The organism is Streptomyces sp. NPDC002643, from assembly GCF_053592555.1.
This window is the reverse complement of the sequence record NZ_JBSFVY010000009.1, coordinates 114,138-170,189: the sequence shown is the minus strand read 5'-3', so window position 1 is coordinate 170,189 and position 56,052 is coordinate 114,138. Positions and strand designations below refer to the sequence as shown.

Below are 56,052 nucleotides of genomic sequence, written 5' to 3'. Positions count from 1 at the left end.
TGCCGATGGCCGGGCGGATCGCCGGCAGCGTCACGTACCGCAGCCGCTGCCACAGCGAGACCCCGTCCATCGCGGCGGCCTCGTACAGCGTGCGGTCCACGCCCGCGAGTCCCGCGAGGATGATCACCATGTTGTACGGGGCGGTCATCCAGATGCCCATGGCCATGGTGGCCCAGAGCGCGGTGTCCGGGTTGTCGAGGAACGGCGTCGGGCCGAGGCCGAGGAAGCCCAGCGCGCTGTTGATGACACCGTCGGAGGTGGGGTAGTACAGCAGCCGCCACAGCTCGCCGACCACGGCGGTCGCGGTGACGACCGGCAGGAAGACGGCCGTGCGGACGATCTTCAGCGAGCGGGCCTGGCCTTCGAGGAGCAGCGCCAGCAGAAAGCCGACGGCTATCGCGCCGAGGGACTGGCCGATGCCGAGGAGGAGGGTGTGGCCGACCGCGTCCTGGAAGCGGTGGTCGGTCAGGACCCGGGTGTAGTTGTCGAGGCCGATCCACTTGTCACCGAGGAACGGCCGTACGTCGAAGAAGCTCAGCCAGATGCCCTTGCCCATCGGCACGAACTTGAAGACGAGGGCGAGCAGCAGACCCGGGGCGAGGAACAGCCAGGGCAGGACGGCCTTCTTGCTGAGCATCGGCTTGAGGACCCGCTTGACGAGCCCTCCGCGCCGCTCGGGCGCGATCGTGGTCGCGGTCATTTGTACAGGTCCTGGTCCTTGAGGTCACCGGCGAGGGTGTCGTTGAGTTCCTTCAGGCCGGCGCTGACGTCACTGCCGCAGTAGGTGAAGATCGCGTTCAGCGCGTCGGCGGTGTCCTGCTTGATCGGGGCGAAGTCGGGCGCGTTGGGGAACTGCTCGGAGGCGTCCTCGTACGCCTTCTGCACCACGCCCCAGCGCGGGTCGTCGCGCACCTCGGCCGCGTCCAGCGTGGAGTTCACGGGGATGCGGACCACGGGCTGGTTCTCGCCGGTCATGGCCAGCTTCTGGCCCTCGGGGGAGATGAGGAAGGCGGCGAGGGCCCGTTCCTGCTCGTCCTTGCCGGTCCTGGCGCCGAAGTAGATGTTCTCGCCGTCGGCCAGCACGGTCGACCCGGCCGGGCCCGCCGGGAAGGGGACCACCTCGTACGTGTCCTTGCCGGGCGTGGTGTCGTACGTGGCGATGTTGTACGGGCCGGTGAGATACATCCCGGCGTTGCCGTCCTGGAAGTTGGTGGCGGTGCCGGTGATGGCGTTGATGGCGCCCGGCTGGATGACACCGTCGTCGCCGCAGAAGAGGTTCTCCTTCATCCACGTGACCGTGCGGACGGCGGCGGCCGAGGCCATGGCGGGCGTGTAGCCGTCTCCGTCGCGCTTGATGATCTGGGCGCCGCCGGACCACAGGAAGCTCGCGCCCCACCAGGCGGCATAGCCGTTCTGGGCGCTGCCGGGGACGACCATGCCGTAGGTGTCGTCCTTGCCGTTGCCGTCCGGGTCGCGGGTGGCGAAGGCCTTGGCGACGGTGAGCATCTCCTCCCAGGTGGCCGGCGCCCGCAGACCGAGCTTCTTCAGCCAGTCCTCGCGGATCATCAGGGTCTGGGCCTGACGGGAGTACGGGATGCCGTAGTGCTCGCCGTCGATGCCCACGGTGGAGGACCAGGTCGTGTCGGTGATCTGGTCATGGCCCTCGATCGAGTCGGGGGTGATGGGCTTGAGCAGGCCCTGGCTCTGATAACTGCCCATCAGCGCCGTGTCGTTGATCATGACGTCCGGGAGGTCCTTGGTGGAGGCCCGGCTCTGGAGCTGCTGGTCGAAGTTGATGACCGGCTGATAGTCGATCTTGATGCCGGTCTTTTTGGTGAAGGCGGCGAACACCCGCTCATAGGTGGCGGCCGGGTCCGGGTTGCTCCGGGTCCAGACCTCCAGGGTGTTCGGGTCGTCGCTCTTGGCGCTGTCGGACCCCGATCCGCAGGCCGCCGCACCGAACGCGAGACCCGCGACGGTCAGCATGGCGGCCAGGCGGCGACTTCGTCGGCGAACGCCCATGGGCACACTCCGTTGTTCATCGGTGTTCATCCGGGCGAACGCCCGGCCGATCCAGTGGTTCATTTCCAGTGTTCGTTCACATCCATGAACTGCCTTCATGGATCTAAATGATCGGCCAAGCTACGGAGCGTTTCATTCGTATGTCAATACATGGGTCGGAGATTTCACCGGCGTCACACGCGGGCGGTCCGGCTTGGCGCCGGGGCTGTGGGGGAAGCTGTTCGGCGTCCGTGGGACAGAGACTCGGAGGTGGTTCGCCCATGACCGAACACGCGGAGCCCGGCGCCATGACCGAACACGCGGAGCCCGGCGCCTCGGCCGCCCGGCTCACCGGCCGCCGGACCACCGGGGAGCGCCGGCTCTCCGACATGCTCACCGAGGTCACCCTCGACGACGGCCGGGTGGTCGTCGTCAAGCTCGGCGACGGCCCCCGAGCGGCTCGGGCCGAGGCCGCGGGCCTCAGCTGGCTCGCCGACACGGGCACGGTACACATACCGCGCGTCTACGGCCATGACGAACGCCACCTGGTCCTCGACCGGGTCCCCCAGGGCACCCCGAGCCCACGCGCCGCCGTCCGCCTCGGCCGCGCCCTGGCCGCCCTGCACACCGCCGGAGCCCCCGCCTTCGGCGCCGCGCCGCCCGGCGGACCCGAGGAGGCGTACATCGGCCGCGCCCCCATGCGCAACGCCCACGGCGCCGACTGGCCCGTCTGGTATGCCGAGCACCGGGTGCTGCCCTATCTCCGCGACGCGGTCGACGTCGGCACGATCAGCCCCGCCGAGGCCGCCCTCGTCGAGGAGGTGTGCGCCCGGCTCCCCGACCTCGCGGGCCCCGCCGAGCCACCCGCCCGGCTCCACGGCGACCTGTGGAACGGCAACGTCCTGTGGGGCGCCGACGGCGAGGTCTGGCTGATCGACCCGGCGGCCCACGGCGGCCACCGCGAGACCGACCTCGCGATGCTGTCCCTCTTCGGCTGCCCGCACCTGGAACACGTACTGGAGGGCTACGAGGAGGTCTCACCCCTGGCCGAGGGCTGGACGGACCGCGTCGGCCTCCACCAGCTCTTCCCCCTGCTGGTGCACGTGGTGCTCTTCGGCCGCGGCTACGCGGACCGGACCCTGCGGGCGGCACGGGCGGCACTCGCGCGGTGAGCCGACGATCCGCCGGGCCGCCGGGCCGACATGCGATCGACTGGGCGTCGGGCCGGCGGGCCGTCGGGCCGAAACACGAACCGGGAGGCGCCGGCGTGGGCGCCTCCCGGTTCGGAAGCCAAGGGCGAGGAAAGCGAAGGAACTCGTTTCAGGAAAGGAAGTTGAGAAGGAAGCCCCTTCATGGCCTCGCCATGGGCAACGCTAGCACTCAGGCCGGGATCAGGTCGCGCAGATTTTCGAGGGTGATGATCCGGGAGTCCGGGTGCAGCCCCTCGGGCCGTTCGAGACCGATGTACGTCACCGGCTCGTCCGGCACGCACGTCCCGTCCCACGGCTCCACACGCGTGCTGTCGGCACCGCCCGCCATCAGCCCGACGAGGTAGTTCACCGTCAACTGCTCACGCTCCACGACCGCGCGGACCACCTTCGACACCGACACCTGGTTCTCCTCGACCTGGTTCCCGGAGGACAGGCCCCGCAGATACAGATGCAGCCACTTCGCACGCCACCGCCCGTCGTCCCCGCGCTGGAACACCAGCGGCAGCGCCACCCGCCCCGGCCCCCGCAGATCCGACTTCATCCGCACGGTACGGGGTTCGAACGGCCGCCCCTTCCGCTCACCGTCGCGCAGCATGAACCCGAAGAACGACTCCTCGACCTCCTCGAAGCCCTCACCCGCGTAGATGTTGACCTGCGGCACGATGAACCCACCGCGCACCCGGTCGAGTCGCAGATCGATGAACTCCGAGGCCCCGTTCGGCGCTTCGGTGATGTCACCGGAATGCCGGCCCCCGACGGCGCGGAGGGATGTGTAGGAGAGCCAGGTGTCGGTGCTGTAGTCGGAGTTGAGCAGCAGCGCGGACAGATCGTAGTCGGTGGTGCGACCGCTCTCCTTCCAGTACGTGAAGAAGCGCAGCACCTCACCGTCGACCGGCGACACCGACCCCCTCGGCAGCACCCCGAGCCCCGCCGCCGTCGCCTTGCCGCTCAACGGCAGCGCCACGTCGAGGACATCGACGTCGACCAGCAGCCGGCCGGGCGCCGGGAGCCGACGCCGCAGCTCGGCGTCGAGCACGGCGATCAGCCGGTCACGGTCGGCGGCCGGCACGACGGGCCGGTGGTCGGGGGTCACCCAGGCACGGCCCCGCCGGTTGACGAAGATCCGGTCCTCACCCGACTCCCGTTCACGATTGTGAAGATGCTCGCGCACCGACAGCACCACCCGCCCGGAGACCTCGGACACCGCCTCCTCGGCCGCGGCGAGCACCCCGTCCCGCTCGCCCTGATCGGCGGCGATACGCAGCAGCAGGTCCAGCGAGCGGAACAGCTTGCCCGGCGCGGACTTCAACAGCGCCACCGCACCCGGGACGTCGAAGTCGTCGAGCAGCGCCTCGACCCGGCCGTCGAACGACCGCGCCTCCTTCTCACCCCGTGCGACCGCGAACACCTCGGCGGCGTGCGGCCAGCGCGGGTACTCATGCGGATGCAGCCGCTCACCGAGCCGCTTGAACGGCTCCCGGTGGGAACGCACATCGGTCAGCTTCGCCGGGTTCGCCGCGACGACGGCGTCCAGCCCCGCGAGCAGCGCCCGCCGCACCGGCCGCGGCAGCGCCCGGAACCGCGTCGGCTCCTGAAGCGTGACATCACCGCCGGACAGCGCGCACGCGAGGCGCAGTACATCGGTGACGGTGTCCAGCAGCGGTTCGGCGCCGACCATGAGACGGGCCTCGTTGACCACCGCCCGGTTCTCCCGGACCGGTATCACCTCGGGCTGCGGCCCGGCCGCGCAGTGCCCGGCAAGGGCCTTGAGGTCACGCAGACGCTCCTCGCCCAGCGGCGTCGTACTGCTCGCCAGCGCCAGGTACAGGGCGGTCAGCTCGTCCTCCAGGTCGTCGCCGAGGTGGAGCAGGGTCACCCGGTCACCGGCCCCCGCGATCAACTCGTCGTGGGCGGCCAGCATCTCGGCGTACGTGTGCTGGTACCGGCCGTACTTCGGGAGGGTCAGCAGATCCACCACGCCCCGCGCCAGCTGGGCGATCGTCCCGGCCCGCGTCCGCTCGTCACGGAGGGCCTGCTCGACACAGCTCATCCAGAACTCGGCCGTGTCCGGCACGTTCGCCGGGAAGTCGATGAAGTACGGGTTGTGCCGGACGTGGTCGCCCACCATCTCCCGCACGGTACGCAGCGTCCGCTTCGCGGTGTACGCGACGGCCGCCTCGGACAGCCCCGACAAGCTGTCCAGCAGCTCCGTCGACAGCTTGAACCCGACGGACATCAGAGCGACGTCGAACCGCCGCGCGGCGACGGCGCCTTCACCCGCGGACCCCTTGGGGGCGGGCAGACGACGGGTGTGCCGGACGACCAGCGATTCCAGACTGTTGGACATTCGGGGATGATCGCAGAGGTGTACGACCCGGCGCACCGGAGTTTCGCCGGGCCGCGTCGCCCGCAGCCGAGGAGGCGCGTCGCCCGCAACTGATGGAACGTCAAGTCGCCTTGCCCCGCAGGTCCTTCACCCGCTTCAGTTTGCCCACCGACCGCTCCAGTGTCTCCGGGTCCACCACCGTCACCTCCACCGTGACGCCCACCCTCTCCTTCACGTCCTCGGCGATCGCCTTCCCCGCCGTCCCCCTCTGCTCGGCGCCCGCGTCGGGGCGGGCCTCCACCAGGACCGTCATATGGTCCATGTGCCCCCGCTTCGTCAGCCGGATCTGGAAGTGCGGGGCCACGGCCGGGGTGCGCAGCACGATCTCCTCGATCTGGGTGGGGAAGACATTCACACCCCGCAGGATGATCATGTCGTCGCTACGGCCCGTGACCTTCTCCATTCGGCGGAACGCGGGACGGGCCGTGCCGGGCAGGAGACGGGTCAGATCCCTCGTGCGGTAGCGGATGATCGGCAGGGCCTCCTTGGTGAGCGAGGTGAAGACGATCTCGCCCTTCTCACCGTCGGGCAGGACCTCGTCCGTGAGCGGGTCCACCACTTCCGCGAGGAAATGGTCCTCCCAGATGTGGAGGCCGTCCTTGGTCTCCACGCACTCCTGCGCCACCCCGGGGCCGATCACCTCCGACAGTCCGTATATGTCGACGGCGTGCAGGCCCGCCCGCTCCTCGATCTCCCGGCGCATCTCCTCCGTCCACGGCTCGGCCCCGAAGATCCCGATCCGCAAGGAACCGGAGCGCGGGTCGACGCCCTGCTTCTCGAACTCGTCGAGCAGCGTGAGCATGTACGAGGGGGTGACCATGATGATCTCGGGCCGGAAGTCCTGGATCAGCCGCACCTGGCGTGCGGTCATGCCGCCGGAGACCGGGATCACCGTGCAGCCGGCCCGCTCGGCCCCGTAGTGCGCGCCCAGACCGCCGGTGAACAGTCCGTACCCGTAGGAGATGTGCACCTTGTGCCCGGGGCGGCCCCCGGCGGCCCTGATCGACCGGGCGACCACATCGGCCCACATCGACAGGTCCCGCTCCGTGTATCCGACGACCGTGGGGCGCCCGGTGGTACCGCTGGAGGCATGGACCCGGCGGACCTCGGACATCGGCACGGCGAACATGCCGAAGGGGTAGGTGTCCCGCAGGTCGGCCTTGGTGGTGAAGGGGAAGCGGGACAGGTCCGCCAGGGAGCGGCAGTCGTCGGGGGCGACCCCGGCCGCGTCGAACTTCTTCCGGTACGCCTCGACGTTGTCGTACGCGTGCCGCAGCGTCGCCCGCAGCCGGTCCAGCTGTAGCTGCTCCAGCTGTGCCCTGGAAAGGCGCTCGCCGTCGTCCAGCAGATGGTGGGGGAGCGGTGCGCCCAGGCTGCTCATCGCGACTCCTTCGGTGAGGTGCGGGTGAGGTACGGGTGGGAGTACGGGTGGGGGCGGGGCCGGGTGCTGGTTGCGGGTGCACTTGGGTCTTGCCCGTTCGCGCTCCTCGCGTCACACTGGGAACCGAACGAATGGTCGGTTGGGAAGCGGGTTGCGATGACGACGCCAGACTCGGCCGGGGGGCCGCCCCAGGACACCCCGGGAATTCCGGGGTTTCCGGACGCGCTCCAGGAGCACTTCGACGCGACGATCGCGCGGGACCAGCGGATCGAGCCGCGTGACTGGATGCCGGACGCCTATCGCAAGACCCTCGTCCGGCAGATCGCCCAGCACGCCCACTCGGAGATCATCGGAATGCAGCCGGAGGGCGAGTGGATCACCCGGGCGCCCTCGCTGCGCCGCAAGGCGATCCTCTTCGCCAAGGTCCAGGACGAGGCCGGGCACGGGCTCTATCTGTACTCGGCGGCGGAGACACTGGGCGCCGACCGCGCGGACCTGACCGACCGGCTGATCTCGGGCCGCCAGAAGTACTCGTCGATCTTCAACTACCCGACCATGAGCTTCGCCGACGTCGGCGTCATCGGCTGGTTCGTCGACGGCGCGGCGATCTGCAACCAGGTGCCGCTGTGCCGCTCGTCGTACGGGCCGTACGCGCGGGCGATGGTGCGGATCTGCAAGGAGGAGTCGTTCCATCAACGGCAGGGCTATGAGCTGCTGTTGACGATGATGCGGGGGACGGCCGCGCAGCGCGAGATGGTGCAGGACGCAGTGAACCGCTGGTGGTGGCCGTCGCTGATGATGTTCGGGCCGCCGGACGACGCCTCGCCCAACTCGGCGCGGTCCATGGCCTGGAAGATCAAACGGCACAGCAACGACGAGCTGCGCCAGCGCTTCGTCGACATGACCGTCCCGCAGGCCGACAAGCTCGGTGTCACCCTCCCCGACCCGGAGCTGCGCTGGAACGAGGAGCGCGGCCACCACGACTTCGGCACCCCCGACTGGGACGAGCTGACGCGGGTCATCAAGGGCGACGGCCCCTGCAACGCCCAGCGGATGGAACGACGCCGGACCGCCCACGAGGAGGGCGCCTGGGTACGCGAGGCGGCCACGGCCCACGCGGCCAAGCGAAGCGAACGAGCACGGAACGGGAAGGGGGCGGCGGCATGACCGACAACAGCACCGGCACCGCCAAGGGCGAGTGGCCGCTGTACGAGGTCTTCGTACGCGGCAAGCGCGGCCTGAACCACGTACACGTCGGCTCCCTCCACGCCGCCGACGACCAGATGGCCCTCACCCACGCCCGCGACCTCTACACCCGGCGCAACGAGGGCGTCTCCATCTGGGTCGTGCGCTCCGAGCACATCGCCGCCTCCACCCGCGACGAGAAGGACCCCTTCTTCGAGCCCAGCGCCGACAAGGTGTACCGCCACCCGACCTTCTACGACATCCCCGACGACGTCCCGCACATCTGAGGAGCCGGGTCATGAGCGACGACCATGTCTACCTGACCCTCGCCGAGGGACACGAGGACGACGCCCGCTGGGCCTACGGCACCGGCTTCGAGGACCCTCTGCACGGCGTCGACACGACCGTCCCCGAGGGCGTCGACGTACGTGAACTGGCCGCCGGCTGTGTGGCGTTGGCCGACGACGCCCTGATCTCGGCCCAGCGCCTCGCCGAGTGGACGACTCGCGCGCCCGAGCTGGAGGAGGAGGTGGCGCTGGCCAACATCGGCCTCGACCTCCTCGGCCAGGCCCGGCTGCTGTACTCCCGCGCGGGCCAGGTCGACGGCACCGGGCGCGACGAGGACGCGTACGCCTACTTCCGTGACGCCGACGACTTCCACAACGTGCGCCTCGCCGAACTCCCGAACGGCGACTTCGCGTTCTCCGTCGTCCGGCTCCTCGTCCTCTCCAGCTGGCGCCTCGCCCACTTCGAGCGGCTGGCCGACCACCCGGACCCGGTGCTCGCCGCGATCGCCGCGAAGGGCGTCAAGGAACTGACGTACCACCGGCAGTACGCGGCAGAATGGGCCGTACGGCTGGGCGACGGCACCGAGGAGTCCCACCGGAGGATGCGCAGAGCGCTGGAGCAAGTCGCCCCGTACTTCGGGGAGTTGTTCACGGCGTACGACGTACGGGAGGAGGTCGCCGCGGTGCTCCGCCAGGTGACCGAGGCGGCCGGCCTCCCCATGCCGGTGTACCGCCCCTTGGCGGGCGCCGGCCGCACGGGCGAGCACACCGAGCATCTCGTTCCCCTCCTCGCCGAGTTGCAGAGCGTGGCCCGAGCCCACCCGGAGGCGACATGGTGACGACGACGCCGCTCGACGCGCGCCGCGCCCGGCACATCGCCGAGCGGGTGCCCGACCCCGAGCTGCCCATGGTGACCCTGGCCGACCTGGGCGTCCTGAGGGACGTGGAGCTGACCGAGGACGGCACGGTGATCGCGAGCCTGACCCCGACCTACTCGGGCTGCCCGGCCATGGCCGAGATGCGCGCCGATGTCGCGGCGAGGCTGCGGTCCGCCGGATTCGAACGGGTCGAGATCCGCACGGTGCTGACCCCGCCCTGGACGACCGACTGGATCACCGAAGCCGGTCGCCGCAAGCTCACGGAACACGGCATCGCCCCACCCGGCGCGGCCCCCCGAGGCCCGGTCCCGCTGACACTGTCGCCCACCCGACGAACGGTCGCCTGCCCCCACTGCGGCTCGACGGACACCGAGGAGACCTCCCGCTTCGCCGCCACATCCTGCAAGTCCCTGCGCCGCTGCCACACCTGCCGCGAGCCGTTCGAGCACGTCAAGGAGATCTGATGAAAGGCCTGAGTCAAGACCCGACGGGAGGCCCACAGGACAACAGGCTCACCGCCACCCTCACCCCGTCCGCGCCCCCGCCGCCTGGGCCCACCACCTCGGCCCCGACGACCCGGCCCAGCGCCTCGGCTCCGGTGACCGGGCCTGTCGCTTCGGCTCCGGTGACCCGGCCCAGCGCCTCGGCTCCGGTGACCGGGCCTGTCGCTTCGGCTCCGGTGACCCGGCCCAGCGCTTCGGCTCCGGTGACCGGGCCTGTCGCTTCGGCTCCGGTGACCCGGCCCGGCGACTCCGGCCCGGTGACGGGGCCTGTCGCTTCGGCTCCGGTGACCCGGCCCGGCGACTCCGGCCCGGTGACGGGGCCTGTCGCTTCGGCTCCGGCGATCCGGCCCGGCGCCTCCGCATCGGTGACCGGGCCCACTGCCTCTATCGCGGAGCTGGGTTCGTCTGCCCCCGGCGCGAGGCCGGTCTCCTCGGCGGCCCCGGCGACCCGGCCCGGCGCCGCCGATGCTCCTGCGACCGGGTCCACCGTTTCGGCCCCGGCAACCAGGTCCGCCGTCTCCGCCTCGGCGATGGGGCCCACTGCCTCCATCGCGGAGCGGGGTTCGTCTGCCCCCGCCGTAACGCCGGCCTCCTCCTCCGCTCCGCCGACGCGGCCCAGCGGCTCCGTCCCGGCGGCTGGGCCTGCCGTTTCGGCTCCGGTCACCCGGCCGACTGTCTCCGGCTCGGCGGCGGGGTCCGCCGCTTCCGCCCCGGCGACCGGGCGGCCCACCGCCTCCGCTGTGGAGCCTGGTTCATCCGAACCCGTTGCGGCGCCGATCTCCTCCATCTCCCCGTCCGAGGTCCCCGTCGCCCCGACCTCATCCGCTCGCCCGCGCGTTCGCCGCCGCGCTGCCTTCCACCCGCTCCGTGTCTCCGCCGTGCGGCCCCTCTGTGAGGACGCCGTCGCCGTCGGCTTCGAGATCCCGGAGGAGTTGGCGGAGGAGTTCGTGTTCGCGCCGGGGCAGTCGCTCACGTTGCGGCGTGAGGTGGACGGGCGGGACGAGCGGCGGTCGTACTCGATCTGTTCGCCCGTCGGTTCGGCGCCGCGGATCGGGGTGCGGGTGGTGCCCGGCGGGTTGTTCTCCTCCTGGCTCGTCCATGACGTACGCCCCGGCGACACCGTCGACGTCATGGGCCCCACCGGCATCTTCACGCCCGACCTCGGAGCCCCCGGCCATCACGTCCTGATCGCGGCGGGCTCCGGCATCACGCCCATGATGTCGATCGCCGAGTCGGTCCTGGCCGCCGACGACCGTTCGACGGTCACCCTCTTCTACGGCAACCGCCGCACCGGCACGGTGATGTTCGCCGACGAGCTGGCCGACCTCAAAGACCTGTACCCGGCCCGTTTCCAACTCGCCCACGTACTGTCCCGTGAGCCCAGGGAGGCCGAGCTGCTCTCGGGCCGTCTCGACGCCGAACGGCTCTCGGCGCTGATCGGCTCCCTGGTCGATGTGGAACACGCCGACCACTGGTGGCTGTGCGGCCCGCACGGCATGGTCGTCGACGCGCAACGGGTGCTGGCCGGACTCGGGGTACCCACGGACCGAGTGCACCAGGAGCTGTTCTACGCCGACGACGAGCCCGTACGGGAGGTGCGCCACGAGGAGGCCGCCGCCGAGGGACCGGTCAGCGAGGTCACCGTCACCCTCGACGGCCGCTCCACCACCGCGGCCCTCTCCCGCGACCGAACCCTCCTCGACGGCGCCCAACGCACCCGCCCCGACCTGCCGTTCGCCTGCAAGGGCGGAGTCTGCGGCACCTGCCGGGCCCTGATCACCGACGGCGAGGCCGACATGCGCCGCAACTTCGCCCTGGAGGAGGCCGAGGTAGAGGCGGGCTACGTCCTGACGTGCCAGTCGTACCCGGTCTCGGAGAAACTGACGGTCGACTACGACAGCTGACGCGGATGCGCCGGGCGCCTTCCACTGCCTTGCACCGCCTTCCACCCGCCCCGGCCCTCTCAGCCCGTCCGGCGTTTGAGGACAAGGCCGTTCAGGCCGAAGCGGGGGTCCGGGGGCGCAGCCCCCAGGGATGGGACGGGTAGGGGCGGCGGGGGCGAAACTCCTCGGCCCGCCCCGCCCCCGTCACCCCCGATGCAACCGCTCCACCAAAATATCGATCACCAACGGCGTACGCGGCCCATAACTCAGCAGCACCCCGTCCTCCAGATCGACCACCCGCCGATCCATCCCGGCCGGCGTCTCCTTGATCCCCGGAATCTCCACGAGCCCCTCGACACCACCCACGGACTCAAGTCCCTTGGTCATCATGAGGATCACCTCGGGCTGGGCCTTGACCAGCGCCTCACTGGTGATCGGTGTGAACGGCTTGTCCAGCCCGGCGACCACCCCGGCATCCTCCGCCCCGGCCGCCGCGATGAGCGAGTCCGCCCCGGACCCCTTCCCACCGATGAGATACACGGCCGCCGACCCCCGCATGTACAGGAACGCCACCTTCGGCCTGCTCCCCTCGGGCACAGCCGCCCGAGCCGCCTTCAGCTCACCGGCGATACGCTCGTTGAGGGCCTCACCGGCCGACGGCACCCCCAACGCCTCGGCCACCCGCGTCGTCCGCGTACTCACATCGGCCAGTTCCGTCGCCGGATCGAGTACGACCACGGGAATCCCGGCGTCACGGATCTGATCCAGCGCCTCACCGGGCCCGGTGTCGGTGTCGGCGAGCACGACCGTCGGATCGAGGGACAGCACACTCTCGGCGCTCACATCATGCGCCTTGGTGACCTGCGGAAGATCCTCGGCCTCCTTGAACGTGGCCGTGATGTCCCGCCCGACGACGTTGTCACCGAGCCCCAGCGTGAACACGATCTCCGCGATGCCCCCGTTGAGCGGAAGAATCCGCGAGGCGTCCTCGACGGTGACCTTCTTCCCGTCGGACGAGTCGACGGTGACCGGCAGTTCCGGAGTGGGCGCCTCCCCTTCGAGCGGGACGAGCGAATTCGTCCTCAACTGCTTCAGCGCCGCCGCGGCGCGGGCGCTCGCGGACGCCGGCGAGGCATCGGCACTTTCTGATCCCCCGTCACCGCCACTGCCTGCGCATCCGGTGACGAGCACGGCGAGAGCGACGGCGACGGCGGCAACTCCCCTTCGCGCAAAGGAGGGTTGAGGTCTTCCGTTCGTACGCATCGAACCGCCTTCCATGTCTACCGTTCCCAACAGTTGTTCGTTACTTTAGGTTAGCCTTACCTGAGTTTCCTACGGTGGGAGTGCTGACACCGATGCACAGATGTGCCCTACGAGCCCGACGAGTCCTACGAGCCCCGCGCACCCTGAGAGCCGTCCCGGCCTCGATCGCCGTCGCGGGAGCCCTGATCCTCGCCCCGGCGCACTCGGCGGCGGCCGCCGACTCCGCCACCGGCCCCGAGGGTCAGAAACTCACCGTGTCCAAAACCTCCGGGCTCGACCCGGACGGCGAGACGGTCACGGTCTCCGGCACCGGCTACAACACGGAGAAGGGCATCTACGTCGCCTTCTGTGTGGACAACGGCGCGGGCAAAACGCCGACGCCCTGTGTCGGCGGGGTCGACATGGAGGGCGAGTCCGGCGCCTCGGTGTGGATCTCCTCCAACCCGCCCTCCTACGGGGAGGGGTTGGCCGAGCCGTACGAGGGCAGCGGGCACAAGGGCACCTTCTCGGCGCAGATCAAGGTACGGGCCAAGGACGCCAACACCGACTGCACCAAGTCCGGTGTGACCTGCTCGGTGATCACCCGCAACGACCACACCCGGTCCAGTGACCAGAGCCAGACGGTACGCGTCCCGGTGACCTTCGCCGGGGCCGAGGACACGGGCGACGACAGCACGGCGACCCCGACCCCGACATCGACTGCGTCGACGGGGTCGACGACCACCGGCGGAACGAGCGGCACCGACAGCGACACGGCCACGTCCGACGACCCGCTGGCCAGCACCGGCAGCGCCGCCGTACCGCTCGGCCTCACCGCGGCAGGCCTGGTCGCGGCCGGCGGCGGCGCCTGGTTCTGGGCCCGTCGACGCCGTACCGCATCCGAGGGAGGACTTTCGAGGTGATGAACAGACCTGGTGCGGCCGTCACGGCGGCGGGCGCGCTGCTCGCCCTGCTCTGCCAGGGCACGGCGACGGCCCGGGACGGGGACGGGCCCCCGAGTGAGGTGTCCGGCGGATACGCCGGCTGGGGCCCGACATTCGGGACCCCGTCCGACGGCGAGGCGACGGTGACGGCGGAAGCGCCCGCCGTACGCGGCTCCGGCGGCCGGACCTGGTTCCCCGTCGAGGGCGGCAGCGCGACCCCGGCGAGCGGGGACGCGGACGTGGACCTCGCCGGCGCGATCCGCCTGAGCACGGCCGGGGCCGACACCCTCACCCTCGCCGATCCGCGCCTCCGACTCGACGGCGGCACCGGAACCCTCCGGGTACGCGCCGAACACGCGGGCCGGACCGACGACTTGACGCTGGCCGAGGTCGGCGTAGCGAACGCCGAAGGCCCGACCGTACGCGGCGGTGGCGCGACCTGGTCCGGGCTGCGGGTGACACTGACCGCCGAGGGAGCCGCGCTGCTCACCGACTGGAGCGGCACGTCGTACGAGGCCGGCGACGAACTCGCCCCGCTGGACATGACCGTGGGCACGGGCACGGGCACGGGCGAAGCCGGGGAACCGCAGGGGGAGAGCGCCGACTCCGGCGCCGGGTCCGGTGACTCCGACGCCGCCACCTCCTCGCCCGCCCCGGCGGACGCCGCGGACGGCCGTACGGAGACGGAGGCCGAGAAAGCCGCCGGGGGCCAGTCGGCGGCCGTGGAGCGCGCGAGTCTGACCCCGGGCGGCGAACAGCGGGTCACCGGCGAGGGATTCGAGCCCGGCGAGATCGTCCTGGTCGCCATCGACGACGACACCCGCTACGAGGCGGTGGCCGACGACTCGGGCCGTGTGGCCCGGGACTTCCCGGTCTACGACACCGCCACCGAAGGCATTCACACGGTGGAGCTGTACTCGGTGACCGGGGGCCGTAAGGCGACGGCGGAGTTCACCGTGACGTGACCACCGGAGCCCTCCCCGGCCCCATCTGCTCCCGCTTTGCCGTCTGTTGACAAATAGATCTCACAAAAGATTAGGTAAGCCTTACCTAAGTTCACCGGCTTCGCCTGGAGCCGGTGAACATCGGCCTTCGAGAAAGGTTCTCCCGTGAGAGTCGTTCCCTCCCCCCGCACCGCCGCCCGCACCGCTCTGGCCGTCGCCGCCTCCGCCGCCCTCACCCTCGGCCTCACCACCTCCGCCTCCGCCGCCACCTCGACCCGTACGGTCGTCGACGCCGGGACCACCTACAACCTGTCCCTGACCGCGCCGGACACGGCCGCCGCGTCGGGCCAGGTCATCACCGTCTCCGGCTCCGGCTACAACACCGCCCAGGGCATCTACGTAGGCCTCTGCGTCGTCGACGGCGCCCAGGGCGCGAGCAAGCCGACCCCCTGCCTCGGCGGCCAGGACGAGTCCGGCTCCACCGGCGCCTCCCACTGGGTCAACGACACCTTCGGCGGTCTGTTCGCCAACAGCTCCAAGTTCGGCACCGGCGGCACCTTCAGCGTGAGCATCTACGTCCAGGCCACGCTTGAGGACGGCAGCGTCTGCGGCGAGGACGTCACCTGCGCCGTCGTCACCCGCGCCGACCACTTCGACACCAACGACCGCAACTACGACGTCCACGCCCCCATCACCTTCCAGTAACCACCCACCAGGCCGGGCCCCTTCGCCACGGGGCCCGGCCCTCGGCGTCCCCCGGGCGGCACCCCCGAGTGCGGGGCGCACCCGACGAGTTGAGGAACCCATGAGAGACGACACGACGGACCGGAGACAGCCGGACCTGAGACAGTCGGACCGGAGTCGGCCGGACCGAAGGCAGTCGGACCGAAGGCAGTCGGACCGGAGGCAGTCGGACCGGGGGCAGCCGGATCGGGGGCAGCCGGAGCGCGCGACCGGAGCCCGCCTCCTCCGGCGCCCCGCCGCACTCCTCGGCGCCGCCGCCCTCGTGGCCGCCACGGTCACCGCCGTCACGGTGAGCACCTCGGCCCAGGCCGCCGACACCCCGAAGACCGGACACGGCCAGAACGGCCAGAAACTCACCGTCGACGCCTCCGCGAACCTCGACCCCGATGGCGAGAAGCTCAGGGTCACCGGCTCCGGCTACGACGCCACCAAGGCCATCTACGTGGCCCTGTGCAGGGACAACGGCGACGGCAAGATCCCCACCCCGTGCATCGGCGGCGCCGACGAGAACGGCACCGGCAGCTCCTCGCAGTGGATCGTCCCCGAGGGCGACGAGTACGCGGGCGACCTCGCCGTCACCTGGGGCGCGGGCGGCACCTTCGACGTCGAGATCGACATCAAGGCCAAGGACAACGGCGTCGACTGCGCCCAGGTCGTCTGCTCGGTCGTCACCCGCGTCGACCACCGCGACTCCGGCGACCGCTCCCAGGACGTCCGCGTCCCCGTCACCTTCGAGGGCCAGGACACCGGCGGCGGGGACGACGGCGGCGACGGAGTGGACGTGCCCGCCGGTACGGTCGTCTACGAGGAGTCGGAGGACTTCAAGGCCGCCGCCGGCGAGGTCAAGGACCTGCTGCTGCACCCCGACTCCGGCAAGCTGTACGCCGGTTCGGAGGATTTCGTCGACACAGGTGACGTCAACGAGCGCGGCCTGCACATCCTCGACGCCACCACCGGCACGTCCCTGAGCCATGTCGTCCAGGCCCCCGGCTCCACCGGCACCCTCGGCCCCCGCAACGTCTCCATGATCGCCGCCCCGCTCGGCGGCGACGGCGTCGTCTTCCACTACCCGCTGCGCGGCATCGGCACCGCCAAGGACGGCGACACCAACGCCGCCGGCGTCTGGCTCCCCGGCGCCACCGTCACCGGCGTCGGCCCCGGCACCAAGGCCACCACCGCCCTGGTCGCCCAGGGCGCCCAGCTCTCCGAGGTCGACATCGCCACCGGCGCCACCTTGGACAACCGCACCCTCACCCTCGACGGCGGCTCCGTCCTCGGCGTCGACAGGGCGAAGGGCGTCGCCTGGTCCGCCGGAGCCTCCGGCGGACAGCTGCGCCGCGTCGACACGGGCACTTTCGCGGTCACCGCCACCGCCACCGACGAACTCCCCGCCGCACCCGTGGGGTTCGTCGAGGCGGACCCCGCCACCGGCAACGTCTGGGTGGGCAGCGGCAGTTCGGTACGCGTCTACGACAAGGACGCGGGGCACCTGAAGACCGTCGAGGGCACGGACGAGGCCGCCGACATCGCCTTCGACACCACCACCGGCCGCGCCTTCGTCATCTGGAACGACACCGGCGACACCGGCAACGGCGCCGACGACACCAGCTCCCTCGGCGTCTACGACACCACCACCTTCGCGGAGACCGCCACCCCGACGAAGCTCGTCGGCAACAACTCCCAGATCGGCCAGGCCTCCGTGGCGGTCGCCCCGGGCGGCACCTCCGTCTATGTGAGCAACCCCGTCCAGGGCGACATCGTCAAGCTCGACCGCCGGATGTCCCCCAAGGTCACCCAGACCCCGACCGACCGGACCGTGGCCCCCGGCGACGAGGTCTCCTTCGTCGCGGCGGCCGAGGGGACCCCCGAACCCACCGTCCAGTGGGAGGTCAGCGTCAACGGCGGCCAGACCTGGTCCGCGATCGAGGGCGCCACGAAGAACGCGTACAGCTTCACCGCCAGGGCCGCCCACGACGGCTACGCGTACCGCGCGGTGTTCGAGAACTCCGTGGGCACCACCCATACCTCACCCTTCACCCTCACCGTCACCGAGGCCGACACCAGCACCGGCGGCGACGACGGTGGCGACGGGGACGACGGCGGCGAGGACGAGGAGCCCTCCGGCACCAAGACCGTCACCGGCCCCAACGGCCAGAAGCTCACCGTCACCCCCGTCAACAACCTCGCCACCGAGAACCAGACCCTCAAGATCGCCGGCTCCGGCTACGACGAGGACAAGGGCATCTACGTCGCCCTCTGCGTCGACAACGGCGACGGCGAACTGCCCACCCCGTGCATCGGCGGCGTCGACATGAGTGGCGAGTCGCACACCTCCGCGTGGATCTCCTCCAACCCGCCCGACTACGGCGAGGAGTTGGCGATCCCGTACGGGGACGGCGGCACGTTCGAGGTGGAGCTGACCATCGACGCCAAGGACGAGTACACCGACTGCTTCAAGGCCACCTGCGTCCTCGCCACCCGCGCCGACCACACCCTCTCCGGCGACCGCTCCCAGGATGTCAAGGTCCCGGTCGCCTTCGTCGGCCAGGACCCGGTCGACACCGACGACGAAGGTGACGGCGACAGCGACGGTGGCACCTCCAGCAGCGGTTCGACGACCGGCTCCACCAGCGGCACCGGCGGCTCCAGCGGCAGCACGGGCAGCACGGGAGGCGGCTCCACCACCGGCGACGACGGCAGCCTCGCCTCGACCGGCATGACCGTCCTCGGCATCGCCGCCTCGGCCGCCGCCCTCACGGTGACGGGCTGGCTCCTGCACCGACGGGCCCGGAGGATGGGCCGGGGGACCACCGCCTGACCGCGAACACCTGACCGCGAACAAGGAATGAGAACCGGAGCCCGGCGCACCGAAACCATCGGCGCACCGGGCTCCGCCCCTCTCCTCCCGGTCCGACGCGGGGCACCACAGCTCATCTCGACGTAGTACGGCCAAGAGCCGCAGCACGGCCAAGAAATCCCTGTCCGGCCAAGGACCGTAGTCCGGCCAAGTGCCGTCATGCCTCCGACGATGTCGGCGGTCGGTTCCCGGCCGCCCGGCCGATCGACCGCACCAACGGCAGCAGCCGATGCGGCACCCGCTCCCTGAGCGCCACCTCCGTACGGGTGCGTACGACGCCCGGCAGGCTGATCAGCGTCTGGATCACATCCTCCAGATGTGCGTTGTCCCGGGCCACGACACGGGTCAGCAGATCGCCGCCGCCGGTGATCGAGAAGGCCTCAACGATCTCCGGTACGGCCGCCAGCGCCTCGCCCACGTCGTCGAGATGCCCCTGGGTGACCTCGATGTGCACGAACGCCAGCACCGGGTGGCCGAGCGCGGCGGGGGAGAGCGAGGGGCCCGTCCCGGTGATCACCCCGTCGCGTTCCAACCGGTCGAGTCGGGCCTGGAGGGTGCCCCGGGCGACCCCGAGGATACGTGCGTACTCCCGCACGCTGGTCCGTGGCCGCTCCAGGAGCAGCCGCAGGATACGGGTGTCGAGTTCGTCCACGGCCGCGACTGTACCAATGGCCCACCGAACCGACCTCAGGCCGAGCCACCCCATGAGCAGCGCTCCTGCCCACGAGCCATCCGCCGAGCCTGCCCTACGCCCTCGACGCGACCCGCCAGAGCATCAGACCCGCCAGAGCGTCAGGTCCGCCAGCAGGAAGCTGATGCCGGGGGAGTCCCACAGCGCGGTCGACTTCACCTGGACCACGAGCAGCCCGATGTCCCCGGCGGGGTTCTTGACGCAGATCTCGCTGCCGGCGGCCACCGCGGGCAGCGGCAGATCGTGGCTCTCGGTCCCCGCGAAGGCGGTACGGCACGTATCGAGCGTGGCCCCCGGCTCGCTGTACAGCAGCCGGATGTCGGTGGTGTCGCTCTCCAGCGCGCAACCGACGTCCTCGCAGACGAAGCGGATGTCCCCGTCGCCGCCCTCACGGTCGGGGTCCTCGATGCTGAGCGCCCGCTCCTCGTCCAGCCATCGCTGGGGGAACGCCTGGGGCTGCGGTGCCTTCGACGGGGCGGCGGAGGGGTCCGAGACCTCCGGTGCCCCGCTGCCCGCCCCCGAGGTGGACCTGCTCTTCGACGAGGACTCGGAGGACGACTTCGAGGAGCCCCGCGCGGACGCCGTGGAATCGGGGGCCGAGGCCGAGGCGGTGTCCCGGTCCCGGAACAGATCCGTCCCCCTCCAGACCGTCCAGGTCAGCCCTGTCACCAGCAGCACGCCCACCGTCACGGCGGCGGCCACGACCAGCGCGGTACGTCTCCGCCGGGAGCGCGGCTCGGCGGGCGCCGTCGCCTGTGGCTGGGGCTGGGGCAGCAAGGGCCCCGACTGCGCCCGCACGGGACTGCGGACCGTCACCGGAACCGTCGCCTCTGAGCGGGGACGGGGAATCGTCACGTCCGACGTGGGCCGGGCATCCGTCCCGTCCCCCGAGGCAGGAACCGCGGCTCCTGCCGCGCGACCGCGAACTTCCGGGGACCTGGGAGCCGCCCCGTCCGCCCCGAGGGCGGGCACCTCCGCCTCCGGCGTGGATGAGGGGGCCGGAGCCGGAACCGTCACCTCCGGGCCCGTGACCTCCCGCCAGACGGCCGGACCTCCACCCGCCGCAGCCTCCCCGCCCAGCTCCCGCCGACACCAGTCCAGGACCTCCGCAAGTGTGGCCCGCTGCTCCGGGTCGGCGGCGAGACACCGGGCCATCAGCGGACGCAGTCGCTCCGGCAGCCGTTCCAGGTCGGGCTTCTCGTGCACGATCCGGTACAGCACGGTGACCGAGGGGCCGTCCCCGTACAGCGGCTCGCCCAGGGCGGCGAACGCGGCCGTCTGGCCGAGCGCGAAGACATCGGTGGCCGTCGTGACCTCATGCCCGGACGCCTGCTCGGGTGCCATGAACTGGGGCGTGCCGACGGCGGAACCGGTGGCCGTGTGCGAACTGAGGTCGGCGCCCAGCGAGATACCGAAGTCGATCACCCGGGGCCCGTCGGCGGCGAGCAGCACGTTCGACGGCTTCAGATCCCGGTGCACGATGGCTTCGCCATGGATGGCCTGCAGCGCCTCGGCCACCCCGGCCACCAGCCACAGCACCGCGGGCACCGGCAGCGGACCGCGCCGGGCGACCGCCTCCGCGAGGGAGGGCCCCGGTACGTACAGCGTGGCCAGCCAGGGCGGGGTGCCGTCCGCGTCGGCGTCGATCAACTCGGCGGTGTACGCGCCCCGCACCCGCCTGGCCGCCCTGATCTCCCGGCCGAACCGCCGCCGGAAGGCCGGGTCGTCGGCCAGCTCGGGCCGCACCACCTTGATGGCCACCGGCCGGCCGCCCGGTGTGTGCGAGAGGTAGACCCGCCCCATGCCGCCCGCCCCGAGCCGAGCGGCCAGCCGATACCCGGCCACCGCGACCGGATCGTCCCCCTGCAACGCCTGAAACACGTCAGTCGCACGGCTCATCGGCCGTCGTACCCCCTGATCCCCTCGGTCGATCCGCTGAAGTCGATCAACAGCAGCAGCCTAAGCCTTGTGTCATGACCACGGCGGCGAGTTGGGTCGCCGGGCGGGACCGGTCGAATCCCTGATCCGTTGGCCTACCAGAAGCCGCCCCGTGTGCCTCTTCGGTGAGCCAATGGCTCATTTTCCGGCACGGCTGTTGAGCCACTGGGGTGGAGGGTGCTACCTCTGTGTCGTATCCACGTAGTTTCGGCGCCGCGCGGTGCCGGACGGCGACGAAGCCGTCCCCGGAGCGCGGCGCCTTCGCCGTGCCCGTCGACCGTCCGACACCCCGGACGGCGCGGGCCCGGCGTGCACCACGGCAAGGGGGCGGCACACGCCATGAAGAGGACGCTCATAGCTCCTGATCCGGGACGGTCACGGCTGCGGACCTCGGTCCGCGCCGTCATCGGCGTCGGTACCGCCGCAGCCGCGTCCGAGCTGTGCGGCTTCTCGCTGCCCGCGTCGATCACCGGCGGACTGGCCGCACTCCTCGCCCTGTTCACCGTCACCGACGCGACCGTCCCCGCCCAGCGGATCACCACGGCGCTGCTCCCCCTGGCGGGATTCCCGGTCCTCGCCCTGGCCGCCACCCTGCACGAGATCACCGCCGCCCGTGACCTCGCGTTCGTGCTCACCGTCTTCTGCGGCGTGTACGCCCGCCGCTGGGGGCCACGCGGCCAGGCGCTCGGGATCTTCGCGTTCATGAGCTTCTTCGTTACCCAGTTCCTCCACGCCGTCCCCGCCCAACTGCCCGAGCTGTACGCCGCGATGACCCTCGCCCTGGTGGCGGCGGGCGCGGTGCGCTTTCTGCTCTGGCCCATCGAACGTGCCGTTCCGCCCGCCGCGGTCCCCGCCGAGCCGCCCAGCGGCGGCGGCCTGGCCCGGCCGACCACCCGGCAGGCCTGCCAGGCGGCCATCGCCTGCGCCCTCGCGCTCGCGATCGGCCAGTCGTTCTCGGAGGACCGCTGGTACTGGGCCGTCGGCACCGCGTGGTGGATCTTCGTCAACACCGCTTCCCGGGGCGAGACCCTGGTCCGTGGTTTCCGCCGGGTCCTCGGAACCGTCGTCGGTGTCGTCGTCGGCCTTCTGGTCGCCGTCCCGCTGGCCGGTGCGCCCGCGCCCTCGGCGGTCCTGATCGCGCTCTGCGTCTTCGGCGTCTTCTACACGGCGGCGGTGTCGTACTCCTGGATGATGCTCGCCGTGACCGTCATGGCCGGCCTCCTCTACGGGCTGCTGGGCGTGCTGGACCCCGGTCTGCTCGCGCTGCGTCTGGTGGAGACGGGCGTGGGTACGCTGTGCGCCGCGCTCGCCGTGGTCCTCGTCCTGCCGGTCACCACGCATGCCACGAACGACGCCTGGATTCAACGGGCTCTGCGTTGTGTGCACGCCGCCGCGACCGCGACCGCCGCCCGCCTCGAAGGCGACCCCGAGGCCGATCCGACGCCCCACGCGGCCGAGTTGGAGGCACTGTACGGCCGGGCCAGGGTGGCGCTCGCCCCGCTGCTCCACCCCCTCAACCCCTTCCGCGCCCGCAAGGAACGCGCCCGTCGGGCCATCGGGGCGCTCGGCGACTGCGTCGAGGAGGTACGGGCCTTGGTCACCGCCACCACCGCCGCAGCCGCTACCTCTGCCCTCGCCGACTCGGCGGCCGGAACGCGCGAGGCCTCCCTGGTGGCCGCCTGCCGGCGTGTGAAGGCCGCCGTCGATGCCCTGACCGTCGGTGAGGGGCGAGTCGCCGGTGCCGGTGGGGAGCGTGATTCCCGGACGGATGCCGGGGCGCCGCTGGTGCATCTGCACAACCTGGAGAGGGCGCTGTCGGAACTGGCGCGGCCGCTGGGAAGGCCGACGGGCTCACGACTGGCCGGCTCCTCCAGTCCGATCGCCTCCTGAAGTTGGCCGGATTCCGCCCCCGCCGACGGCACGTCCGCCGACGGCGCGTCCGTGTCGCCGGAGAGGGCGCCTCGCCTTCCGCCGCCCCTGCCGCGTCCGCTCGGCATCCCCACGCCCCGCTCGGCCCTGCGCGACCGCACCGACCCGTCACCGAGCACCCCTCCCTTTTGGTCTAGACCTGCTGCTACTGTCGCCCGCAGTACAAGCGATCGGGAGGGGCGGCAGTGGCAGCAACCACGGCAGTGGACGGCAACGGGCGACGGCGGGCCTACATCGGCTCGTTCACCGGCGAGGGAGGCCCCGGCGTCCTCGTCGCCTCCGTGGACGGGAGAACCGGCGCCCTGACCGTCCTGGCCGGCGCCGACGACCTACCCGACCCCTCCTACCTCGCCCTCTCCCCGGACGGCGACAAGCTCTACGCGGTGAGCGAGCGGGCGGAGGGCGCGGTGGCCGCCTACCGGGTGGCGGACGGCAAACCCGAGGTGACCGGCCCCCCGACGGCGGTCGGCGGCACCCCGACACACCTCTGCCTCTTCGCCGGCCATGTCCTGACCGCGGACCACGGCTCCGGCAGCGTCACCGCCGTACCCCTGCGCCCCGACGGCACGCTCGCGCCCACCGCCTCCGGCACGCTCCGCCACACCGGATCGGGCCCGCACCCCCGCTTCCAGCGGGAACCCCACGCCCACCAGGTGGTCCCGGACCCCTCCGGCCGCTGGTTCCTCGCCGTGGACCTGGGCACGGACACCGTGCGGGTGTGCACCCTGAAGGCCGGCGTCCCCGTCGTCCACCACGCGACGGCGCTCCGCCCCGGCGTCGGTCCACGCCATCTCGCCTTCGGCGCGGACGGAACGCACGTCCATGTGCTGGGCGAACTCGCCCCGACCGTCACCACATACCGCTGGAACGCCTCGGACGGCCTTCTGGAGCCCCTGGAGGAGACCGGGGAGACCTCGGTGCTTCCGGGCGCCCCGGACGGCGACGCGTACCCCTCGGGCATCGCCGTGTCGCCCGACGGCCGCTTCGTGTGGACGGCGACACGCGGCGTGGACGTCCTCTCCGTGCTCGCGGTCGAGGACGACGGACTGCGCCTGATCACCACCGTGCCCTGCGAGGGCCGCTGGCCACGCGCCATCGCCCATGACTCCGGCACCCTGTACGTCGCCAACCAGCACTCCGGGGACGTCACCTGGTTCACCGTCGACCCGGACACGGGCGTACCGGCGCCGACCGGCGCGATCGAGGTGCCCGCGGCCTCCTGCGTGGTCCTCTGAGCCCGGAAAACCCTGCCGAGGGCCTGTCACTCCCATGAACCCCGCCGAGGGCCCGTTCCCGCGAGAGGAACGGGCCCTCGGCCGTACGCGTCGCGACCCGAGACAACGCGCTGGAGTCGATGCGTCGAACCGTCAGCCCCGGCTCCCGACGTATCGGACTCGGCACTTCGGCGGGGCTCGGTGCACCTGACTCGGTTCACCGACCCGCGCGAAGCGGTCTCGTGGTCCTCGCGATGGCCCCGCTCAGCGCACCGGCATGCCCTGCGGCTGCGGCGGTGCGATACCGAGCGCCGTCGTGTACTTGCCGAGCGCCAGCTTGCCGATCGCCGGGTAGGGGCCGAGGGCCTCGGCGGCGGAGCAGCCCGCCTCCTTCGCGGCGGCCTCGATCAGCCCCGCGTCGATCTCCGGCCCTATCAGATACGGCGCGAGCGCGAGCTGCTGGGAGCCGGAGGAGCGCAGCTGATCGGCGACGGCGGTGATCGCACCGTCCTGGTCGAGCGCGGCGGCCATGACCGGCACGGCGAGGCGCGCGGCGAGCAGCATGCCCGTGATCCCGGCGGCCTGCACGGCCTCCTCACCGCCCACGGACGCGAGGATGATGCCGTCGGCGGCGGTCGCGACCGTGAACAGCCGGGCCCGGTCGGCGCGGGCCAGACCGGCCTCGGACAGACGTACGTGCAGGGCCTCGGCGAGCAGCGGATGCGGACCGAGGACATCGGTCAGCTCGGCCGCGATCTTGCTCTCCATCACGGCCTGGCGGACCTGGCGCAGCGTGGCGCTGTCCGGACCGGCCAGCAGGGGCACCACGACGGCGACGGGGCCGTCGGGCTCCTTGACGTCGAGACCGGCGGCGCGCGCCTGCTCGAAACGGGCGGTGCGCTCCTCGGCGGCGTGCGTCAGCACCGACTGCAGCGTGGGGTACTCGTCGGTGCCGCCGTCGACGTACGCGATGCGGGCGTCGAGGCCGGGCAGCTCGGAGCGCGCGATGCTCACGACCTCCTCGGCGAGGCTGCGCGTGGCGGCGCTGGGCGTGCCCGGCACCGCGAGGACGAGCGCGGGCGCGCCCTCGGGGGCCGCCAGCGGCTCGGGGCGGCGGTGCCGTCCCGGCTGGCGGGGTCGCGGCATTCGTACAGGCAGGCCGGATGCGGGCCCAGTGGGGGAGCTCATGGCGCCGCATGCTACTGGCTTCTTGGGCTCCCCTGTTCGGGGAGGGTGCAGGTGAGCGGTATCCGTCCGGATTTGTCTGATGAGTTACGTGCCGATCAGGCCCGATCGATACCGCATTCATCTGCTGAGCGGCATTCTTGCCCACCCTCAGTGGTGCTTGTCCGACAGGCCGCTTAACTCCGTATTTCAGGTACTACTTTTCGGCCATCACGTACAACATCCGCTCGTCGTACGGCAACCGCAGCCGACCGGCGGCCAGCTCGGTCGCGATCCGTACGGCACCGTCCAACGGATCGCCGGCCGAGGGCACCCGTCGCGCGTACGGCAGCCGCTCCGCCAACTCCGCCTCCAGCGGTACGAGGAGGGGTTCGCCCAGCTTGAACAGGCCGCCGGTGAGGGCGATTCGGGGCTCGCCGTCGCCCGGGCAGACGGCGACCGCGGCATCGGCCAGGTGCCGGGCCGCCGTGCGCAGGATGTCGGCCGCCACCGGGTCGTCCTCGGCGCAGTCGGCCACCTCGGGCGCGAACGAGGCGAGTACGGCGGGGCGGTCGGGCCTGGGGTAGAGCCGCCCGGGCAGCCCGCCGGCCGGGCCGAAGGCGTCCTCGGCGCGCGCCAGCAGCCGGACGGAACCACCGGCCCGTCCGTCGTGCGCCCGCATCGCGGCCTCCAGCCCGGCCCGTCCGATCCACGCCCCGCCACCGCAGTCGCCCAGCAGATGCCCCCAGCCGTCCGCCCGACGCCAGGTCTCCAGATCCGTGCCGAGGGCGATCAGCCCCGTGCCACCGGCGATCACCGCACCCGGCACGGCACCGAGCGCCCCCGTGTACGCGCTGACCGCGTCGGCGACGAGCGCGATCCGCCGGACCCCCAACTCGCGCTCCAACGCGGCGGGCAGCTCGGCCCGCATCCGCTCACCGAGCGAGGCGAACCCGGTGGCCCCGACGGCCACGGCCGCCGGAGAGCCGAAGCCGCCGGTACGGCCAGCCCGACCCGGCTGCCCGGACTCACCCGGACGCTCACTTCCACCGGCGACCCCGGCCCCGGCCGCGTCGAGCAACCGCCGTGCCATGGGCAGCAGTTGCTCCAGCAGATGCCCGGCGTCGATTCCCCGGGTCCCGGTCCGCACCGGCTCCTGGGAGACGATCGGCTCCCCGACCACCTGACCGCCCACGGCCACCGCGGCGCGCAGCCCGGAGCCGCCGGAGTCGACGGCGAGCACGACGGGCCGCCGGTCGCCGCCGATGCCCGGAGCCGGTGCCGGAGCGCCGTCCGGTCCGTCTCCCGGTGCTCGGCTCGGGGCGTCGCCCGGCACCGAAGCCATCGGCTCCGCGCGCGCCGCCCCTTCGCCTGTCATGGCAGGCGCCAGTCCACCGGGACGCCGCCCTGCCTGGCCAGCAGGTCGTTGGCGCGGCTGAAGGGGCGGGAGCCGAAGAAGCCTCGGTCGGCGGACATGGGGGAGGGGTGGGCGGACTCGATGGACGGGAGGTCACCGAGGAGGGGGCGGAGGTTACGGGCGTCGCGGCCCCAGAGGATGGACACCAGGGGGCGTCCGCGCGCGGCCAGCGCACGTATCGCCTGCTCGGTGACCTCCTCCCAGCCCTTGCCCCGGTGCGCGGCCGGCTTGCGCGGGGCCGTGGTGAGCGCTCTGTTGAGGAGCAGCACGCCCTGCCGCGTCCACGGGGTGAGGTCGCCGTTGGACGGGGGCGGGAGCCCTAGGTCGTTGCCCAGCTCCCGGTAGATGTTGATCAGGCTGCCCGGCAGCGGCCGTACCTCCGGCGCGACCGAGAAGGACAGCCCGACCGCGTGCCCCGGTGTCGGATACGGGTCCTGGCCGACGATGAGGACGCGGACGTCGTCGAAGGGCTGCTGGAAGGCCCTGAGGACGTTGGAGCCGGCCGGGAGATAGGTGCGTCCCGCGGCGATCTCCGCGCGCAGGAAGTCCCCCATCTGAGCGATCTGTCCGGCCACGGGTTCCAGGGCCTTCGCCCAGCCCGCTTCGACGATTTCATGCAACGGTCGTGGTGCCACGGCGTCACCCTACTGGTGCAACGGCCGTGACGATCAACCGACGCCCGGAGCATGATCGAGACTGACCGCTTCGCGGTCGAACTCGTTCGACTCCAGGCCGACTTAAGCGCCGGCGCGGGTACTCACCGCAGGACATGAACAACACGCGTCCCCCCTTCTCCACCGCTCCGCTTTCTCCACACCGCTCCGCTTCTCCGCCGTAGCTCAGCCCACGACCGCCGCCCGTACGCACAGCACATCCGGCAGATGCGACAGCAACTGCCGCCAGCTCTCGCCGTCGTCGGCCGACGCGTACACCTCGCCGTTGCGATTGCCGAAGTACACCCCCGCCGTGTCCATGCCGTCCGTGCACATCGCGTCGCGCAGCACCGTGCCGTAGTGGTCCTCGGTGGGCAGCCCCGCCGACAGCGGCTCCCAGCTCTTGCCCGCGTCCGCCGTGCGGAAGACCCGGCAGCGGTGGTCGGCCGGCACGCGGTCGGCGTCGGCGTTGATCGGGAACACATACGCGGTGTCCCCGCGATGCGGATGGGCGACAGCGGCGAAGCCGAACGTGGAGGGCAGACCCTCGCCGATGTCGGTCCAGTGGGCGCCCGCGTCGTCGCTGCGGTACACACCCCAGTGGTTCTGCAGATACAGCCGGTCCGGGGTCGCCGCGTCCCGCGCGACCTTGTGCACACACTGGCCGAACTCGGGGTCGGGATCGGGCAGGAACACCGCCGAGACACCGGAGTTGGAAGGCGACCAACTGGTGCCGCCGTCATCGGAGCGGAACACCCCGGCGGCGGAGACGGCCACGGTCAGCGCGCGAGGGTCCCGCTCGTCGGTCAGGATCGTGTGCAGGCCCTCGCCGCCGCCACCCGGCATCCACTGGTCGCGGGTCGGGTGCTCCCACAGCGGCCGTACCAGCTCGAAGGTCTCGCCGCGGTCCTCCGAGCGGTACAGCGCGGCCGGCTCCGTGCCCGCCCACACCACGTCGGGCTCGGCGGCCGAGGGGTGCAGCTGCCAGACGCGCTCCAGGGAGGCGCCGGTGTCCTTCGGGAACTTGACGGCGGGCCGGGCCGGCTCGGTCCAGGTGCGGCCCAGGTCGTCGGAGTGGAACACGGAGGGGCCCCAGTGCGCACTGTCGCCGCCGACCAGCAGCCGGGGGATGTTCCCCCGCGTGTCGATGGCGACCGCGTACACGGCCTGGGCGTTGAAGTACGGGCTCTCGTCGAAGGTCCAGGGCTGTCCGGCGCCGCCGCGCCGTCGTCCGATGAACAGGCCCTTGCGGGTGCCTACGGTGAGCAGTACGTCGGCCATGCCGACCACCTCCGGGACATCGTCGTCTCAGTCACGGGTCAGTCTGCACCCCACCACTGACAGTCACCCCTCGGACGGCTGCGTCGCAGGTCAGAGGGGGTGGCCTCGGTCGGCACCGGGGTGCGCCGACGGCCGGATCGGGTGGGGTGACCGACGTCGCATGAGCAGGGGGAGAGCCGTCGCCGTATGGGAGAGCGGTCCGGCAGTCCTGCGTGTGTGAGGGAGGGTGCCCCCGATGGTGGCATTCCGTGGTCCGAGGGTGTGGTTGTGGCGATGGCGGCGCAACCCGCTGAGAAGGCGCAGCGACCGGCTGGAGTCCTGGGTGGTGCTGGCCACCTGGGCGCTGACTCTGGTCGGCGGTGTGGTCGCGGGGCTGCTCGCGGCCGAGTCCGTCGAGTCCGGGCTCGCCCGGCAGCGTGCCGAGTGGCGCCCCACCGCCGCCATGCTCACCGAGGACGCGCCGGAGCCTTCCTCGACGAGCGGGCCGGGCGCCGAGAAGGTGTGGGCGAAGGTGCGCTGGACGGCTCCGGACGGCACGGAACGCCATGGTCAGGCCAGGGTCGACCCGGCCACCCTCATGGGCGCCCCGGTCACCGTCTGGACGGACACCGAGGGCCTGCTGGTGACCAAGCCGGCCACCGAGTCCCAGGCCCGGCTGCGCGCGGGGCTCGTCGGCGGCCTCGCGGGGCTGTGCGTCGCGGCCATGCCGTACGTCGGCGGCAGGCTCGTCCGCTCGCGCCTCGAACGGCTGCGGATGGACCAGTGGGACGAGGAGTGGGAGCGGATCGGCCCGCTGTGGGAGCGGAAGATCTGGTGACGCCGGGCAGGGAGGTCCGGTGACGGCGGGCGGTACGAGCGGGTGTCGTGCCGCATACGAGCGGGTGTCGTGCTGAATGCGTCGGCGACCGGACGAGACCCGTGGGGGAGGGTTCCGTCCGGCCGCCGGGGTGGACTCACCGGTGGGTGAGGAGCGGGCTCACCGGTAGGTGATGTCCGAGGTGGAGTACAGGCAGTTGGTGCTGTCGGGGCCGGTGCCGACCGCCGTGTTGTTGTTGTACTTCTGGCACGGGATGACCTTGCGGCTGCTGTCGTTGAGGATTGTGATGCCGCGCAGCGTCGCCACGTCGCCCCGGTTGACGTTGATGCCGACGAGCCGTGCGGTGGAGCCCGTTCCGGTGACCTCGATATTGCTGAGGTTGACCTTGCGGGTGTACTGCGTGGAGCAGTCGCCGCACGAGCGGTACAGCGTCTTGAACTCGCTGACCGCGAAGTTGGAGATGTTGAGCGTGCCGGGCCCGTTGTGCTGGAAGACCTTGTCGGCCGCCTTCTTGGCGCCGCCGCCGGTCACCGTGTAGGTGGAGCCGCCGCGGAAGGTGGCCGCGTCCTCGCCGACGTCCTCCCACCAGACGTTCTGCAGGGTGCAGTTGCCCTCGCAGTGGATGCCGTCGGCGCCGGGCGCTCCGATGATGACGTTCTTCAGCGTCGCGCCGGCCGCGAGCTTGAAGATCGGGTCCTGGCCCTCTTCCTGACCGTCACCAGCCAGGTCGCCGCTGCCGTAGTAGCGGACCATGCCGCCGTCGCGGACACCGGACACCGAGATGGTGGAGCTGACCGGCTGGTTGCCGCTGGCCGACGGCCAGGTGGCGGCGCTGGCCGGAGTGGCGCCGGATGTCATGATCATGCCAAACGAGAAGCCGAAGGCGGCCACCGTCCCGGTCATCGCACGCGTACGCGCGCGTGGACGTGTCGCAGAAGTCATGTCCCGATTCCTTCTGTTGTCCGTGCGGTTGGGGGGTTGGGGGTACTCAGAGCTTCCCGGCGCCCGCACCCGAGGTCACCGAGGCGACGACGGACGAGGCGGACTCCGCGGTGTAGCCGTATGGCGGGGAGGTGAAGGACCCCACCTGGGAGATCTCGGTGGCGGCCCCACCGAGGTCGTTGCCGCGCAGATTCGCGTAACCGTCCACGTCACTGCTGCGGTTCGTGGTGACCGCGATCTTCGTGTTGCGGAAGACGTTGTTCTCCACGAGCATCTGGGCGCCCATGCGCGAGTGGCAGGCGGTGTCGGCGCCGTCCACGTAGTTGTTGTAGAAGTGCCCGGTGCCGAAGCGCAGGCTGGGGATGCGCGAGTAGACGTTGCCGAAGTGGTTGTGGTGGTACGTCACCCTCAAGTGGCCGGTGTCCTCGGAGGCGTTGTTGTCGCTGTGTCCGACGAGCGAGCCCTTGAAGTGGTCCTTGAAGGTGTTCCAGGACACGGTCACGTAGTCGGAGCCGTGGTTGACGTCCAGCAGGCCGTCGTAATGGTCCTTGTCGTGTTCGCGGTCCGCCGAGAAGGAGTTGTGGTCGATCCACACCTTCGTCGACTCCTGGACCGTGATCCCGTCCGCGGGGGCCACCGGCTTGCTGATGTTCAGATTGCGGACGACGACGTTGGTCTCCTCCTTGATCCGCAGCCCGCCGCCGGTGAAGCCCGACGACGAACCCACGCCCAGCACCGTGGTGTTGGAGCCGATGTCGACCTGGCCGGACAGGGAGATCAGACCGTTGACCCGGACGACCTTGGCCGCGTTGCCCGAGACGGCGCTCTGGAACGCGGCGAGCGTCGACACCGTCACCGGCGTGGCGCTGCCGCCGCCGGTCGTTCCGGCGCCGTAACCGATCGGCGCGGTCTCGGCGGCGCCCGCGGACTGCGGCAGGGCGAGCACGGCGGCCGTCGCCAGGGCGGCCGCGGTGGCCACCAGAGTCGATCTTTGCGCATGTGTATGTGGGGGGACGGTACGCATGGGGAGTGCGTCCCTTCATGAAGACCGGTGGGTCATGTACATGAACAGAGTTCGCCATATTGAATTGTTCGAGCGGCGGGAGGTGCCGAGCTGGGGTTCTCGGTGTCCCGAAAGGTGCGCAGCCCCAAGCGAATGGGGCTCACTCGCGTGCCGGCCCGCACGCGTCATCGAAGGCAGCTGGTTCACACTGCTGAACGGAACGTAGGCGGCAAGCGCTTTCTAGTCAACGCTTTGCGCAAAAAACATTGAGTTCCACCCGGTGCCGAGAGCGAATTCTTTCGATGTGTGGGAGCGCTTCCACCTCGACCATGCGCATGTCACGATGCTCGCCCGGACGCTTCCCTTCCGAGAGGGGCGAGTCGATGACGACCCCACGTATGCGTACGTTCATCAGCGGACTGGTCCTGGCGTTACTGGCCGTCGGACTCACCTCGCTGACCCCCGGCCCGGCGACCGCCGACACCTCACGGACCGACCTCGCGGGACCGCTGCCCACGTCGTTCACCTGGTCATCGACCGGCCCGCTGATCTCACCGAAACCGGACGCCACCCATCCGATCGTCTCCGTCAAGGACCCGTCGGTCTTCCGGTACGACAACAAGTGGCACGTCTACGCCACGACCGCCAACACGTCCGGCGCCTGGAGCCTCGCCCACACCAGCTTCACTGACTGGTCCCAGGCCGCCGCCGCACCGCAGACGTTCCTCGACACCAATCCGAACATCGGCAACCGGTACGCCGCCGCCCCGCAGGTCTTCTACTTCGCGCCGCAGAAGCTCTGGTACATGGTCTACCAGACCGGCCCGCCGTCGTATTCGACCACGACCGACCCCGGAAATCCGCGCAGTTGGAGCGCTCCGCGCACCTTCATGAGCACCGAGCCGCCCATCGTCACCCAGAACAAGGGCAACGGCCAGTGGCTGGACTTCTGGACGATCTGCGACAGCACCGACTGCTATCTGTTCTTCTCGGACGACAACGGCCACCAGTACCGCTCCCGCACGACGCTCGGCGAGTTCCCGAACGGCTTCCGGGAGACCGCGATCGTGCTCTCCGAGCCCAACCGCTTCGACCTGTGGGAGGCGAGCAACGTCTACCGGGTCGGCGACAGCGGCACCTACCTCCTGCTCGTCGAGGCGTTCGCCACCAAGTCCGACTGGCGGCGCTACTTCCGGGCCTGGACCGCCGATCGCCTGGGCGGCACCTGGACACCGCTCACGGCCGACGAGGCCAACCCGTTCATCCGCTCCAACAACGTGGCCTTCGCGGCCGGCGTACCCGCCTGGACGAAGGACTTCAGCCATGGCGATCTGATCCGTGACGGTGTCGACCAGACGCAGAGGATCAATCCCTGTCGGCTGCAGTACCTGTACCAGGGGGTGGACCCGGGGGCGGCCGGCGACTACTCGCAGCTGCCTTGGCGTCTTGCTCTGCTGACTCAGACCAACTCCGCTTGCTGATACAGGGAGACGAGGACGTGTCCATCACCTCTCATGGTTACGCTCCGTTTGGAGTGCCTAGTGGAGTGCCGGGAAGTGTCGTCGGGCGGCTGCGGCGGCGTCGTGGCTGGTCGCGCCCACGCGGCGGAGCCGCACATGACACAGCCCCGCGCCCCTTCAGGGCGGTGCTGCTCGGCTTGCTTGTGTCGTTGCTCGCGGCTGCCCTCCTCAACGCGTCTGCCGCCTCCGCAAAAGCCGATGTCGCGCCCACCGCCGCGCTCACCGAGGTCACCGGCTTCGGGGAGAATCCCAGCAGCCTCCAGATGTACCTGTACGTGCCGGAGAGCGTCACCGCGAACCCGGCGGTTCTGGTCGCCGTGCACTACTGCACCGGGTCCGGGCCGGCGATGTACAGCGGTACCGAGTACGCGCAACTCGCCGACCGGTACGGGTTCATCGTCGTGTACCCGTCCGTCACCCGCAGCAGCAAGTGCTTCGACGTCTCCTCGCCGCAGGCGCTGCGCCGGGGCGGCGGCAGTGACCCCGTGGGCATCAAGTCCATGGTCGACTGGACGGTCCGCACCTACTCCGCCGACACCAGCCGCGTCTTCGTCACCGGTATCTCCTCCGGCGCGATGATGACCAACGTCCTGCTCGGCGACTACCCCGATGTCTTCGCCGCGGGCGCCGCCTTCGCCGGAGTGCCCTTCGCCTGCTTCGCCACCACCAACGGCTCCGAGTGGAACAGCGAGTGCGCGAACGGCACCATCACCCGCACCCCGCAGGCCTGGGGCGACCTCGTCCGGGGCGCCTACCCCGGCTACACCGGACCCCGGCCGCGTATGCAGCTCTGGCACGGTACCGAGGACGATGTGCTGCGCTACCCCAACTTCGGGGAGATGATCAAGCAGTGGACCGATGTGCACGGCGTCAGCCAGACCCCGTCCGCCACCGACTCGCCCGAGGCCAACTGGACCCGCACCCGCTACGGCGCCACCGGTGACCGCGCCCCCGTCGAGGCCATCAGCCTCCAGGGCACCGGCCACAACCTCTACGCCTGGGGCATGGGCGAGCGCGTCCTGACGTTCTTCGGCCTCAACAGCTCGGGTCCCGCGCCCCAACCCCCGGCCGGACCCTGCAAGGTGACCGTCACCACCAACGCCTGGAACACCGGCCTCACCGCCTCGGTGACCATCACCAACACCGGCACGACCACCGTCAACGGCTGGCAGCTCGGCTTCACCCTGCCCTCCGGCCAGACCATCACCAACGGCTGGGGCGCCACCTACAGCCCGGCGAGTGGCGCCGTGACCGCGACGAACGTCTCGTACAACGGGTCGATAGCGCCGGGCGCGAGCGTCAGCATCGGTTACCAGGCGAACCACAGTGGGAACAGTGCGGCGCCGGGGGCGTATGCGCTCAACGGGACGGCGTGTACGTGACGCTCCCCCTCTGGGGTCCCTTCGGAGCCCCGCCCCCGTTTCCGTACCCCCGAGAAAGGCACCCTGCCCGTGCACTTGTCCGGCCGTCCCAGAAGGACACCGCTCGCCAACCTGATCGCCGTCTGTGTTCTCGTTCTTGCCGTGGTCGTGGCCTCGTCTGCCGTGACCGCGCTCGTCAGAAGCTCGCAGCGGAGTGACGGAACCGGGGCCGATGACACAACGAAATCCGCCCGGCACTGGGTGAACACCTGGTCGGCGATGCCCCAGCTCACCGAGCCGGGCAATATGCCGCCCGCGCCGTTCACCGGCGAGCGGGCCGTCCTCGTGGACACCACTCTGCGGCAGACCGTGAGGGTCACCACCGGCGGCGACCGTATGCGGCTGCGCTTCTCCAACGCCTTCGGTGGCACCCCGCTGCCGTTGACCGCCGTGACCGTGGCGCTGCCGCTGGGCGGGCAGGCCGGGGTGGGGGCGATCGAGCCCGGGACGACCGAGGCGGTGACGTTCGGCGGACGGGGGTCCACGACCGTGCCGACGGGCGCCCAAGTGGTGTCGGACCCGCTGGACTTCACCCTGGCGCCCGGTTCCAATCTCGCCGTGACCGCGTACCTCGCCGAGGGGCAGCAGTCCATCGCGCTCACCTCGCACCCGGGGTCCCGCACCACGTCGTACCTCCGGCACGGCGACCACACCCGCGCCGAGGACCTGCCCGGTGCGACCCCCACCAACCACTGGTATCTGCTCAGCGACGTCGAGGTGCTCTCGCGACCGTCCACGACCGCGGTGGCCGTCCTCGGCGACTCGCTCACCGACGGCCGGGGTTCCACCACCAACGGCAACAACCGCTGGCCCGACCAGCTCTTCGACCGCCTCCAACAACAGCCCGCCACACGGAACATCGCGGTCGTCAACCAGGCGGCCGGCGGCAACCGCGTCCTCAACGACGGACTCGGTCCCAATGCCCTCGCCCGCTTCGACCGCGACATCCTCGCCCACAGCGCCGTCGGCCAACTCATCGTCTTCGAGGGGATCAATGACCTCGGCACGGCCGAGGCGACCCCCGCCGCCCAGCAGCGCGTCACCGCCGACCTCATCGCCGCGTACGACCAACTCGTCGTCCGCGCCCACGCCCAGGGCATCCGCGTCTACGGCGCCACCCTGCTGCCGTTCGACGGCAACACCCCGTACGACGACGCCGCCGGACTCCGCGAGGCGTCACGGCAGACGGTCAACACCTGGATTCGCTCCAGCGGCCGCTTCGACGCCGTCCTCGACTTCGACCGCGCGGTCCGAGACCCCGGGAACCCGGCCCGCCTCGATCCCGCCCTCCACGACGGCGACTGGCTCCATCTCAACCCCGAGGGCTACCGGCTGCTGGCCGAGTCGGTTCCGTTGCGTCTGCTTCAGCGGAGGTGAACGGCTCCGCCGTCCCTACGCCGTTTCCTGGCCCTCCAGGAACCGCAGCAGGACGGCGGCCTCGGCGTGGAGCCGTGCGACGTGGTCGGCGTGCGCGGGCGCGGTCAACCGGGCGGCGGCCTCCAGCCGTTCGGTGGCCTCGGCCCGCACGATGTCCACCACGACGCGCTCGCTCAGCTCACGCCGGGCCGCCTCGGTGGCACCGGCACCGACCGGCGACTGTTCGAGCGCCCCGGCGCGCGACGCGGTCTCCTCCACGGGCACCGCCTCCGCGTTGTCCAGCGCGGCGAGCGTGGCACGCAGGACGCTCACCGTCACCTTGTCACGGGCGCGCATCGCCTCGGGCAGCGCCTGACGCATTCGAACACGTAGGGACATGCCGGGACCCTATCGTGCCGTCGACGCGAGGGCGGCTGAGCGTCAGCTGCAGGTCCAGGTGTTGTAGCCGGCGGTCCGCCAGATGTCGTTACGGTCCTTGAACATGTACTTGCCTTCGGTGTTGCGTATCACCTGGAAGCTGACCCGCGAACCGTAGTACGTCAGGTAGAGCGTCCTGCCTCGCTCCTCGCTACCGCCGGTCATCGTGAGCTTGTCGTCGGCGCGCGCGAAGGTGCTGGAGCCCACGATCCCGTCTATGTAGTCCAGGCGCCACCTGCCCTGCATCGATGAGGTCGCCAGTTCGGTGTTGCGGCCGAATATTCCGTCGATGTCCGCCTCGTCGAACTGGGTGCCGTCGATCTCGGTGGCACCCTCCGCCCAGAGGATCTTCTGCCACAGACATGTGGCGTTGGAGTTGGCGTAAGGGTTGCCGAGCTTCAGAACCCCTTCGTCCCCCCAGTCTCCTTCGTACTCGTCGTAGCCGCGAACATAGCCGTCGCTGGCTTTGGCGGCGGCCGGTGTTGCGCTGAGAGCCAGGGAAGCGGCGGCCAGGGCACCCACCGTGGCTGCCGCGATCCGGGTTCGTGTCGAGCGGTTCCTCATCGGTCTTCTTCCCCTTCTGGTCATGCGGTTCCGGAGCCTTCTGCGCTCGCCTCGGGCTGGAGAACTCGGCTGAGCGCCACCCGCTTTGCCTGCTGGAACCGGTCCAGTTCCGCCTTGGCCTCGGCGCGAACCGGTCTCTCAGCCTTCGCCTGAACGTCCGCGATGCGCTGATGCGTATGCCTTTCGAGCTGGCAGCTCAGATCGTCCCGGGCCAGGGCCAGTTCCCGATTTCCCACGGCCAGTACCTGGTCGTGATCACCTTCGGCTTCTGCCAGTTGGTCGAGGATCTCCTTACGGGGGTCCTCCAGCGTGGTGTAGGAGTACCCCAGGTCGGCCATGCACCTGGCCCAGTCCGCCTCCGCTTCGTGAAAGCCGGGGGAGGCCAGGGTTCGCCGAATGGCGTCGTTGCTCAGGTCCTCGACCACATAGCGCAGTTCGGACCAGCCTTCGCCGTAGACGTCGTCCCGTGCTCTCTGGACGCACGAGTGGGGGGAGTAGCTGATGCGTCGGCCGCTGGGGAGTGAGATCTCCACGTGATCGTCCTGGCTGCCGAGCAGCGCCTGCTGCCACTCCTCCCGCTCCGCGTCCGGAAGGGCGGCCAGCATGTCCGCGTTCGGATCGTTCGGTGGCCCCTCCAGCACCGCGCCGGTCAGCCCGTAGCCATCGCTCTTCGACCACTGGGTCGACAACAACGTATAGGGGTTGATGGCGGCTGCGCGCCGGGCGTCACGGGCGGGGCCGATCCGATATTCGTGCCCCTGTTCCCGCATGCATGTCCGGATCAGAGCCTCCTCGGAGTCGCGCAGAGCTGTCCGCTCGGCGGCCGAGAAGTGCAAGGCGCCCGACAGCGGCCGGGGGATGGGGACTTCGGCCTCGGTCGCGGCCCCACGGCCGGGTGCCGCGCACCCGGCCGTGAGCAATACAGCGGCTGCCGCTCCCCAGAGCAGTCGTCGCATGGGTCAGCAGTTCGTCCAGTAGTTGGAGCCGACACCGTCCTCGAAGTTGGTGCCGTCGGTGTTCGACACGTAATAGCCACGCGGGAAGAGCTGGGCCGTGCCCCGGAACCAGGTGTTGGTGTAGAGGATGACGTCGCAGCTGTTGCCGTTGTTGTGCAGCGACTTGGCGTTGTCGAACTTGCTGTACTGCCGCAGGTTGTGATTGTTGCCCCATACCTGGCCGGGGGTACCGCCCCCGTAGGTCTGTGAGTACGCACACAACGCGCCCGAGTCACAGTCATCCCAGCTGGCCTGCGCCGGACTGGCCCCGAGCCCGAGCCCCAAACCGGCCACCAGCGTGCCACCCGCGGCCATAGCGGCAACCTTCGCTCTGAACCGAGCGATCCTGTCCATAGCTGAACTCCCCCTCTGTGACGCATCGACAAGCATGCTGATCACGATCGGACTGTTGGCCTGGTCAGGCTAGGTGGCCTGGTGCTGAACAGGTCCCTATAACGTTTCAGGGTGCGCCAGCGGCTCCGCCGCACCGCGGCTGGTTGCCGGCGGTACTAGATGGCCTCTTCCTGGGGTTTCGCGACGCCGCCCGCCGGGTCTCCCTGGGTGCCGCCCACCGCGTCTCCCCGGTCGCCGCCCGCCCCCTCGCCCCCGACGGCGTTCGAACCCGCCTTCCCCCGCCGGTGGTTGAACAGGAGGTTCAGGGCGATCGCCGTCAGGCAGCCCGCGCTGATGCCGCTGTTCATCACCGTCTGGAACCAGTCAGGGAACCCGGCGTAGACCGTGGGCACCCCGACCGGGAGCAGGCCAACGGCCACCGACACGGCGACGACCGTCAGATTGTCGTTGCCCTTGAAGTCGACCTGGGCGAGCGTGCGCAGACCGCTCGCGGCGACCGTGCCGAACATGACCAGCCCCGCCCCGCCGAGCACCGGGGCCGGAATGGCGGCGACCACCGCGCCCAGCTTGGGCAGCAGCCCCAGCAGGACCAGGATGCCGCCGGCCACCGCCACAACCCAGCGGCTGCGCACCCGGGTCATCCCGACCAGGCCCACGTTCTGCGCGTACGCCGTGTACGGGAAGGTGTTGAAGACGCCGCCGAGGACCGTGGAGAACCCGTCGGCCCGCAGCCCGTCGGCGAGGGAGCGCGGCTCCACCCTGCGGTCGGTCATCTCGCCGACCGCGATCAGGTCACCCGTCGTCTCGGTCATGGTCACCAAGGCCACGATCAACATGGACGCGATCGCCGAGACCTCGAACGTCGGCGCCCCGAAGTGGAACGGCGTGCTGATGCCCAGCCAGTCCGCCTCCCTCACCCCGCCGAAATCGGTGAACCCGAACGGCACCGCCACCGCGAGGCCCAGCACGATGCCGATCAGCACCGCGATCCGGCTGAGGAAGGCGGGCGCGAAGCGCTGCACCCCGAGTACGACGAGCAGCACGAACGCCGCCAGCGCCAGGTTCCTCGGCTCCCCGAAGTCCTCCGCGCCCACTCCACCGGCCGCCCAGTTGCCCGCCACCGGGAGCAGGGAGAGACCGATGATCAGGATGACGGTGCCGGTGACGAGCGGCGGGAAGAAGCGCAGCAGTCTGCCGAAGACCGGCGCCAGCAACATGATCGCCAGCCCGGCCACGATCACCGAACCGTAGATCGCCGGGAGTCCACCGCCCTCCGTGCCGATCAGCACCATCGGTGAGACCGCCGCGAACGTACAGCCCTGCATGATCGGCAGCCGGGCGCCGAAACGCCGGACGCCGACGCACTGGATCAGCGTCGCGATACCGCAGACCAGCAGATCCGCGGTGATCAGATACGCCAGGTCGGCGGGCGGGAGCCGCATGGCTCCGCCGACGATCAGGGGGACGGCCACCGCGCCCGCGTACATCGCGAGCACGTGTTGGAGGCCGAAGGCGGCGAGTTGGCGGACGGGCGGTACTTCGTCCACCGGGTGGACGGGCGCGGGTGTTGTCATGGGCGAGACCATAGACGGATTGAACAGTTTGTTGATTTCAGGGGTGTTGCCTGTCTGCGTTTCGGGTGCGGGTGAGTGGGGGCTTGTCGCGCAGTTCCCCGCGCCCCTAAAGGGCGCGGCTGCCGTGTGCCGCAGTCATGAGGGACTCCCAGTCGGGCAGTTTCACCACCGCCCTGCCCAGCGACGCGCCCAACGCGGCCTCCGCCCGTTCGATCGCCTGCCAGCCCGGCCACTCCACCGGGGTGACGCCCTCCGCCCGCAGGGCCGTCAGCGGATCGTCCGCCACCGGCCGCCGCGCGAGCGCGGGGGCGTCCTCCAGCAGCGAGGTCACCGTCTCCTTCGCGCACGGCCTGTTCGTGCCGATCACACCTGTCGGGCCCCGCTTGATCCAGCCGGCCACGTACTCACCCTGCGCCGGAACGCCCTCACGCACGACGCGGCCCGCCCGATGCGGAACCGTGCCGTGCGCCGGGTCGAAGGGCAGACCCTCCAGCGGCACCCCTCGGTAGCCGACGGAGCGCAGGACCAGCTGGGCCTCGATCTCCTCGTAGCGGCCGGTGCCGGTCACTCCGCCCCGGCCGTCCGGCTCGGTGCGTTCCAGACGGACCCCGCAGACGTGGTCGCCGTCGGCGAGGAGTTCCACGGGCCGCAGGAAGAAGCGCAGCCGGATGCGGTGGCGGGCCCTCGCCGATCGCGCCCGGGGATCGTCGGACGGCGCGGTGGCCCAGCCGCGCAGGACCTCCACATTGCGCCGCTGGGCCGCGGGCAGGGCCGAGGGGTCCACATACGCCGGGTCCAGCTCCAACTCCGCCGGATTGACCGTGACCTCGGTGTCCGGAAGGGTGCCCAGCTCGCGCAGCTCCTTGGTGGTGAAGCGGGCCTGGGAGGGGCCTCGGCGGCCCACCATGTGGACCCGGGTGATCTCGCTGGCGGCGAGCGAGGCGAGGGCGGCCTGGGGCATGTCGGTGGGGGCCAGCTCGGTCGCCGCGCGGGCCAGCATCCGGGTCACGTCGACGGCGACGTTCCCCACGCCGATCACCACGGCCGTACGCGCCCCGGACACGAAAGCGTCGGCCCGGGCGTCCGGGTGCGCGCTGTACCAGGACACGAACTCGGTCGCCGACCAGCTGCCCCGCAGCTCCTCGCCCGGGATGCCGAGCCTGCGGTCGGTGGCGGCGCCGACGCAGTACACCACCGCGTGGTACAGCTCCCGCAGCCGGGCCACGGACACACCCCCGGGGCCCACCTGGACCCCGCCGAGGAACCGCACCCGCTCGTGCTCCAGGACGGTGCGCAGATTGCCCTGCAGCGACTTGATCTTCTCGTGGTCCGGCGCCACCCCGTACCGCACCAGACCGTACGGACACGGCAGCCGGTCCAGGACGTCGACGTACACCGAGGAATCCTGCTGGACGAGGCCCTGGGCGGTGTAGCAGCCGCTCGGGCCCGACCCCACGACGGCGATACGCAGCACGGCGGAACTCCTTACCCGAGGAGATCGCTGATGCCTCCAGGATCGCACCGGGGCGCCCGCCGGGGGAGGGGCGTGTCGGCCGGACGGGCGTCAGCGGCCCCCTTCGGCGCGTACGACGGCTGCTGCGCCGTAGGGGTGCCGTGGGTGCCCGGGGCATGCGTGGCTCTGCTGAGAGAATGTGATCATTCGCTTACGTTGCGTAGGTGCTCGAAGCATCCTTTCTCAACCTCTCCGATCGCCAGTGGCAGGACGGTGCCGTGACCGTGCGGCCCGCGTGGGAAGTGCGGGAACACGACGGCGACACGGCCTGGTTCGACGCCCGGCTGACCTTTCCGGACGGCGCCGAGGTCGAGGTGCTCGCCGTGGTGCGGGACGGGCGGCTGTCGCTGGAGGACGTCCGGGCGCGGCCGCCGATGTCCCTGGACGACCTGGCGGAGCTGGCCGACTGGATCGAGGGCCCGCTCTTCGAGTCGTGCGGCACCGGGCCCGAGCCGGTCGAGGAGCCGGCGTACGAGTACCCGTACGGGATGCCGTTCGGGTCCGGGCGCCGGGCCCGGCCCGCGTGGCCCCGTGGGGTGGAGGGGCGGCGGCTGGTCGCCGAGGAGTACCTGGCGGCGCAGCGCTCGGGGTACGACCCGGTGCTCGCGGTGATGTGCGCGACCGGGCACAGCCGCCGCAAGTCGCTGCGGCTGATCGCCGGGGCGCGGGACGAGGGAATGCTGGCGCCCCGCCACGCCCGGCGCTGAGGCCGCGCGGGGCACTGAGGCCGCACGGGGCGCTGAGGCCGCCGGGCCCGAGGGGGAGCGGCTACTTCGCGAGGTCGCGCATCCGGCTGATCTCGGTGGTCTGCTGGGCGATCACGTCGTCGGCCATCTCCTCGATCGCGATGTTGTTGCCCTGGGCCTTCACATCGGTGGCCATGGTGACCGCGCCCTCGTGGTGAGTGATCATCAGCTTCAGGAAGAGGTCGTCGAACGCCGCGCCCTTGAGCGTGCCGAGTTCCTCCATCTGCTCCTCGCTCGCCATGCCCGGCATCTGCTCGTGGTGGTGCGAACTGCCCTTTCCGTCCCCGTCGTTGGTCTTCAGCCAGGCCTCCATGGAGTCGATCTCCGGCTGCTGGGCCGCCGAGATGCGCTCGGCGAGCCGCTTCACACCGGTCGACTCGGCCCGTTCGGGGGCCAGTTCGGTCATCTCGATGGCCTGGGTGTGGTGCTCGATCATCATGCGGGCGTAGTCGAGGTCCGCGGAGTTCGGTGAATCGTCCTCGGCGCGTTGTTTCTCGGCTTCCGCGGGAGACAGGGTTCGGGCCGCCTCACCGGGCTTCCCGGGCGCTATCACCGCGGGCCCGCTGGATTTAGCGGAATCACCGTCAGGGGCCGCCTCCGTGTCCGAGTCGCAGCCCGTGAGCAGGAGCAGAGCGGTCGTCAGCGAGGCCGTGACCAGCGATGTGCGGAATCTGTGACGGTCGAGCACAGTGACCTCCTGGGGCACAGGAACGGGCGTACACCTCGTGAGTGTTGACGGAAGTTCCTAACACGTATTCACACATCCGCGATCAAATTTGTTCGTTACAAATACATTGCCGTCTGTTGATCTGTGCATGATGAAGACGATACTTCGGAGGTGCCTGAACCGTTCCACCGTGAACGGCTACACGGGAGGACACAGTGACCCTGTTGAACAACCTGCGGACCAGACGCAGACGCCTGGGTGTCGCCGCGACCGCGGCGGGACTCCTGGCCGCGTTACTCACGGCCGGACCGGCGGCCGCGATCCCCGACCCCGGGGACGCGCCCGTCACGCCGAAGGAGGTCTCCCAGCGCGACGCCGCCGAGGCGCGCGCGGCGATAGCCGCCGGCGAGATCCCGGGCCAGGACGAGGTCGTGCACTCGGCCAACATCCAGCACATCACCAACATCCCCAAGGACGCGCTGCCCGGCACCAACTCGGACCTCGCCTTCCAGGGCAAGTACGCCTTCTCCGGCAACTACGACGGCTTCCGTATCTTCGACATCAGCAACCCCAAGTCGCCCAGGACGGTCGCCCAGGTGCTCTGCCCGGGCTCCCAGAACGACATCTCCGTCTCCGGCGACCTGCTCTTCCTGTCCACCGACTCCTCGCGCAGCGACAGCTCCTGCAACAGCACCACGCAGCCGGCGACCGAGAAGTCGTCGTGGGAGGGCATGAAGATCTTCGACATCAGCGACAAGAAGAACCCCAAGTACGTCGCCGCCGTCGAGACCGCCTGCGGCTCACACACCCACACGCTGGTGCCCGAGCGCAAGAACGTCTACGTGTACGTCTCCTCGTACTCGCCGAGCGCGTCCTTCCCCGACTGCCAACCACCGCACGACGGCATCTCGGTCATCAAGGTGCCGCGCAAGTCGCCCGAGAAGGCGGCCGTGGTGAACTTCCCGGTCCTCTTCCCCGGTGAGGGCGCGGACGGCGGCGGCAACCCGGGTTCGCCCACGAACCCCGGTGTCTCCAAGACCACCGGCTGCCACGACATCACGGTGCTGCCGTCGAAGGACCTCGCCGCCGGTGCCTGCATGGGCGACGGCATCCTGTTCTCCATCAAGGACCCGGAGAACCCGAAGATCATCGACCAGGTCCAGGACAATGTGAACTTCGCGTTCTGGCACTCGGCCACCTTCAACCAGAAGGCGAACAAGGTGGTCTTCACCGACGAGCTGGGCGGCGGCGTCGGCGCCACCTGCAACGAGGCCATCGGCCCGAACCGCGGCGCCGACGGCGTCTACGACATCGTGGGCAAGGGCGACCACCGCAAGCTCGTCTTCAAGAGCTACTTCAAGATCCCCCGCCACCAGGCGGACACCGAGAACTGCGTCGCCCACAACGGCTCGCTGATCCCGGTCAAGGGCAAGGACATCATGGTCCAGGCCTGGTACCAGGGCGGCGTCTCCGTCTGGGACTTCACCAACTCCTCGAAGCCCGAGGAGATCGCCTACTTCGAGCGCGGTCCGCTGACCACCGACACGCTCACGGTGGCCGGTTCGTGGTCGGCGTACTACTACAACGGCTACATCTACTCGAACGACATCGCCAAGGGCTTCGACGTCCTGAAGATCAACGACCGTCGTACGGACCCCGCCAAGTGGGTCCATCTGCGCGAGCTCAATGTGCAGACCCAGCCGGACTACTTCGACTTCGGCTGGTAGCGGGCCCTGTCACTCGTCCCGCCGGACCCCTCGGGGACCGGCGGGACGACTCCGCCCGTCCGTCAACTCCGGTGCGGTCCGCCGCAGTCGTTCCCCGCAACGTCGTCGTCACTCTTCATTGACCGAGGGGCCGCGCGGAGACATTCTGTAACTCCTGCGTTGACAGGTCGGCAGCGAACTATACTCAGCGCTCCCGGGCGGCGACCCTGTGTGTCCCGCCCGGTCGTTGTTCGTCCCGGGCCGCACGGGGGACGGTCCGGGACGGACCTCCAGCGGCGCCGGACAGCGGGCGGTACCACCTCTCGTGCGCCAGCACCGCGAGGGCCACCGTCAGCCCGCCCAGCAGCCAGCCGCCCAGTACGTCCGACGCCCAGTGCACGCCCAGCCAGATCCGGGTCAGGCCCACCCCGACGACGGACACCGCCGCCACCCACAGCGCCCACCGCAACAGCACGCCCCCGACGCCGTACCGGTGGAGCAGCCAGAGGAGAAGGCCGCACACCACCGTCGCCGTCATGGCGTGGCCGGACGGGAACGCGGCGTAGTGCGCGGAGTCGACCGGGTCCGGCCACACGGGGCGCTCGCGGCCGACGGCGGCCTTCATCCCCTGCTGGACGAGGGTGCCGACCGCGCAGGTGACGGCCAGCCAGACGGCCGTCCACCACTCTCTGTGACGCCAGATCAGCCATACGACGGCGCCCGCCGCCAGCAGACGCATGGTCACCGGGTCCCAGACCCAGTCCGTCAGGACGCGGAACGTGTGGGTGACCCCCGACGAGTCGACCGCCCAGCGGTGCGTGGTGTCGGCGATGCCCTCGTCCAGCGACATCAGCGGCCGCCAGGACAGCGCGACCAGGGCGAGAAGCAGTACGCACGGAGTGGTCAGGGCCGCGACGGCGCGGGCGGTGACGGTGACCGACGGCCGGTGGGGCGGCGAGTCGATGGTGGGGGAGTGCATACAGCGATGGTCGCCGACGCGTGGGGTTCATGGCCAACTCCGAGGCGTGAGACGACTGTCACGGCCCGCGACCGGAGCAAACACCGGCGCCCGTACGTTGTTCTTGACCGGGTCTTTGCCTTGGCGACGCCGTGACGACATCTGGCCGTCGCCGCGCGGTCACTGTCCGAGTGCCCGCAACGCCGGCACGAAGGCCACCAGAACGGGGACCACGGGGACCGGCGCCGCGTACGCGGTCGGCCGCGGCCGGTGCGCGGGTGAGAGGCGGTCCGGGGGCGAGAGGAGCCGGTGCACGCGCCGCGGCACATGGTCCTCGGGTGTCGAGCAGGGCCCGAACACTCCCCGGTCCTCGTTGAGGCCGACGAGCGCGAGGGCGGTGGTGAGGCGGCCGTGGCGGCGCGAGGCCATGCCGCCGTCGACGAGTTCGACCGGACGGTGCATCTCGTCGCGGAACGCGGCGAACACCGGCACCTGCGGGAAACCACCCGTCGGCACCGCCGGACAGTGCGGCAACCAGCCATGGCGGGCCCGCGCGTGCCCCTGCTCGTGCGCGACCACCGCGTCCACCTGCCGCCCCTTCAGCCGCCGCAGCGCGGTCGTGGTGATGACCAGTCGAGGCGCCGCCCCGGGCAGCCACCACGCGTCCGGGCGCTCCCCCTCCACCACCACGAGCCGGCCCCCACCGGGCTCCTCACCGGGCAACAACGGGGCCCGCAACAGCAGTTCGGCCCGCCGCCGCCCGAGCCGCCGCCGGGCCCGTACGATCTCGCGCACCAGCATCGCCCCGGTCCACAGACCCCCGCAGGCCGGCGCCACCGCCACGACCGCCGCCCACCCACCGCCCGCGCCCAGCGCGTACGCCCTCGACCGCCGCCTCGGGCGCGGGCTCGAAGAGCCGCCCGCGCACCAAACAGAAACCGTCAGAAGCAGAAACCGGACTGCCAGAGCAGAAGCCGGACTGCCAGCAGCCGGATCAGACCGTCAGCAGCATGGCGAACATCCCGATCCCCATGGACAGTCGGCAGGCCCGCGCCACCTCCGGGCGGTCCCCCCAGCCGATCGCCCGCCGCCGCGCCGGTGCGGTACCGGCCCCACTACCGGCGCTGCCTCCACCGGCCAGGACCGGTACAGGCAGCAGACGCCCGCCCGCCCACAGCACATAACCCGCGAAGTACAGCAACAGCACTCCCGTCACCAGCGGCAACCCCGTGCCGCCGTGGGCGCCGCCCGGCGAGATGGCCATCGCCACCGACATGTGGACCATCGCCAGCGCGCCCACCAAGTGGTGCAGATGGTGCTGCGGACCCGTACGCGCCGCCCACAGCGCGCGCAGCGCGGCCCCGCCGAAGACGACGGTGTACACGAGCCAGGCCCAGCGCGGCGGCGCCACGACCGCCGCGGGTACGGCCATCACGGCCATGCCGAACCCCATGAGCGCCTCGCCGCCCGCGGCCCTTCGCTGCTCCTCGACGGCGCTGCGCATCCGCAGCAGACAGTAGGCACCGGTCGCCGCGCACAGCGCGACCAGCAGCCAGCCGGGTGAAGCCGGTCCGTGCACCGCACACCTCCACGCTCGACGGCGTCGGGCAGGGCATGCCCGGCCTCGGTGGGGCGCATACGAGCGCAAGGGTGTACGCGGGGGAGCGTGCGGGGGTGCGGAGTGGGCCGAGATGGCGGACGGAAGCCCTCGAGTGCTTCACGAGTAAAACACATGCTAACGTTCTTCTTCATGAGCGGCAGTGTCCGTCCGGACCGAGTCCGTCGCCTCCCCCTCTCCGGGGCGCTCCGGCTCGGCCGACCGTCCGAGATCTGGTTCAAACCCGCGCTGAGCGTGGTCGTCGCGAGTGCCCCGCCCCATCTCACGCTGCTCGCGCTGGCCCGTCTCGATCTGGCGATGTACGCGATGGCCGGGTCGCTGTGCGCGCTCTACGCCCACCACCTGCCGTACGCGGCCCGCGCCCGGACCCTGGCGCTGCTGGTGCTCGGCATGCTCGCGGGCCTCGCGACCGCGCTGGTCACCGCGTCGCTCACCACCGACCCGGTACTGCTGGTGACGGTCGGCGCACTGCTCGCCGCCGTGCAGAAGGCGCTGTGCGACGCGTCCCGGATCGGGCCGCCCGCGAACGTCGTCCTCGCCTTCGTCACCTCGGCGGCCCTCTTCGTCCCGCAGACCCCCGCCCAGGTCCCCGCTTACCTCGCGGTGGCCGCCGTCACGGGTGTCTGGGCCTGGCTGGTGTGTATGGCCCCCGGCCTCCTCCGTCGCCATGCACCCGCACACCGGGCCACCGCCCAGGCCCTGAAGGCGGTCGACCCGCCCACGCTGTGGAGCCGCCTCGGCCCCGTCACCCCTCTCGCCGTACGCACCGCGCTCGGCTGCGCCCTGGCCGGATACGCCTCGCTGGCCCTGGGCGTCGGCCGCCCGTACTGGGCGCTGGTCACCGCCGCATCCCTCTATCAGGCGAACCTCACCCTCACCTGGAACCGCACCGTGCAACGAGTCGTCGGCACCTTCGTCGGCGTTCTGGCCTTCGCCGCCCTGGCCCCCCTCGCCCACCTCGACCCCACGGCCCTCGTCCTGTGCTGCCTCGCCCTGAGCTTCGGAGCCGAGGCCTTGATCAGCCGCAACTACTGGCTCGGCATGATCTGCGTGACCCCGATGGCCCTGCTGGTCACCGAGTTCACCCGGTACGAGAGCCCGACGACCCTGATCACGGACCGCCTGGCGGACACGGTCGTCGGCGCCCTGGTCGGCCTCGCCGTGGCCACCGCCGCCGTACCCCGCCTCGCCCGCCCCGACACAGCGCGCGGGTGACACCTGCCGGGCTCGCCCGACCCCGTACGCTCACGGCGACGAACAACAACCCCGCTCGGGAGGGCGCACCAGCATGACGGCAGGCAATGGGCGGGCGGCGGCGGGAAACGGCGCGGCTCCCGGTGACACGGTCGCCAAGGTGGTGCGCCAGTGGCAGTCGGTGCACCCCGGTCTCGACACGGCACCCATGGAGATCATCGGCCGCGTCAACCGCTGTGCCGCCCTCCTCCAACAGGCCGAGGACGCCCCGTTGCGCCATGCCGGACTCACCCGCCCCGAGTTCGACGTCCTCGGCACCCTCCGCCGTACCGGCCACGAGCTGACCCCCAGCGAGCTCGCCCGCGAGACCTTCGCCTCCGGCGCCGCCGTCACCAAACGCCTCAAGCACCTCACCGAACTCGGCCTGGTCGAACGGCGCGGCGACACCCGTGACCGCCGCGTCGCCCATGTCCGCCTCACCGACGCCGGCCGCGATCTCGTCGACACCGTCCTGCCCGAGCAACTGGCCTACGAGACGGCCGTCCTGTCCGGAGTCGACGCCGACGACCGCCGTGAACTCGGCACGCTGCTGGAGGAGTTGCTGCTCCAACTGGAGGGCCGCCTCGGCCTGCCGCGCGCCTGACCGAGGGCGGCTCCCACGGTCGGGACCGCCTATCTGACACAGCGGCAGTCACCGACCTCCTAACACGCGACCGGCTCACCCGCGAGGGTCGTCGATGTCCTCCCAGCGCGGCCCGTACACATTGCGGCGGATGACGGGCTCGCGCAGGAAGTCGTGCGGGAAGCCGAGTGAGGGCGCGCTCACCTCGTCGAGACGGGCGAGGGCGTCGGCGTCGAGGCGTACGTCGACGCTCGCCAGGTTGTCGGCGAGCTGGGCCGCCTTGGTGGCGCCGATGATCGGCACGACATCGCCGGGGCGGGCCAGCAGCCAGGCTAGGGCCACCTGCGCCGGGCTCCAGCCGCCCTGCTCGGCGATCTCCAGCACCACGTCGAGCACGAACTGCTCGGTGAGGTCCTCCTTGCCCGCCTGCTCGGCGAGCCGGCCGCCCTCACCGCGCCGGTACTTGCCGGTGAGCTTCCCCGCCGCCAGCGGCGCCCACGCGAACACCGACATGTCGAACCCCCTGGCCTGCGGCAGCAGTTCACGCTCCGGGGTGCGCTCCAGCAGGTTGTAGCGCAGCTGCGAGCCCGCGAACGAGGTCCAACCCCGCAGTTCGGCAAGGGTGTTGGCCCGAGCGATCTCCCACGCGGGCCAGTCCGACACCCCGAGGTAGAGCACCTTCCCCGCGCGAACGAGATCGTCGAGGGCCCGCATCACCTCGTCGACCGGGGTGAAGTCGTCCCGCGCGTGCACCCACAGGACGTCGAGACGGTCGGTGCGCAGCCGCTCCAGGCTCGCCTCCACCGACTGGACCAGGTTCTTGCGGTGGTTGCCCGCCGAGTTGACGTCGGCGTCGTCGGTCACACAGGTGTACTTGCTGGCCAGGACGAAACGGTCGCGGCGGCCTTCGAGGAGCTTGCCGAGGATGGTCTCCGAGGTGCCCTCGGAGTAGATGTCGGCGGTGTCGACGAAGTTCCCACCGGCCTCCGCGTAGGCGTCGAGGAGCGGCCCGCTCGCGTCGAGATCCACGGCTCCCCAGCCGAACGTCATGGCACCGAAGGCCAGTTCACTCACCCGCAGGCCGGTCCTGCCGAACAGTGTGTAGCGCACGTCGTATCCCCTCCGAGCGGTTCGTCGGTACGACGCTAGGAGATGGAGCGCGCTTCAACGCAACTTCAGGGCAGGCGGGTCAGCCCTCCTCGCCCGCCACGTACACGCCGAACACCGCTCCCTGCGGGTCCCGCAGTACCGCGATCCGGGGGCCCTCCGGCACGGTCGTCGGCTCCATCAGTGCCGTGCCGCCCGCCGCGGTCGCGATCCGGGTCGTGCCGTCCACGTCCTCCACGGCGAAGTACGGCAGCCAGTGCGAGGGCACCTCGTGCGGGAACTTGTCGTCCATCGTGACCATGCCGCCGAAGTCGACGCCGTCCAGGCCCCACTGCGGATAGCGGGCCGAGCCGTCGACGCTCCAGCCGAACACCGTCGTGTAGAAGACCTCGGCCCGCTCCGGCGCACGCGTCAGCAACTCCACCCAGCCGAGTGCGCCGGGAGCGTTCAGCAGTCCGGCGCCGAGGAAGGCGCGTGCCTGCCACAGATGGAAGGACGCGCCGTTAGGGTCCTGTGCCACCGCGTAACGTCCGAGTTGGAAGACGTCCTGGGGCTCCATGAGGATCGCCCCGCCGGCCTCCCGTACCGCCTCCGTGGCGGCGTCCACGTCGCTCACCGCGAACGACACGCTCCACGCCACCGGCTGCGACTCCTCGTACAGGGGGGTCATCGCGGCGACCGCCGCGTCCCCGAGATGCGCGAACGTGTACCCGCCCGCCTCCTGCCGGGGATCGGTCTCCGGGCGCCAGCCGAACAGTTCCGTGTAGAACCGCTTGGCCGCCTCCAGATCGCTGGTGCCCAGCTCGGTCCAGCAGGGGCCGCCGGTCACCGGCCTGTCGAACTTCATGGCGTTCCCTCCGGAAGGGGCGACGAGCACGGCATCCCCTTCCAGCACGCTATGCCCGCGCCCCGCCCCCGGCCACCGCTGGACGGTGCCGCCGACCGCTCAGATACCGGGCCGGTAGCGCAGCGGATGATCCCTCGGGACCTCGACCAGCACGATCTCCGTGCCGTCCGGGTCGACGATCCACATCTCGACCAGCCCCCACGGCTCCTTGATCGGAGGCCGGCGGATCTCCACCCCGGCGGCCACCAACTCCTCGTGCGTCGCCGCCACATCCGCCACCTGGAGCCACAACTTCACCGCGGGCGACGGCGGCAGCTTCGAACGCCCCGCCACCTCCAGGAAACCGCCGCCGAGGAAGTACACGACACCGCGATGATCACCCGTACCGAACTCGCGATAGACGTCAAGCCCCAACTGCTCCCCGTAGAAGGCGTGGGAACGCTCGGGGTCGGTGGGCCGGAGAAGGGTGCGGCTGCTCAGTACATGGACCATGCGTCGGAGCTTAACGGCGCCGGGGGTTACGCTCGTCCCTGCCCGAGCCGTACCGAGAGCCGTCAGGAGCGCACCCTCATGGACACCGCCGCCACCGGTCCGACCTTCCGGGACGCCACCGACGCCGATGTGGACGTGATCGTCGCGCTCATCGAGTCGGCGTACCGCGGGGATGCGAGCCGGGTCGGGTGGACCACCGAGGCGGACATCCTCGAAGGGCAGCGGACCGACCCCGAGGGCGTTCTGCAGGTCATCAAGGCGCCGGACAGTCGGCTGCTCACCGTGGAGCGGAACGGCACGGTCGTCGCCTGCTGCCAGCTCGAACACCGTGGCGACCACGCCTACTTCGGGATGTTCGCGGTGAGCCCCGCGCTGCAGGGCGGCGGCCTCGGCAAAGTGATCATCGCGGAGGCGGAGCGCCAGGCCCGCGAGACCTGGGGCGCCAAGGAGATGCACATGACCGTGATCTCCGTACGCGACGACCTCATCGCCTGGTACGAGCGGCGCGGCTACCGCCGTACGGGACGGATGACCCCGTTCCCGTACGGCGACGAGCGCTTCGGCATACCCCAGCGCGACGACCTGCGGTTCGAGCTGCTGGTCAAGGAGCTGGCGTAGCCGCCGGCCAGGGAAGCGGCGTAGCCGGCCGGGGGCCGACGGTCACGCCGTGAAGCGGCCCGTGCGTTTGATGTCCGGGAAGTCGGTCGTCGCGCCGTCCAGTTGGAGCGCCCGCACCAGCCGTAGGTCGTCCTGGGTGTTGACGACCCAGCCGATGATCCTCAGGCCCGCCTTGCGGGCGAGTTCGACGACCTCCAGGGTGAGCCGTCTGATGTTCAGGACGAGGGTGGGGGCGCCCACCGCCACCGCGCGGTCCACGACGTCGGTGCCGTAGCGGCTGGCCACCAGCGCGGTGCGCACGCCCGGGACGAGCCGGGCGATCTCGGCGACCGCCTCGTCGTGGAACGACAGCACCTCGACCCGTCCCACCAGATCGCGGCGGTGCATGACCTCGGCGAGGGCGCGGGCCGCCGCCGTGTCCTTGATCTCGGCCTGGAGCGGTGCTCGTACCGCGTCCAGGACCTCCTCGAACGTGGGAATGCGTTCACCGCGCCCGGCGTCCAGGGCGCGCAGTTCGGCGAGGGTCTTGTCGGCGATCGGGCCCGTACCGTCCGTCGTCCGGTCCACATCCGTGTCGTGCATGACGACGAGCGCGCCGTCCTTGCTCAGATGCAGATCGAGTTCGATGACGTCGAGGCCCGCGCGATCGGCGGCGACGAAGGAACGGAGGGTGTTCTCGGGTTCGACACCCATGACTCCGCGGTGACCGATGGTGAGGAAGTTCAAGGTGGACTCGCTTCCGTCGACGGCGGCTCGGCCCGCGTGACCGGGAGGGGCGGCACGCGGCTGGGGCGCAGCGTAGTCCTCCGGCCGCGTGATGTAACCGTGTGTGCACGAGGCCGTTCGAGTCGTCTCACGTCGGAGAACAGGACCGTTTCGGCACCTGGGCCGATGGCTCGGGTCATCCCTGAGTGGGCGAGTCCGGACGAGGCGTTGACCTGAGCGGTCCAGGCGTCGACCCGAGCGGTCTTGCGGTGCGTGAGCAGACCTACATACGGTGTCCTTACGAAAGGTTCTCTCGTGGAGGATGGGTCATGACGGAAATTCTTGTGCGAGATGGCGCGAGGGGCGTCGTTCCTTCGATGGATCGGGTGGTGGAGCATCCGGCCTGGGCCGTGCTCAAGGGCGCCGCGGAGCGCATCCGTACCTGGCAGGCCAAGGACGGTTCCATCGACTTCGAGACCGAGGCCGCCCCCGACCCGGCGGACGCCGAACTGGCCGTGCACGACGTCATCGACGCCGTCCGCACGCTCTCCCCGCTGCTGCCGCACGACGCCGCCTACCACGAGGCCCTCGTCAGGGACCTGCGGCGCTGGGCCGACGACGGCTTCAAGGTGCCCGACTTCCTCGACTCACTGCTGGCCTTCCAGCCCGCCGCCGACCGCCGCGACGGCCTCCAGCATCTGGTCGTCTTCCCGATGTACACGCAGAACGGCAACCCCGACCGCAATCTGGAGGCGGTCGTGCTGCGCATGGTCTGGCCGGACTGGCTGGCCGAACTGGAGCGCACCCGCTACGACAACCCGCTGTTCTGCGGCATCACCTTCGAGGACTTCACCGCCGGCTACGACACCAACTCCGCCGTCCTCTTCCCCGAGACCATCGCCGTGCGCGAGGCCCCGGCCCGCTTCTCCTGGGGCGGCATCTTCTGCGACCGCGAGGCCGCCCGCTTCCGCCGCGTCACCGAGGCCGCCGTCGACATCCTCGGCGTCGACCTGCCGGAGGACGTGGCCGCGATGGTCCAGGACCAGAAGCGCTGCGAGGAGGCCTTCGTCCTGTGGGACATGGTCCACGACCGCACCCACAGCCACGGCGATCTGCCCTTCGACCCGTTCATGATCAAGCAGCGCCAGCCGTTCTGGATGTACGGCCTGGAGGAGCTGCGCTGCGACCTCACCGCCTTCAAGGAGGCGGTGAAACTGGAGGCCGACGGCGTCCCGCAGGCCCGTGACGTCCAGTACGCGATGCTCTTCGACCGCATGTTCCGCTTCCCCGTCACCGGTGAGCGCGTCCGCAACTACGACGGCCTCGGCGGCCAGCTCCTCTTCGCCTACCTCCACCGGCACGACGTGGTCCGCTGGACCGACAACACGCTCCACATCGACTGGCAGCGCGCCCCGCAGGTCACCAACCAGCTGTGCGCCGAGATCGAACGGCTCTACCGCGACGGCATCGACCGCCCCAAGCTCGTCCACTGGTTCGCCGGGTACGAGCTGGTCTCCACCTACCTCTCCCCGCACCCCGGCTCCCGCTGGGCCAAGGGCCCGGACGCCCTGGATCTGACGCAGCCGCCGCGCAAACTCGTCGACGACGTGCTTCCCGACGAGTTTCCGCTCAGCATGTTCTATGAGGCGCTCGCCAAGAAGCTGAAGGCCGTGATCGCCTCCACCAAGGGCATCACCGCGGAGAGCGCCGAGCGGGCCGCCGCGTGAGCGCCCCCGTCGTAGACACCGCAGGCGCTGCTCAGGAGGCGAGGACCATGGTGGGGAACGGCAACGGAGCACTGAGCGGCGCGGTCATCGCGGTGGCCGGCGCGGGCGGACCCGCCGGCCGGGCGGCCCTGCTGCGACTGGCCGAGGCGGGCGCCACCGTCGTGGGGTCCGACAATGATCCCGAGCGACTGTTCGAGGCCGTCGACGCGGCCCGCTACGCGCACGGCGGCGCCACCGTCGTCGGCGACACCGTCGATCTCCTGGACCTCCGGTCGACCCATGAGTGGGCCAAGCGTGTGGAGAACGACTTCGGCCGGGTCGACGGACTCGTCCATCTCGTCGGCGGCTGGCGCGGCAGCGAGACCTTCACCAGGACCAGCCTCGACGACTGGGACTTCCTGGAGATGCTGCTGATCCGCACCGTGCAGCACACCTCCCTCGCCTTCCACGAGGCGTTGCAGCGCAGCGACCGCGGCCGCTACGTCCTCATCAGCGCCGCCGGCGCCAGCAAGCCCACCGCGGGCAACGCCGCCTACGCCGCCGCCAAGGCCGCGGCCGAGGCCTGGACGCTTGCCATGGCCGACTTCTTCCGCAAGGCCGGGGGCGCGGGCGGCCCCAGCTCGGCGGCTGCGATCCTGGTGGTGAAGGCGTTGGTGCACGACGCGATGCGCGCCGAGCGCCCCAACGCGAAGTTCGCGGGCTTCACCGATGTCACGGAGCTGGCCGATGCCATCGCCGACGTCTGGGAGCGGCCCGCCGCCGAAGTGAACGGGAACCGCCTGTGGCTGACAGAGAAGCCGTGAACCCACCGAAGACCGACGCTCGTCGCCATCACGACCCCGAGATCCGAGGCTTCGCCAGCGACAACTACGCGGGGGCCCACCCGGAGGTGCTCGCCGCCCTGGCCCTGGCCAACGGCGGGCACCAGGTCGCGTACGGCGAGGACGACTACACCGAGAACCTCCAGGGGATCATCCGCAGCCACTTCGGCGCCACCGCCGAGGCGTTCCCGGTCTTCAACGGCACCGGCGCCAACGTCGTCGCCCTCCAGGCGCTCACCGACCGCTGGGGCGCGGTGATCTGCGCCGAGAGCGCCCACATCAACGTCGACGAGTGCGGGGCGCCGGAGCGGGTCGGCGGCCTGAAACTGCTCACCGTGCCCACCCCGGACGGCAAGCTCACCCCCGAGCTGATCGACCGACAGGCGTACGGCTGGGAGGACGAGCACCGCGCGATGCCGCAGGTCGTCTCGATCACCCAGAGCACCGAGCTGGGCACCCTCTACACCCCCGACGAGATCCGCGCGATCTGCGACCACGCCCACGCCCACGGCATGAAGGTCCACCTCGACGGCTCCCGGATAGCCAACGCGGCGGCCGCCCTGGACGTGCCGATGCGCACCTTCACCGACGCGGTCGGCGTCGACGTCCTCTCCCTGGGCGGCACCAAGAACGGCGCGCTGTTCGGCGAGGCGGTGGTCGTCATCAACCCTGACACCGTCCGCCGGATGAAGCACCTGCGGAAACTGTCCATGCAACTCGCCTCCAAGATGCGCTTCGTATCGGTGCAGTTGGAGGCCCTGCTCGCCAGGGACCTCTGGCTGCGCAACGCCCGCCACTCCAACGAGATGGCCCAGCGCCTCGCCGAGGGCGTCCGCGCGGTCCACGGCGTGGAGATCCTCCACCCCGTCCAGGCCAACGCCGTCTTCGCCCGCCTCCCGCACGACGTCAGCGAACGCCTCCAGAAGCGGTACCGCTTCTACTTCTGGGACGAGGTCGCCGGCGACGTCCGCTGGATGTGCGCCTTCGACACGAC

The 56,052-nt window shown here is 70.9% G+C and carries 50 protein-coding genes and 2 pseudogenes (2 of these 52 running past the window's edge); 24 read left to right on the top strand and 28 right to left on the bottom strand.

What is annotated here, in order from left to right:
• Both ACWD4G_RS16185 and ACWD4G_RS16180 read right to left on the bottom strand, forming a co-directional pair.
• Nucleotides 1-700, bottom strand: the 5' portion of a protein-coding gene (locus ACWD4G_RS16185; protein ID WP_451293698.1) for a carbohydrate ABC transporter permease. It extends 233 nt beyond the left edge of the window; the window shows 700 of its 933 coding nt (coding positions 1-700); it begins with the start codon at nucleotides 698-700; its stop codon lies beyond the left edge, outside the window.
• Complete coding sequence (locus tag ACWD4G_RS16180; RefSeq protein WP_451293918.1) at nucleotides 697-2,022, bottom strand: sugar ABC transporter substrate-binding protein; 1,326 nt, start codon at nucleotides 2,020-2,022, stop codon at nucleotides 697-699. Before ACWD4G_RS16180 ends, ACWD4G_RS16185 begins: the two co-directional genes overlap by 4 nt.
• A gap of 260 nt (nucleotides 2,023-2,282) precedes the next feature.
• Between ACWD4G_RS16180 and ACWD4G_RS16175 the strand changes: the two genes are divergently transcribed.
• Entirely contained in the window at nucleotides 2,283-3,173 is an 891-nt protein-coding gene (locus tag ACWD4G_RS16175; protein WP_451293696.1) for a fructosamine kinase family protein, read from the top strand.
• A gap of 208 nt (nucleotides 3,174-3,381) precedes the next feature.
• Here the strand turns inward: ACWD4G_RS16175 and ACWD4G_RS16170 are convergent, their stop codons facing one another.
• Both ACWD4G_RS16170 and paaK read right to left on the bottom strand, forming a co-directional pair.
• Nucleotides 3,382-5,559, bottom strand: a complete 2,178-nt coding sequence (locus ACWD4G_RS16170; protein ID WP_451293694.1) for a TerD family protein — start codon at nucleotides 5,557-5,559, stop codon at nucleotides 3,382-3,384.
• A gap of 100 nt (nucleotides 5,560-5,659) precedes the next feature.
• The gene (gene paaK / locus ACWD4G_RS16165) at nucleotides 5,660-6,979 is read right to left on the bottom strand and encodes a phenylacetate--CoA ligase PaaK (protein WP_451293692.1); all 1,320 of its coding nucleotides are present in this window, start codon (nucleotides 6,977-6,979) and stop codon (nucleotides 5,660-5,662) included.
• Between the two features lie 156 nt (nucleotides 6,980-7,135).
• Between paaK and paaA the strand changes: the two genes are divergently transcribed.
• Genes paaA through paaD form a run of 4 tightly spaced genes read left to right on the top strand, consistent with a single transcriptional unit; the run spans nucleotide 7,136 to nucleotide 9,793 of the window.
• Complete coding sequence (gene paaA, locus ACWD4G_RS16160; protein ID WP_451293690.1) at nucleotides 7,136-8,146, top strand: 1,2-phenylacetyl-CoA epoxidase subunit PaaA; 1,011 nt, start codon at nucleotides 7,136-7,138, stop codon at nucleotides 8,144-8,146.
• Nucleotides 8,143-8,451, top strand: a complete 309-nt coding sequence (gene paaB, locus ACWD4G_RS16155; protein WP_451293688.1) for a 1,2-phenylacetyl-CoA epoxidase subunit PaaB — start codon at nucleotides 8,143-8,145, stop codon at nucleotides 8,449-8,451. The genes paaA and paaB overlap by 4 nt, the downstream gene beginning before the upstream one ends.
• Before the next feature lie 11 nt (nucleotides 8,452-8,462).
• Nucleotides 8,463-9,290: a 1,2-phenylacetyl-CoA epoxidase subunit PaaC gene (gene paaC / locus ACWD4G_RS16150; RefSeq protein ID WP_451293686.1), complete on the top strand. Its 828-nt coding sequence runs from the start codon at nucleotides 8,463-8,465 to the stop codon at nucleotides 9,288-9,290.
• Complete coding sequence (gene paaD / locus ACWD4G_RS16145; protein ID WP_451293684.1) at nucleotides 9,284-9,793, top strand: 1,2-phenylacetyl-CoA epoxidase subunit PaaD; 510 nt, start codon at nucleotides 9,284-9,286, stop codon at nucleotides 9,791-9,793. The genes paaC and paaD overlap by 7 nt, the downstream gene beginning before the upstream one ends.
• Before the next feature lie 13 nt (nucleotides 9,794-9,806).
• Here the strand turns inward: paaD and ACWD4G_RS16140 are convergent, their stop codons facing one another.
• Nucleotides 9,807-10,619: a hypothetical protein gene (locus ACWD4G_RS16140; RefSeq protein WP_451293936.1), complete on the bottom strand. Its 813-nt coding sequence runs from the start codon at nucleotides 10,617-10,619 to the stop codon at nucleotides 9,807-9,809.
• On the opposite strand from ACWD4G_RS16140, the gene paaE reads away from it, so the two are divergent.
• Nucleotides 10,618-11,736, top strand: coding sequence for a 1,2-phenylacetyl-CoA epoxidase subunit PaaE (paaE, locus tag ACWD4G_RS16135; RefSeq protein WP_451293916.1), 1,119 nt, complete (start codon nucleotides 10,618-10,620; stop codon nucleotides 11,734-11,736). The two genes, ACWD4G_RS16140 and paaE, sit on opposite strands and share 2 nt — an antisense overlap.
• Nucleotides 11,737-11,919: 183 nt before the next feature.
• On the opposite strand, the gene ACWD4G_RS16130 is transcribed toward paaE, so the two are convergent.
• Nucleotides 11,920-12,993: a heme/hemin ABC transporter substrate-binding protein gene (locus tag ACWD4G_RS16130; protein WP_451293914.1), complete on the bottom strand. Its 1,074-nt coding sequence runs from the start codon at nucleotides 12,991-12,993 to the stop codon at nucleotides 11,920-11,922.
• A 77-nt stretch (nucleotides 12,994-13,070) separates the two neighbouring features.
• On the opposite strand from ACWD4G_RS16130, the gene ACWD4G_RS16125 reads away from it, so the two are divergent.
• From ACWD4G_RS16125 to ACWD4G_RS16110, 4 genes are all read left to right on the top strand, one after another.
• Nucleotides 13,071-13,880: an LPXTG cell wall anchor domain-containing protein gene (locus ACWD4G_RS16125; protein WP_451293682.1), complete on the top strand. Its 810-nt coding sequence runs from the start codon at nucleotides 13,071-13,073 to the stop codon at nucleotides 13,878-13,880.
• Entirely contained in the window at nucleotides 13,880-14,866 is a 987-nt protein-coding gene (locus tag ACWD4G_RS16120) for an HtaA domain-containing protein (RefSeq protein WP_451293680.1), read from the top strand. Before ACWD4G_RS16125 ends, ACWD4G_RS16120 begins: the two co-directional genes overlap by 1 nt.
• Nucleotides 14,867-15,010: 144 nt before the next feature.
• Nucleotides 15,011-15,550: a hypothetical protein gene (locus tag ACWD4G_RS16115; protein ID WP_451293678.1), complete on the top strand. Its 540-nt coding sequence runs from the start codon at nucleotides 15,011-15,013 to the stop codon at nucleotides 15,548-15,550.
• A gap of 100 nt (nucleotides 15,551-15,650) precedes the next feature.
• The gene (locus tag ACWD4G_RS16110) at nucleotides 15,651-18,407 is read left to right on the top strand and encodes an immunoglobulin I-set domain protein (protein ID WP_451293676.1); all 2,757 of its coding nucleotides are present in this window, start codon (nucleotides 15,651-15,653) and stop codon (nucleotides 18,405-18,407) included.
• Nucleotides 18,408-18,603: 196 nt separating this feature from the next.
• Here the strand turns inward: ACWD4G_RS16110 and ACWD4G_RS16105 are convergent, their stop codons facing one another.
• Nucleotides 18,604-19,152, bottom strand: a complete 549-nt coding sequence (locus ACWD4G_RS16105; RefSeq protein ID WP_451293674.1) for an Lrp/AsnC family transcriptional regulator — start codon at nucleotides 19,150-19,152, stop codon at nucleotides 18,604-18,606.
• Nucleotides 19,153-19,221: 69 nt separating this feature from the next.
• Nucleotides 19,222-21,036: a protein kinase domain-containing protein gene (locus tag ACWD4G_RS16100; protein ID WP_451293672.1), complete on the bottom strand. Its 1,815-nt coding sequence runs from the start codon at nucleotides 21,034-21,036 to the stop codon at nucleotides 19,222-19,224.
• Nucleotides 21,037-21,414: 378 nt separating this feature from the next.
• Here ACWD4G_RS16100 and ACWD4G_RS16095 point away from each other — a divergent pair, with 378 nt between their 5' ends.
• Together ACWD4G_RS16095 and ACWD4G_RS16090 are read left to right on the top strand one after the other, a co-directional pair.
• On the top strand, nucleotides 21,415-22,965 hold the full coding sequence (locus tag ACWD4G_RS16095; protein WP_451293670.1) for an FUSC family protein: 1,551 nt from the start codon (nucleotides 21,415-21,417) through the stop codon (nucleotides 22,963-22,965).
• Nucleotides 22,966-23,189: 224 nt separating this feature from the next.
• On the top strand, nucleotides 23,190-24,239 hold the full coding sequence (locus tag ACWD4G_RS16090; RefSeq protein ID WP_451293668.1) for a lactonase family protein: 1,050 nt from the start codon (nucleotides 23,190-23,192) through the stop codon (nucleotides 24,237-24,239).
• Between the two features lie 243 nt (nucleotides 24,240-24,482).
• Here ACWD4G_RS16090 and ACWD4G_RS16085 read toward each other — a convergent pair whose 3' ends face one another.
• From ACWD4G_RS16085 to ACWD4G_RS16070, 4 genes are all read right to left on the bottom strand, one after another.
• Nucleotides 24,483-25,406, bottom strand: a complete 924-nt coding sequence (locus tag ACWD4G_RS16085) for a sirohydrochlorin chelatase (protein ID WP_451293666.1) — start codon at nucleotides 25,404-25,406, stop codon at nucleotides 24,483-24,485.
• 193 nt (nucleotides 25,407-25,599) lie between these two features.
• Nucleotides 25,600-26,760 (bottom strand): N-acetylglucosamine kinase, encoded by a 1,161-nt coding sequence (locus tag ACWD4G_RS16080; RefSeq protein WP_451293664.1) that lies wholly within the window; start codon nucleotides 26,758-26,760, stop codon nucleotides 25,600-25,602.
• Nucleotides 26,757-27,434, bottom strand: coding sequence for a uracil-DNA glycosylase (locus ACWD4G_RS16075; RefSeq protein ID WP_451293662.1), 678 nt, complete (start codon nucleotides 27,432-27,434; stop codon nucleotides 26,757-26,759). The genes ACWD4G_RS16080 and ACWD4G_RS16075 overlap by 4 nt, the downstream gene beginning before the upstream one ends.
• Nucleotides 27,435-27,638: 204 nt before the next feature.
• Entirely contained in the window at nucleotides 27,639-28,733 is a 1,095-nt protein-coding gene (locus ACWD4G_RS16070) for a WD40/YVTN/BNR-like repeat-containing protein (protein WP_451293660.1), read from the bottom strand.
• Nucleotides 28,734-28,968: 235 nt separating this feature from the next.
• On the opposite strand from ACWD4G_RS16070, the gene ACWD4G_RS16065 reads away from it, so the two are divergent.
• Nucleotides 28,969-29,550, top strand: coding sequence for an Rv1733c family protein (locus ACWD4G_RS16065; protein WP_451293658.1), 582 nt, complete (start codon nucleotides 28,969-28,971; stop codon nucleotides 29,548-29,550).
• A gap of 159 nt (nucleotides 29,551-29,709) precedes the next feature.
• Here ACWD4G_RS16065 and ACWD4G_RS16060 read toward each other — a convergent pair whose 3' ends face one another.
• Both ACWD4G_RS16060 and ACWD4G_RS16055 read right to left on the bottom strand, forming a co-directional pair.
• Complete coding sequence (locus ACWD4G_RS16060; RefSeq protein ID WP_451293656.1) at nucleotides 29,710-30,492, bottom strand: pectate lyase; 783 nt, start codon at nucleotides 30,490-30,492, stop codon at nucleotides 29,710-29,712.
• Nucleotides 30,493-30,538: 46 nt separating this feature from the next.
• Nucleotides 30,539-31,516 carry a pectate lyase family protein gene (locus ACWD4G_RS16055; RefSeq protein ID WP_451293654.1) on the bottom strand — a complete coding sequence of 326 codons (978 nt, stop codon included), beginning with the start codon at nucleotides 31,514-31,516 and terminating at the stop codon, nucleotides 30,539-30,541.
• Between the two features lie 362 nt (nucleotides 31,517-31,878).
• Here ACWD4G_RS16055 and ACWD4G_RS16050 point away from each other — a divergent pair, with 362 nt between their 5' ends.
• The 3 genes from ACWD4G_RS16050 (at nucleotide 31,879) to ACWD4G_RS16040 (ending at nucleotide 35,813) form a co-directional block, all read left to right on the top strand.
• On the top strand, nucleotides 31,879-32,976 hold the full coding sequence (locus ACWD4G_RS16050) for a non-reducing end alpha-L-arabinofuranosidase family hydrolase (RefSeq protein WP_451293652.1): 1,098 nt from the start codon (nucleotides 31,879-31,881) through the stop codon (nucleotides 32,974-32,976).
• A 164-nt stretch (nucleotides 32,977-33,140) separates the two neighbouring features.
• Entirely contained in the window at nucleotides 33,141-34,397 is a 1,257-nt protein-coding gene (locus ACWD4G_RS16045; RefSeq protein WP_451293650.1) for an extracellular catalytic domain type 1 short-chain-length polyhydroxyalkanoate depolymerase, read from the top strand.
• 111 nt (nucleotides 34,398-34,508) lie between these two features.
• Complete coding sequence (locus ACWD4G_RS16040; protein ID WP_451293912.1) at nucleotides 34,509-35,813, top strand: SGNH/GDSL hydrolase family protein; 1,305 nt, start codon at nucleotides 34,509-34,511, stop codon at nucleotides 35,811-35,813.
• A gap of 15 nt (nucleotides 35,814-35,828) precedes the next feature.
• Here ACWD4G_RS16040 and ACWD4G_RS16035 read toward each other — a convergent pair whose 3' ends face one another.
• The 6 genes from ACWD4G_RS16035 to ACWD4G_RS16010 form a co-directional block, all read right to left on the bottom strand.
• On the bottom strand, nucleotides 35,829-36,149 hold the full coding sequence (locus ACWD4G_RS16035) for a hypothetical protein (protein WP_451293910.1): 321 nt from the start codon (nucleotides 36,147-36,149) through the stop codon (nucleotides 35,829-35,831).
• Between the two features lie 84 nt (nucleotides 36,150-36,233).
• A complete protein-coding gene (locus ACWD4G_RS16030) occupies nucleotides 36,234-36,794 on the bottom strand; it encodes a peptidoglycan-binding domain-containing protein (RefSeq protein ID WP_451293648.1) in 561 nt (186 codons plus the stop codon).
• Nucleotides 36,795-36,814: 20 nt separating this feature from the next.
• Nucleotides 36,815-37,750, bottom strand: coding sequence for a hypothetical protein (locus tag ACWD4G_RS16025; protein WP_451293646.1), 936 nt, complete (start codon nucleotides 37,748-37,750; stop codon nucleotides 36,815-36,817).
• 3 nt (nucleotides 37,751-37,753) lie between these two features.
• Nucleotides 37,754-38,104 carry a peptidase inhibitor family I36 protein gene (locus ACWD4G_RS16020; RefSeq protein ID WP_451293644.1) on the bottom strand — a complete coding sequence of 117 codons (351 nt, stop codon included), beginning with the start codon at nucleotides 38,102-38,104 and terminating at the stop codon, nucleotides 37,754-37,756.
• 194 nt (nucleotides 38,105-38,298) lie between these two features.
• Nucleotides 38,299-39,717 (bottom strand): nucleobase:cation symporter-2 family protein, encoded by a 1,419-nt coding sequence (locus ACWD4G_RS16015; protein ID WP_451293642.1) that lies wholly within the window; start codon nucleotides 39,715-39,717, stop codon nucleotides 38,299-38,301.
• A 106-nt stretch (nucleotides 39,718-39,823) separates the two neighbouring features.
• Nucleotides 39,824-41,191: an FAD-dependent oxidoreductase gene (locus ACWD4G_RS16010; RefSeq protein WP_451293640.1), complete on the bottom strand. Its 1,368-nt coding sequence runs from the start codon at nucleotides 41,189-41,191 to the stop codon at nucleotides 39,824-39,826.
• Nucleotides 41,192-41,448: 257 nt separating this feature from the next.
• Between ACWD4G_RS16010 and ACWD4G_RS16005 the strand changes: the two genes are divergently transcribed.
• The gene (locus ACWD4G_RS16005) at nucleotides 41,449-41,937 is read left to right on the top strand and encodes a DUF6214 family protein (protein WP_451293908.1); all 489 of its coding nucleotides are present in this window, start codon (nucleotides 41,449-41,451) and stop codon (nucleotides 41,935-41,937) included.
• 61 nt (nucleotides 41,938-41,998) lie between these two features.
• On the opposite strand, the gene ACWD4G_RS16000 is transcribed toward ACWD4G_RS16005, so the two are convergent.
• Nucleotides 41,999-42,664 carry a DUF305 domain-containing protein gene (locus ACWD4G_RS16000; protein ID WP_451293638.1) on the bottom strand — a complete coding sequence of 222 codons (666 nt, stop codon included), beginning with the start codon at nucleotides 42,662-42,664 and terminating at the stop codon, nucleotides 41,999-42,001.
• A gap of 194 nt (nucleotides 42,665-42,858) precedes the next feature.
• On the opposite strand from ACWD4G_RS16000, the gene ACWD4G_RS15995 reads away from it, so the two are divergent.
• On the top strand, nucleotides 42,859-44,370 hold the full coding sequence (locus tag ACWD4G_RS15995) for an LVIVD repeat-containing protein (RefSeq protein WP_451293636.1): 1,512 nt from the start codon (nucleotides 42,859-42,861) through the stop codon (nucleotides 44,368-44,370).
• 184 nt (nucleotides 44,371-44,554) lie between these two features.
• Here ACWD4G_RS15995 and ACWD4G_RS15990 read toward each other — a convergent pair whose 3' ends face one another.
• The 3 genes and pseudogenes from ACWD4G_RS15990 to ACWD4G_RS15980 form a co-directional block, all read right to left on the bottom strand.
• Nucleotides 44,555-45,328 (bottom strand): phosphatase PAP2 family protein, encoded by a 774-nt coding sequence (locus ACWD4G_RS15990; protein ID WP_451293634.1) that lies wholly within the window; start codon nucleotides 45,326-45,328, stop codon nucleotides 44,555-44,557.
• Between the two features lie 159 nt (nucleotides 45,329-45,487).
• A pseudogene (locus tag ACWD4G_RS15985) lies at nucleotides 45,488-46,238 on the bottom strand (M56 family metallopeptidase); the annotation flags it as partial.
• A 63-nt stretch (nucleotides 46,239-46,301) separates the two neighbouring features.
• Nucleotides 46,302-46,886 (bottom strand): DUF5134 domain-containing protein, encoded by a 585-nt coding sequence (locus ACWD4G_RS15980; RefSeq protein ID WP_451293632.1) that lies wholly within the window; start codon nucleotides 46,884-46,886, stop codon nucleotides 46,302-46,304.
• Nucleotides 46,887-47,057: 171 nt separating this feature from the next.
• Here ACWD4G_RS15980 and ACWD4G_RS15975 point away from each other — a divergent pair.
• A pseudogene (locus ACWD4G_RS15975) lies at nucleotides 47,058-48,116 on the top strand (FUSC family protein); the annotation flags it as partial.
• Nucleotides 48,117-48,213: 97 nt separating this feature from the next.
• Nucleotides 48,214-48,762: a MarR family winged helix-turn-helix transcriptional regulator gene (locus ACWD4G_RS15970; protein ID WP_451293630.1), complete on the top strand. Its 549-nt coding sequence runs from the start codon at nucleotides 48,214-48,216 to the stop codon at nucleotides 48,760-48,762.
• Between the two features lie 75 nt (nucleotides 48,763-48,837).
• Here the strand turns inward: ACWD4G_RS15970 and ACWD4G_RS15965 are convergent, their stop codons facing one another.
• From ACWD4G_RS15965 to ACWD4G_RS15955, 3 genes are all read right to left on the bottom strand, one after another.
• Nucleotides 48,838-49,851 (bottom strand): aldo/keto reductase, encoded by a 1,014-nt coding sequence (locus ACWD4G_RS15965; RefSeq protein WP_451293628.1) that lies wholly within the window; start codon nucleotides 49,849-49,851, stop codon nucleotides 48,838-48,840.
• A gap of 79 nt (nucleotides 49,852-49,930) precedes the next feature.
• Nucleotides 49,931-50,695 (bottom strand): VOC family protein, encoded by a 765-nt coding sequence (locus ACWD4G_RS15960; protein WP_451293626.1) that lies wholly within the window; start codon nucleotides 50,693-50,695, stop codon nucleotides 49,931-49,933.
• Nucleotides 50,696-50,794: 99 nt separating this feature from the next.
• Nucleotides 50,795-51,187, bottom strand: a complete 393-nt coding sequence (locus ACWD4G_RS15955; RefSeq protein WP_451293624.1) for a VOC family protein — start codon at nucleotides 51,185-51,187, stop codon at nucleotides 50,795-50,797.
• Nucleotides 51,188-51,265: 78 nt separating this feature from the next.
• On the opposite strand from ACWD4G_RS15955, the gene ACWD4G_RS15950 reads away from it, so the two are divergent.
• Entirely contained in the window at nucleotides 51,266-51,805 is a 540-nt protein-coding gene (locus ACWD4G_RS15950; protein WP_451293622.1) for a GNAT family N-acetyltransferase, read from the top strand.
• Between the two features lie 42 nt (nucleotides 51,806-51,847).
• Here the strand turns inward: ACWD4G_RS15950 and ACWD4G_RS15945 are convergent, their stop codons facing one another.
• The gene (locus ACWD4G_RS15945) at nucleotides 51,848-52,531 is read right to left on the bottom strand and encodes a glycerophosphodiester phosphodiesterase (protein ID WP_451293620.1); all 684 of its coding nucleotides are present in this window, start codon (nucleotides 52,529-52,531) and stop codon (nucleotides 51,848-51,850) included.
• Nucleotides 52,532-52,839: 308 nt separating this feature from the next.
• Between ACWD4G_RS15945 and ACWD4G_RS15940 the strand changes: the two genes are divergently transcribed.
• The 3 genes in view from ACWD4G_RS15940 to ACWD4G_RS15930 are tightly spaced (at most 47 nt apart) and all read left to right on the top strand, a layout consistent with a single transcriptional unit that may run on beyond the window.
• Nucleotides 52,840-54,237 carry a DUF6421 family protein gene (locus ACWD4G_RS15940; RefSeq protein WP_451293618.1) on the top strand — a complete coding sequence of 466 codons (1,398 nt, stop codon included), beginning with the start codon at nucleotides 52,840-52,842 and terminating at the stop codon, nucleotides 54,235-54,237.
• A gap of 47 nt (nucleotides 54,238-54,284) precedes the next feature.
• Nucleotides 54,285-55,040, top strand: a complete 756-nt coding sequence (locus tag ACWD4G_RS15935; RefSeq protein WP_451293616.1) for an SDR family NAD(P)-dependent oxidoreductase — start codon at nucleotides 54,285-54,287, stop codon at nucleotides 55,038-55,040.
• A protein-coding gene (locus ACWD4G_RS15930) for a threonine aldolase family protein (RefSeq protein ID WP_451293614.1) crosses the window boundary here: on the top strand, nucleotides 55,037-56,052 show its 5' portion. Its footprint extends 55 nt past the window's final position; the window shows 1,016 of its 1,071 coding nt (coding positions 1-1,016); it begins with the start codon at nucleotides 55,037-55,039; the stop codon falls past the right edge of the window. Before ACWD4G_RS15935 ends, ACWD4G_RS15930 begins: the two co-directional genes overlap by 4 nt.

What these genes read in the sequence shown, in the direction of transcription:
- ACWD4G_RS15940 (WP_451293618.1), top strand. Translation starts at nt 52,840, where the DNA reads ATGACGGAAATTCTTGTGCGAGATGGCGCGAGGGGCGTCGTTCCTTCG.
- ACWD4G_RS16180 (WP_451293918.1), bottom strand. Translation starts at nt 2,022, where the DNA reads ATGGGCGTTCGCCGACGAAGTCGCCGCCTGGCCGCCATGCTGACCGTC.
- ACWD4G_RS15960 (WP_451293626.1), bottom strand. Translation starts at nt 50,695, where the DNA reads ATGAAGTTCGACAGGCCGGTGACCGGCGGCCCCTGCTGGACCGAGCTG.
- ACWD4G_RS16105 (WP_451293674.1), bottom strand. Translation starts at nt 19,152, where the DNA reads ATGGGGTGGCTCGGCCTGAGGTCGGTTCGGTGGGCCATTGGTACAGTC.
- ACWD4G_RS15955 (WP_451293624.1), bottom strand. Translation starts at nt 51,187, where the DNA reads ATGGTCCATGTACTGAGCAGCCGCACCCTTCTCCGGCCCACCGACCCC.
- ACWD4G_RS16100 (WP_451293672.1), bottom strand. Translation starts at nt 21,036, where the DNA reads ATGAGCCGTGCGACTGACGTGTTTCAGGCGTTGCAGGGGGACGATCCG.
- ACWD4G_RS16080 (WP_451293664.1), bottom strand. Translation starts at nt 26,760, where the DNA reads ATGACAGGCGAAGGGGCGGCGCGCGCGGAGCCGATGGCTTCGGTGCCG.
- ACWD4G_RS15950 (WP_451293622.1), top strand. Translation starts at nt 51,266, where the DNA reads ATGGACACCGCCGCCACCGGTCCGACCTTCCGGGACGCCACCGACGCC.
- ACWD4G_RS16055 (WP_451293654.1), bottom strand. Translation starts at nt 31,516, where the DNA reads ATGCGTACCGTCCCCCCACATACACATGCGCAAAGATCGACTCTGGTG.
- ACWD4G_RS16085 (WP_451293666.1), bottom strand. Translation starts at nt 25,406, where the DNA reads ATGAGCTCCCCCACTGGGCCCGCATCCGGCCTGCCTGTACGAATGCCG.
- paaD (WP_451293684.1), top strand. Translation starts at nt 9,284, where the DNA reads ATGGTGACGACGACGCCGCTCGACGCGCGCCGCGCCCGGCACATCGCC.
- ACWD4G_RS16175 (WP_451293696.1), top strand. Translation starts at nt 2,283, where the DNA reads ATGACCGAACACGCGGAGCCCGGCGCCATGACCGAACACGCGGAGCCC.
- ACWD4G_RS16050 (WP_451293652.1), top strand. Translation starts at nt 31,879, where the DNA reads ATGACGACCCCACGTATGCGTACGTTCATCAGCGGACTGGTCCTGGCG.
- ACWD4G_RS16030 (WP_451293648.1), bottom strand. Translation starts at nt 36,794, where the DNA reads ATGAGGAACCGCTCGACACGAACCCGGATCGCGGCAGCCACGGTGGGT.
- ACWD4G_RS16120 (WP_451293680.1), top strand. Translation starts at nt 13,880, where the DNA reads ATGAACAGACCTGGTGCGGCCGTCACGGCGGCGGGCGCGCTGCTCGCC.
- ACWD4G_RS16140 (WP_451293936.1), bottom strand. Translation starts at nt 10,619, where the DNA reads ATGGAGGAGATCGGCGCCGCAACGGGTTCGGATGAACCAGGCTCCACA.
- ACWD4G_RS15970 (WP_451293630.1), top strand. Translation starts at nt 48,214, where the DNA reads ATGACGGCAGGCAATGGGCGGGCGGCGGCGGGAAACGGCGCGGCTCCC.
- ACWD4G_RS16125 (WP_451293682.1), top strand. Translation starts at nt 13,071, where the DNA reads ATGCACAGATGTGCCCTACGAGCCCGACGAGTCCTACGAGCCCCGCGC.
- ACWD4G_RS16015 (WP_451293642.1), bottom strand. Translation starts at nt 39,717, where the DNA reads ATGACAACACCCGCGCCCGTCCACCCGGTGGACGAAGTACCGCCCGTC.
- ACWD4G_RS16035 (WP_451293910.1), bottom strand. Translation starts at nt 36,149, where the DNA reads ATGCGCGCCCGTGACAAGGTGACGGTGAGCGTCCTGCGTGCCACGCTC.
- ACWD4G_RS15935 (WP_451293616.1), top strand. Translation starts at nt 54,285, where the DNA reads ATGGTGGGGAACGGCAACGGAGCACTGAGCGGCGCGGTCATCGCGGTG.
- ACWD4G_RS16095 (WP_451293670.1), top strand. Translation starts at nt 21,415, where the DNA reads ATGAAGAGGACGCTCATAGCTCCTGATCCGGGACGGTCACGGCTGCGG.
- ACWD4G_RS16060 (WP_451293656.1), bottom strand. Translation starts at nt 30,492, where the DNA reads ATGACTTCTGCGACACGTCCACGCGCGCGTACGCGTGCGATGACCGGG.
- ACWD4G_RS16025 (WP_451293646.1), bottom strand. Translation starts at nt 37,750, where the DNA reads ATGCGACGACTGCTCTGGGGAGCGGCAGCCGCTGTATTGCTCACGGCC.
- paaA (WP_451293690.1), top strand. Translation starts at nt 7,136, where the DNA reads ATGACGACGCCAGACTCGGCCGGGGGGCCGCCCCAGGACACCCCGGGA.
- ACWD4G_RS15990 (WP_451293634.1), bottom strand. Translation starts at nt 45,328, where the DNA reads ATGCACTCCCCCACCATCGACTCGCCGCCCCACCGGCCGTCGGTCACC.
- ACWD4G_RS16020 (WP_451293644.1), bottom strand. Translation starts at nt 38,104, where the DNA reads ATGGCCGCGGGTGGCACGCTGGTGGCCGGTTTGGGGCTCGGGCTCGGG.
- paaK (WP_451293692.1), bottom strand. Translation starts at nt 6,979, where the DNA reads ATGAGCAGCCTGGGCGCACCGCTCCCCCACCATCTGCTGGACGACGGC.
- ACWD4G_RS16170 (WP_451293694.1), bottom strand. Translation starts at nt 5,559, where the DNA reads ATGTCCAACAGTCTGGAATCGCTGGTCGTCCGGCACACCCGTCGTCTG.
- ACWD4G_RS16130 (WP_451293914.1), bottom strand. Translation starts at nt 12,993, where the DNA reads ATGGAAGGCGGTTCGATGCGTACGAACGGAAGACCTCAACCCTCCTTT.
- ACWD4G_RS16070 (WP_451293660.1), bottom strand. Translation starts at nt 28,733, where the DNA reads ATGGCCGACGTACTGCTCACCGTAGGCACCCGCAAGGGCCTGTTCATC.
- paaC (WP_451293686.1), top strand. Translation starts at nt 8,463, where the DNA reads ATGAGCGACGACCATGTCTACCTGACCCTCGCCGAGGGACACGAGGAC.
- ACWD4G_RS16110 (WP_451293676.1), top strand. Translation starts at nt 15,651, where the DNA reads ATGAGAGACGACACGACGGACCGGAGACAGCCGGACCTGAGACAGTCG.
- paaB (WP_451293688.1), top strand. Translation starts at nt 8,143, where the DNA reads ATGACCGACAACAGCACCGGCACCGCCAAGGGCGAGTGGCCGCTGTAC.
- ACWD4G_RS16065 (WP_451293658.1), top strand. Translation starts at nt 28,969, where the DNA reads ATGGTGGCATTCCGTGGTCCGAGGGTGTGGTTGTGGCGATGGCGGCGC.